The organism is Allobosea sp. 05T439 (assembly GCF_056396005.1).
The window spans coordinates 113094-170764 of record NZ_JBFTKP010000011.1 but is presented as its reverse complement, the minus strand read 5'-3'; the positions used below and the strand labels follow the sequence as shown (position 1 = coordinate 170764).

The window sequence follows — 57671 nt, the reverse complement described above, 5'->3', positions numbered from 1 at the left end:
CCGCAGGCTCGAGCCGGCAGACAGGCGCTGTTTCGCCTTCTTCCATCCGCAACTGGTCGACGAGCCGCTAATCTTCGTCGAGGTTGCGCTAACGGGCGCGATCCCACGCAGTATCGCCGAAGTCCTGAGTGAGGGGCGCGAGGTCCTCCCGGCCCAGAATGCGTCCACCGCGGTGTTCTATTCGATCTCGAACTGCCAGGAGGGGCTACGTGGCATTTCCTTCGGCAATTTCCTCATCAAACAGGTCGCCGAGGACCTGAAGCGCGAACTGCCCGGGCTGGATACCTTCGTCACCCTTTCGCCCGTTCCCGGCTTTGCGCGCTGGCTCGCGGGCATCGTCGCCGAGCCTGGCGACCCGCTGCTCACCAATGAGGAACTCTCCGAGCTTGCGCGCCCGGTCGGCGAGACCATGGCGCTCGACGAACAGGAGAGGGCCCGGCGTGACAAGCTGCTGGGTCAGATGGCGGCGCATTATCTGCTGCGCGCGCGTGCATCGTCGGGGCGGGTCATCGACCCGGTCGCGCGCTTCCATCTCGGCAACGGCGCAAGGCTGGAACGCATCAATATCGGCGGTAATCTCTCGGCCCGGGGCTTGCGCGAGTCGCACGGGGTGATGGTCAATTACCGCTATGATCTCGGCGACATCGAAGCCAATCACGAGGCCTTCGCCAGCCGCAACACCGTCGTCGCTTCGTCCGCCGTCCGCAAGCTGCTCCGTCCCGTCTCCGCCTGAACGAAAACCCGAGACCTGTCATGGCCAATCATCTGTTCGACCTCGTCACCGCGCGCATTCCCGCACCCGACGCGCCCTTCGCGCTTCTCGATGACGGCCGTCGCTACAGCTATGCCGAGATGGTCGCGGTGTCCGCCCGCTTCGCCAATGCCCTGGTGGCGCTCGGCGTGAAGCCGGGCGACCGCGTCGCCGTGCAGGTGGAAAAGAGCATCGAGGCGCTGATGCTCTATCTCGGCACGATCCGCGCCGGCGCCGTCTTCCTGCCGCTGAACACCGCCTACACGCCGGCCGAGATCGAGTATTTCCTCGGAGATGCCGAGCCCGCGGTCTTCGTGTGCGATCCAGACAAGGCCGAGGCCCTGCGGCCCTACGCCGAGAAGGCCGGCGCCAGGTTGGAAACGCTCGGTGTCGCGACAGGGACGCTCTTCGACAAGGCCGGCGGCGCTTCCGCAGAATTCGCCGATGTCGCACGTGGCCCGGACGACCTGGCCGCCATCCTCTATACCTCGGGGACGACCGGGCGCTCCAAGGGCGCCATGCTGAGCCATGACAACCTGGCCTCGAATGCGCTCGCGCTCGTCGACTACTGGCGCTTCAGTAGGGATGACCGGCTGCTGCATGCGCTGCCGATCTTCCATACGCATGGCCTCTTCGTCGCGACCAATGTCGTGCTCTTCGCCGGCGCCTCGATGATCCTGCTGCCGAAATTCGATCCCGAGCAGATCATGAAATACCTGCCGCAGGCGACCTGCATGATGGGCGTGCCGACCTTCTATGTCCGGCTGCTGCAGGATCCGCGCCTGACCAAGGAGGCGACCCGGCATGTGCGCCTCTTCGTCTCCGGTTCGGCGCCGCTGCTCGCCGAGACGCATCGCGAATGGCGCGAGCGCACAGGCCACGCCATCCTCGAGCGCTACGGCATGACCGAGACCAATATGAACACCTCCAACCCCTATGAGGGCGAGCGTGTGGCCGGCACGGTCGGTTTCCCGCTGCCAGGCGTGAGCGCGCGCGTCACCGACCCGGAAACCGGCAGGACGCTCGGTGCCGATGAGATCGGCATGATCGAGGTCAAGGGCCCGAACGTCTTCAAGGGGTACTGGCGCAATCCCGAGAAGACCAAGGCCGAATTCCGCGATGACGGCTTCTTCATCACTGGCGACCTCGGCAAGATCGACCCCGCCGGCTATGTCCATATCGTCGGGCGCGGCAAGGACCTGATCATTACCGGCGGCTACAATGTCTATCCGAAGGAAGTCGAGACCGAGATCGACGAGATGCCGGGCGTGATCGAGAGCGCGGTCATCGGTTGTCCCCATCCCGATTTCGGCGAGGGCGTCACGGCCGTGGTCGTGGTCAAGGCCGGCGCCGAGATCACCGCCGCGTCGATCTCGAAGGCGCTCGACCAGCGCCTCGCCAAGTTCAAGCTGCCGAAACAGGTCTTCATCGTGCCCGAACTGCCGCGCAACACCATGGGCAAGGTCCAGAAGAACCTGCTGCGCGACAGCTATCGCGACATCTACGCCAAGACCGCCAAAGCGGGGGAGTAACCCAGCACCGCGCGGTCAAACCCGCGCGGGCTCCCTGATTTCGATGGTTTCGCCGTCTCCGGGGATCAACAGGCGCTCTGGCCCGATACCGCGCTGTTCGGCGGCCTTGCGCAAGGCCGCCCGGTTGACGCTGGCGTGGTCGAGCGCTTCCATATGGGTCGCGATGACGATGGCCTCGGGGGCTGCTTCGCAGAGTGCCAGCGTCTGGGCGTCGTCCATCACGATCAGGCTGCTGTCCCAGAGGGCACCGCAGGAATGGGTGACGATCACATCCGGCGCGGTCGCTGAAACCGCTTCGAGCAGCGGCGGATAGAGAATGCTGTCCCCGCACCAATAGAGGGTCGGCTCGCCTGGGGCCTCCAGGCTGAAGCCCATGACGGGCCCCATCTTCTCGACGACCGCGCCGCTGCCATGCTGCGCCGGGACGCGCTTCAGGATAATCGGTCCGATCCGCTGGAAGCACTCCACGGGGCTGACTGACTGGAAGCCCGCCTCCACGATCCTGTCCTCGTCGCCGGGGCGGCAGGTCAGCGGCAGATATTTGGGAATGCGCTCCTTCGCGACGCTGTCGAAATGGTCGGAATGCAGGTGCGAGACGATCACCTGGTCGACACCATCGAGAATGCTCTCGATCGGCTCGGGCAGCTCGACCATCGGGTTTGCGGATTTGCCGGTGAAAGATGGACGGCCGTGCATGGGGCCGAAATCAGGGTCGATCAGGAATGTCCTGCCCGCATAGACAAGCTTGAGCGTGGCATTGCGGAGGAGTTGGAGCCGCATGAGTGTCTCCGGATAGTGGCAATGCAGCTCATCATGCGTTCTCCCACTCGCCAGCGGCCAGTTCTATTTTGTGAAGTCGATAGTGCTCAGCGTTGATCAATGCTCGCTCCGGATTGAGATCAAGGAGAAACCCTCGCAGCCTCCCAAAGACCTACGCCTTTGGACTATACATCCGCGAGGGCAGGCGAGCGGGCTCAGCCCTTGGGTTGCGGTACCATGCCAAGATCGAAATCAGCCTCGGCAGCGGATGCTTCGCTGTGCCTGAGGCGGCTCTCCCGCAATTCGCCGGCCGTCTCGAGGATGGGATAGGCGATCGACGTGATGTGCCCGTGGATGCGCTTGAGATCGCGCAGCACGTCGAGATGGATCGAGCTCGTCTCGATCGATTCCGGCACGCCGCTGCGCAGCCGCTCATAATGGCTTTCGGTCGCGCGGCGCTCGGCGGAACGCATCACGGCCTTCTCATCGAAGAGTTGACGCGCCAATGCGATGTCGCGTGTCGCGAGGACGTTCAAGGCCAGCCGCAGGCTGTGGGACACCCGCGCATGCAGTGCGCTGATCTCGGCAAGCCCCTCCGCCGAGAAGCGATAGCCCTTGCGGATCTTCTTCTCGGCCAGTTCCCGGAGGTTCTTGTCGATGACGTCGCCGATATGCTCGAGATTGGTGTTCAACGTGACGATCTCGAGCAGCCGGCGGCTTTCCTCCGTGCTCAGCTCGGACCGGGACAGCCGTACCAGATAGAGCTTGATCGCCTCGTGGATCGTGTCGACACCGTCATCGGCCTGCGAGATCTCGCGGGAGAGCTTGATCTGGTCGCCATCGAGCAGGGTCAGCGTGTCCTTCAGCATCTCGCCGACGCGGTCGCCGAGATGGAGCGTCTCGCGCATCGCGCAGGCAAGCGCTTCCGATGGGCTGTCGAGCACACCGGGGTCGAGATAGAGCGGGCGGATCACGCGTTCGTTTGTCGGCGCGCTCGGCATGAGCCGCAGGACGAGGTTGGAAATTGGTGTGATGAAGGGCAGGAACAGCAGCCCGCCGGCGATGTTCAGCGCCAGATGCAGCTCGACTGCGAGCCGTCCGGGATGGAGAGACAGGGACGAGAACCAGCCGGCGAGCGGGCCGGCGAACGGGATCACGATGACGGCGATGACGAGGCGCGTCAGCAGATTGGCGACCGCGACACGGCGCTGCGCGATCGGGGCGCCGAGCTGGTCGATGACCGGGACCAGGGCATTGCCGAGATTCGCTCCGACGATCAGTGTCACGGCCATGGTCGGGGAGAGCAGCCCGCCCGACCAGAACGAAGCGATCAGCAGCACGATGGCAAGGCTGGAATGGGTCAGCCAGGTCGCGGCGACGGCCACAAGCACGGCGATGACCGGCTCGCCGGCCAGTGCCTGCAGAATCAGCTTGAAGGTCGGAGACTGTGCGAGCGGAGCGGCAGCGGATTTCAGCTCGACGAGCGAGAGCAGGATGAGCCCGATGCCGACCAGGACACGGCCGATATTGCGGGCCCGGTCCATCGCCTCGTTGGCGAGGTAGAGCGCCACACCGACTGCGAGGCAAAGCCCCCAGATCCAGCCAAGATCGAGCGAGACGAGAAAGGCTGCGAGCGCCGTGCCGATATTGGCTCCGAGCAGCACGGCAAGCGCCATCGGCAGGGTGATCAGCGATTGGCCCGCGAACGAGGAGAGCAGCAGCGTCGTCGCCGTCGAGCTTTGCAGCACCAGAGTCACCGCCGCTCCGCTCGCCAGCGCCGTGAAGCGGTTGCGCGTGAAACGCGCGAGCGCCTGTCGGAGCGAGGAGCCGAAAGCCCGCGTGGCGCCCGTCCTGACCAGGCGCACGGCCCAGATCAGCAGAGCCACCGCCCCTGCGAGGTGGATCAGGACCGAGGTGGTGCTGTCGACTGCGTTCATCTCGTACGGTGGTCTCCGAATCGGGGGTGCCAAGGGCCTCGCGAAGCGCAGCCAATCTAGCTGAATTTCATTAGCCGTCTTATAAAATATGTAGGTTGAAAGGGGCCATTTGATGACCCCTCTCCGACCTATTGTCGTCGGTGATTGCTGATCGGTTCAAGCCGCGAATGTACCATAGGGGACGTTTTCCCGGGCATCGCGCAGCGCTGTCGCCCACCAGTGCAGTTGCGCCAGCATGGTTGCCATCGCCTGCTMGGCCTTGGTCGCATCCAGGAGCTGGCCGGTCTCGTCGAACTGGCTCCAGGCATGCGCAAAGCAGACAACGTCGCGGATAGTGGCCGCATGCAACTCGTTGAAAACCTGGCGCAACTGGTCGATGGCGCGCAAGCCGCCCGAGACGCCGCCATAGGACACGAAGGCGACCGGCTTGCCGCGCCACTCCGCCCCGACGAGATCGATCAGGAACTTCAGAGGCGCCGGATAGCCGCGATTATATTCCGGCGTGACCACGATGAAGCCATCGGCGCGCCCGATCCGCTCCCTGAGCAGGCGCACTGTCGGAGTTTCGCCGCGTGGGTGGCGCTTCGGCAGGTCGAGCGTCAGCGGATCGATGACATCCACGACGAAGGGGCCTTCGCCTTCGATCTGCGACAGCGCCCAGTTGGCCACCCGGTCGCAGAGCCGCCCCTCACGGGTGCTGCCATAGATCAGGGCGAGGTGGATCCTGCGGTCTAACGGGCGGTGCATGGTCGCGCTCCAGGCTGCTTGCACATCGGAAGCGCAGGGTTATAAAACCTCAAGCAAGGTTAAGGTCAAGCGTCGATGAGCAAAGCGGATCACGCCCATTTCTTCGATGAGATGAGCGTCGGCGAGGTGGCGAGGCGCAGCGGGCTCGCTGTCTCCACCATCCATTTCTATGAGGCGAAAGGCTTGATCCGGAGCGCGCGGAGCAGCGGAAACCAGCGCCGCTATMCGCGCGAGGTTCTGCGGCGCGTGGCGATCATCAAGGTGGCGCAGCGCACGGGAATCCCGCTGAAGACGATCGGCGACGCCTTCAAGGCCTTGCCATCGGAGCGCACGCCGACGGCGGAGGATTGGTCACGCCTGTCATCGGTCTGGAAGGTTGAGCTGGAGCGCCGGATCGACCGGTTGACGCGGCTGCGCGACCACCTGACCGACTGCATCGGCTGCGGCTGCCTCTCGGTGAAGAGCTGCCCGCTGCACAATCCCTGGGATCGGTTGGGCGAGCAGGGCGCGGGACCGCGCCTGCTCGACCCCGATTGAGGCTGCCGGTTACGACGCCTTGTGCAGTTGCGAGAGCGGGAACCTGGCGACGTCTGCCAGCAGCTCGGCAAAACCCTTCGCCTGAAGGGCCGCTGTCGCCTTGCCCTTTTCTGCCGTCGCCAAGCTGGCATCGCCTGCCGCGCCGCTGGGGTTGACGTCCTGCGCCATCCAGGCATGCGCATGCAGGCCAGTTGGCCTGAGCCAGGCGTACTCGCCCTGCATCTTGATCGTGCTTGGCTCGAAATGGCCGGCCTTGCCCATGTCGACGAGATCCGGCCGGAAATGCAGCATCAGCGAGGTCTCGATGTCGCCGGCATGGATGCCGTGATTGGCATCGAGATCGGCATAGACGCCTTGCGGCAGACCGAAGGCGCGCCAGGCGGTGGTGACAGCCAGCATGCCGTGGCGCACGCGCAGTTCGCGCGCGACCACCTTCATCGGGTCGATATTGCCGCCATGCGAGGTGACGATGATGAGCTTGCGCAGGCCGGCGCGCCGAACGCTTTCGCCGATCTCGAGCCAGCTCTGCGTTGCGCTCTCCCAGGACAGCGTCAGCGTGCCCGGCGAATGCAGATGCTCGTTCGACTTGCAGATCGGCAGCGTCGGCAGCACCAGCACATCGAGATTGGCGGGAACCAGCGGCATCGCCTCGGCCAGCATGGAATTCATGATGGTGGTGTCGACCGAGACCGGCAGATGCGGCCCGTGCTGCTCGATGGCCGCCAGCGGCAGCACCGCCACCGTGTTGTCGGGCGACAGCCCCTCGAAATCGGTGGTCTTCAGGTCGCCCCAGAAACGCGCGCTCATCGCTCAATCCGTCCTTGTCTGCTCGTCATTCCGCCGCCTGCGCAGCATCGGCTTGCCAGTTCAACAGCTTGCCGGGGTTCATCAGTCCTTGCGGATCGGCGATCCGCTTGAACTCCGGTTGCGGCGCATCGACCTTCTTCCAGCCGGCATTGTTCAGGACCCAGCTATGCGGGTTCGAGGCCTGGATGCCCGCTTCTTCGGCCTGCGCCATGATCTCGTGCAGGCGCTCGGCCGTGGTGAAGCGCACCAGCGGCAGGCTGGAATGGTAGACCTTGCCCTGCCGGCGCTGGAACTCGATGTGGAAGAGCACATCCTCGTGGAAATGCGTCTCGGCCCAGGCCAGCAGTTCGAGGTTGCGGACCGGCGGGAAGCGCAGTTGCAGATAGGTGATGTCGGGGTCGACCTTCAGCGCATGCAGCGTGGTGTGGTTCCAGGTGTATTCGTAGAGCGGGCCGGGCGCGCCCTTCTCGCGATGCTCCCCAAATGCCGCGGCGCGGGCTTCAGCCGCTGCGCGCGAGAAGGTGACCGTTCCGCCCATCTCGGCAATCAGCCGGTCGAGCTCGTCGCCCTGCGGCTCGGAGACCATCAGGATGGCAAAGGCCTTGTTCTCGCCCAGCCAGGGCGCGAGCCGGCGCAAATACGGGGCAATGCGCGGATCGTGGATGCTGATCAGCTTCTTGGCGATGCCGTCGCATTCGGTGAAGGCCTGGCCGAAGGCGGCCGCCTGGCCAAGGGTCTCGAAGGTCGCGATCCGTTCTGCCCATGCATGGGCGGGTGCCAGTGGCACCTCGACCTCGGTGATGATGCCGTTGACGCCATAGGCGTGCATGACCTTCAGGATGTCCTTGCCGCGCAGCTCGATCAGCCGCGGCTCCGGCTCGACCGTCATGACTTCGACGGCGATGACCGCGCCTGGATTGTCGATCTGCCCCCAGGTGCAGGAACCGGCGCCGGCAGCTCCGCCGGCGATGAAGCCGCCGAGCGTTGCCTGTGCCCGGGTCGAGGGATGCATGCGCAACTCCTGCCCGAGCGGAGCAAGCGCCTTGTCGATATCGAGCATGTTCGCGCCAGCCTCGAACCGGCCCGCGCCGAGGGTGGTCGAGACCACGCGGCTGAACCGGGACAGGTTGAGCACGACCCCGCCTTCGAGCGGCACGGCCTGGCCGTAATTGCCGGTGCCGCCGCCGCGAATCGTCAATGGCACGCGATGGCGCGCGCAGGCCGAGGCGACGCGGCGAACCTCGTCCTTGGTCTTCGGCAGGATCACGAGTTCAGCCTGCTTGCCCTCGAGATCCGGCTTCAGCACGGGGGAGAACCAGAAGAAGTCGCGGCTGTGCATCCTGAGCGACGGCGCGTCGTCATAGATGGTCAGATCTGCGAGTTCGGCGCGAAGTGCGGAGAGGGCAGGGCTGGTCATGCTGATCTCGGATTCCGTGGACGGCGCCACCATAGCCGGAAGTGCCGGCGGAGGAAGCCGCGTGGCCGCATGGCGCCGTCGCGGCTGTTGATCACTTCAGGTGTTGCAGATCTGGCGAGGAATTGGGCAAATGCCCGATCTCTGTGCGTAATAATGCGATGCCGGATTTCCAGCGCGCCTGGCAGCGTGGCATATATGTTGCTCGCTGGTGGCCACAGCGCGGCGCGGACGCCGCTGGCTAGCCTGTTCCTGGAGGTCCGTTCCATGACGATGAAGTATCGCGTGAGCCGTCGCGCTGCGCTCGGCCTGATCGGCGGCTCGGCCGCTTCCGCCCTGATCCCGGTTCCCGGAGCCAGGGTCAATGCCCAGACGCTGGACAAGGTCAGCTACCAGACCAACTGGCGCGCCCAGGGCGAACATGGCGGCTTCTATCTCGCCCTCGCCAACGGCATCTACAAGAAATACGGCATCGACGCCGATATCCGCATGGGCGGCCCGCAGCAGAACCCGTCGCAGCTCCTGCTCGGTGGCCGGGTCGACATGATCATGTCGAACTCGTTCGAGGCGATCCGCTATGCCCAGGAGAACCTGCCCTTCCTCTGCATCGCCTCGATCTTCCAGAAGGACCCGCAGGTCCTGATCTCGCATCCGGGCCAGGGCAACGACACGCTGGCTGCGCTCAAGGGCAAGCCGATCCTGGTCGGCGCCGGCGGACGCACCAGCTTCTGGCCCTTCCTGAAGGCGAAGTTCGGTTTCACCGACGAGCAGATCCGGCCCTACACCTTCAACATGGCGCCGTTCCTGGCCGACAAGACGATCTCGCAGCAGGGTTTCCTGTCCTCTGAGCCCTTCGCGATCCGCAAGGCCGGCGTGAACCCGGTCGTGCACCTGCTCGCCGATTCCGGCTTCGGCAACTACAACACGACCATCAACATCTCGAAGAAGATGGTCGCCGAGAAGAAGGACGTGGTGCAGCGCTTCGTCACCGCGACTCTCGAAGGCTGGGCCGAGTACATGAAGGGCGGTCCGGCGATCGAGGCCGCCAATGCGCTGATCCTCAAGGACAATCCCGACATGGACGGCGAGAAGCTCGCCTATGCCCGCCAGGTCATGAACGAGAACGGCATCGTGCTCTCGGGGGACGCGCTGACGCTTGGCATCGGCGCGATGACCGATGCGCGCTGGGCCGATTTCTACAAGATGATGACGGAGGCCGGCGTCTTCCCTGCTGGCATCGACATCAAGAAGGCCTATAGCCTCGAGTTCATCAACAAGGGCGTCGGCAAGGCTTAGGCGGCTTCCGCCCTTCATGGACCCCGGGTCGGCGCGGCGGCGCCGATCCGTCCGGGATGACCGGAAGACGTTCGACAGCAGCAAGATGGATCATCAGGCTTTGGACACAGCCTATCTGAGCAGACCTCATGTCGAAGGCAGCGGCGCCAGGCCGCTCGTATCAGTCCGGCATGTCTCGAAGCAGTTCGCCAACGGCACATTGGCCGTGCGCGACGTCAATCTCGACCTTGGCACGGGCGAGTTCATCAGCCTGCTCGGCCCCTCGGGCTGCGGCAAGTCGACCTTGCTGCGGATGATCGCAGGCCTGGGTGCGCCATCGACGGGCACGATCGACTGGCCGACGACGAGTCATGACGCCTCCGGCAAGCCGGAGCGCGATCTCGGCTTCGTCTTCCAGGACCCGACATTGATGCCCTGGGCGGATGCCCTGTCCAACGTGATGATGCCGCTGATCCTCAAGCATGTGCCGAAGCGCGAGGCGCAGGAGCGCTCGGCCGAGATGCTGGCGCTGGTCGGGCTGAAGGGCTTCGAGAAATCCTATCCGCGCGAGCTTTCCGGCGGCATGAAGATGCGCGTCTCGATCGCCCGTGCGCTGGTGATGCGGCCAAAGATCCTGCTGATGGACGAGCCCTTCGCGGCGCTGGACGAAATCACCCGTCACCGCCTCAATGACGACCTGCTCGAGCTCTGGTGGAAGACGAAGTTCACCGCCGTCTTCGTCACCCATTCGGTGTTCGAGTCGGTCTACCTGTCGAAGCGCATCGTCGTCATGGCGGCTCGTCCCGGGCGCGTCATGGCCGATCTCGACGTCGATGCTCCCTATCCGCGCGACGAGCTGTTCCGCACCTCGGCCGATTACGCGCATCTGTGTCGTGTCGTTTCCGGCAAGCTCAAGGAGGCGATCGGCTCATGAGCGCGCCGTCCCTGGATACCACCATGCCGCATGTGCCCCATGACGGGACCGATGCGGAAGCGCGCCCGATCTTCGCGGCCGAGCCCCGCATCCTCGGCCTGCCCGCCAGCGCCTGGCCCCGCATCCTGGCGCCGATCGCGGTTGGCGTGCTGGCGCTTGGCCTGTGGGAGTTCCTCGTCCGCTGGAAGGAGATCCCACCCTATATCCTGCCCGGGCCGGTGCTGATCGGGCAAACGCTGATCGCCGACTGGGGCACGCTTTCGGGCTCGCTCTGGATCACGCTGCGCATCACCTTCATGGCGCTCTTCGCAGCCGTGGTCGTCGGCGTCACGCTGGCCGTGCTCTTCACCCAGTCGAAATGGCTGGAGATGTCGCTTCTGCCTTATGCGGTGGTCCTCCAGGTCACGCCGATCGTCGCGATCGCGCCGCTGATCATCATCTGGGCCGGCGACATCAACCTGTCGCTGCTGATCTGCGCCTGGATCGTCGCCTTCTTCCCGATCCTGTCGAACACGATCCTCGGGCTGAACTCGGCCGACCACAACCTGATCAATTTCTTCCAGCTCTATGGCGCGACGCGCTGGCAGACGATGCGCTATCTCAAGCTGCCGGCCGCGCTGCCTTACTTCCTGGCGGGCCTGAAGATCTCCGGCGGTCTTGCCCTGATCGGCGCGGTGGTGGCGGAGTTCGTTGCCGGAACGGGAGGGAGCGAGTCGGGCCTCGCCTACCGCATCCTCGAAGCCGGTTATCAGCTCAAGATTCCGCGGGTCTTCGCCGCCCTGATCATGATCTCGCTCTCGGGCATCGCGATCTTCCTGGTGACGAGCTGGATCTCGCATCTGCTGTTGCGGCGCTGGCATGAAAGCGCGCTGAAGCGGGAGAATTGATCATGAACGCCGTCCCGGACCGCAAACCGAGGGCGGTTCAGCCCTCGCGCTACGATATCGCGGGCTTCAAGACCGATATCGCCGACATCCCGCTGATCGATGAGCCGCAGGTCGTGCGCAAGCGCTCGCGCGACTTCTTCTGGTACTCGCCGATCCTCAATGCCGAACTGGCGAACAAGTCGGCCGATATCATCGTCTGTCCGCGCGACGAGGCCGATGTGGTGCGCGTTGCGGCGGCCTGTGCCAGGCGACGCATCCCGCTGACGGTGCGTGCCGCGGGAACCGGCAATTACGGTCAAGCCGTGCCGCTTGAAGGCGGCGTCCTGCTTGATATCACCGCACTGACCGCGATCGAGTGGCAGAAGCCCGGCGCGATCCGCGTCCAGGCCGGCGCCAGGTTGCTCGATATCGACATGGCGACCCGGCCATCCGGCTACGAATTGCGCATGCATCCCTCGACCAAACGGTCGGCGACTGTCGGCGGCTTCGTCGCGGGCGGCTCGGGCGGCGTTGGGTCCGTGACCTATGGCGGCCTGCGCGAACCGGGCAATATCCTGGCGGCCCGCGTCGTCACGGTGGAGGAGGAGCCGCGCATTCTCGAGCTGCGCGACGACGCAGCCCAGAAGATCAACCGCGCCTACGGCACGACCGGCATCATCACCGCGCTCGAAATGCCGCTGGCCCCGGCCTGGCCGTGGATCGACGTCATCGTCGCCTTCGACGATTACATCGAGGCGTTCCAGGCCGGCTATGACGTCGCGCTGGCAGACGGCGTGGTCAAGAAGCTGGTGACGCCGATCTCATCGCCGATCCCGTCCTATTTCGGCGCGTTGAAGCAGCATTGCCCGCCAGGCAAGAGCATCCTGATCTGCATGATCGCGGAGGCCTCGCTCGGCCCCTTCAAGGCGATCATCGGTGCGCGCGGAACGGTGACCTATGAGGCGCCCTCGGAGGAGGGGCCGGGCACGGTGCCGCTCTATGAGTACACCTGGAACCACACGACGCTGCAATGGCTGAAGAGCGATCGCTCGATCACCTATCTGCAGTGCCTGTTCCCGCATGACCGGCTGGTCGCGAGCGCCCGCGAGATGATCGCACGCTTCCCGGACGAGGTGCTGCCTCATCACGAGTTCATCCGCTTCGGTGGACGCGTGACCGCGAGCGCCTTGCCGATTCTGCGCTACACGACCCCGGAGCGGCTGAACGAGATCATCGCGCTGCATGAGGAGGCGGGCGTGATGATCGCGAACCCGCATGTCGTCTCGCTCGAAGGCGGCAGCCGCCACAAGCGCGCCGATGCCGACCAGCTCGGCTTCAAGCACGAGGTCGATCCCTACGGGCTGCTGAACCCCGGCAAAATGGATAGTTTTGTCGCGAAACCCGGCTGATCAGGCGAAGAAGGCGAGCTTCTTGTCGACCGGGAGCGCTTCGATCTTGCGCAGCTCGACCTCCGACGTCGTCGCCGCGGCTCTCGGCTTCGGCGCAGCCACTGTGACCGCAGCCTCGGGGGCTTCCGCGAAGACGAGGTCTTCCTCCATCATCTGAATCGTGCTGAGCCGCCGATGATTGGAGGCTCTCGTTCGGATGCGCGGGGTCTCGTGCAGGGTGGAGCGCGGCTTGTCGTCGATCTCGACGATCTCGATGTCGTCATAGGTCGAGAGTGGAACGGCCTCGCGCAGATCAAGCGCCTTGGCAGGCATCGGGGGCGGCGTGATCCGGCTTGTGTCGGGGGCGACATGGATGCTGCCGGCGATGGCCCGCAGGCTGCTGTCGAGCATGGCAATCGTGTCGGCGATCTTGCCGATCTGCTGCGCGGTGCCCTCGACAACGGCGCTTGCCGCATAGATCTCCGTCGCCCGCCGATCGAGCAGGTCGCACATCACTTCCGCCGCGCCACTCTCGCGCAGGCCCCAGGCAGCTTCCTGGATGCTCTCGGTCGCGCCGACGATGCTGCCGGCCGCGGTCTCGATACGTGCAGCGAGACGCGACGACGGCTCGCCGGCCTTGCCGCTGATCCGTTCCAGATCGCTGCGCAGATCCATGATCAGCGCGATGGCCTCGCTCACATCTGGTCCGCTCGACGCCGGAGCAGCAGAGACGCCCATGGCATGCTGCAGCCTGTCGATGGCAGCCAGCACCTGAGCGGTGTCGGCCTGCCGGTTTCGCTTGGCGTGCTCGGCCATGAACCAGCGCCCGCGCGCGGTCTCCATCACTGCCGCGGCGATAGCCTCGTAGTCGGTCTCGCTCAGCGGTGTCAGCGAACGCGCGTCGCCCATGACGAACCTGCTCTCGGGGAGACTGACCGATTCGGGCCGGGCAGTCGTGATGATCCAGCGAAAACCGTGCGACAGAATTGATTAAGGAAGTGCTGCCATGCGGCATCGAAAGGCGCCTCGATGCACAAAAAAACCGGAGCGCGCCGATCACGCGGTGGGAGCGTTCGCGGCGACAGCGATGCAGCGCGACGACGCTTGCCAAGCGTGCCCGGCACGGCGATACAGGTTTCGGGGATAGGGCCTGACCTGGCATTAGGGTGCCATGCGCGGACGGAGGTCCGATGAGGCCGATCGAGGGACATCAGGGAGACCATGGCGAGCCTCGACACCGCCGAACCCCAGGCCGTCTTTCACGACGATGCAGGTAGCCTCGCCATCGAGCTGACCGGCTCCTGGAGCGCCGAGCGCGCGCCGCGCATTGAGGAATTGATCGCTGAAATGGGCGAACGCATCGCCTCGGTGTCGCGCGCGACCCTCGATCTCTCCGCGATCATCCGGCTCGATACGCTCGGCGCCTATGTTCTCAACCGGCTGAAGAACCAGCGCGAGGCCGCCGGGGGCTCGGTCGAACTCGTCAGCCGGAGGCCGGAGCACGCGGTGCTGCTGGCCGAGGTCAATATCCACGACTGCTCCGTCCCGCCGACGGTCCATCATTTCGGCATTGTCAGCGTGCTGGTGAATATCGGCGAGGCCATGGTCCGCTTCGGGCGCGACATGGTCGGCGGAGCGATGTTCCTCGGCGAGGTGGTGGTCGGCTCCGTCAGCGTCATGTTCGGTCCGCGCAAGTTCAGGGGACCGCCGCTCGTCAATCAGATCGAGCTGATCGCCTTCAATGGCGCGCCGATCATCATGCTGATCTCGTTTCTGGTCGGCTGCATCGTCGCCCAGCAGGGCATATTCCAGCTGCAGCAGTTCGGCGCTTCGGCCTTCGTCGTCAATTTGACGGGCATCCTGATTCTGCGCGAGCTCGGGGTACTGCTCACCTCGATCATGATTGCCGGCCGTTCAGGCTCGGCCTTCACCGCCGAGATCGGCTCGATGAAGATGCGCGAGGAAATCGACGCCTTGCGGGTGATGGGGCTCGACCCGATCGAGGTCCTCGTCGTTCCCCGCATCCTGGCGTTGATCATCTCGCTGCCGATCCTCACCTTCATCTCTTCCATGGCCGGCCTGGCGGGTGCGGCGCTGGTGAGCTGGCTCTATGGCGGCATCGGCATCGATACCTTCCTGGCGCGCCTCCAGTCGGTGATCACCTGGAAGCATTTCGCCGTCGGGCTGATCAAGGCTCCTTTCATGGCCTTCGTCATCGGTCTGATCGCCTCGATCGAAGGTCTCGCCGTCCAGGGCTCGGCCGAGTCGCTCGGCCGTCAGGTCACGGCCTCGGTGGTGAAGGCGATCTTCATGGTCATCCTGGTGGACGGGCTTTTCGCCATGTTCTTTGCATCCATCCAGTTTTGAGGGCGGTGGGCCGGGCATGAGCGCAAACTGGGGCCAGTCGGCGGGATATCCGCCGTCGCATGACGCGGCCGAACCGTCCGGGAGCAACCAGGACGCGCCGGAGCCTGTCATCAAGGTGCGCAATCTCAAGGTCGCCTTCGGGGACAAGGTGATCATGGACGGCCTCGATCTCGACGTCATGCGCGGCGAGATCCTCGGTTTCGTCGGTGGGTCCGGCACGGGAAAATCCGTCCTCACCCGCACGATCCTCGGGCTCGTGCGCAAGCAGCGCGGCACGATCGAGGTCTTCGGTGAGAATGTCGACGATCTCGAAGGGCCTGCGCGACGCGCCCTTGAACAGCGCTTTGGCGTCATGTTCCAGCACGGCGCTCTCTTCTCGGCTCTCAGCGTCAAGCAGAACATCCAGGTGCCGATGCGGGAATACCTGAAGCTGTCGCCCACGCTGCTCGACGAGATGGCGATGCTCAAGCTCGAGATGGTCGGTCTCAGGCCCGATGCGGCGGACAAGGCGCCTTCCGAGCTTTCGGGCGGCATGATCAAGCGCGCGGCGCTCGCGCGGGCGCTGGCGCTCGATCCCGAGATCGTCTTCCTTGACGAGCCGACCTCGGGCCTCGATCCGATCGGCGCTGCCGAATTCGACCAACTGATCATGACGCTGAAGGAAACGCTCGGCCTCACCGTCTTCATGGTGACGCATGATCTCGACAGCCTGTATTCGGCCTGCGACCGGATCGCTGCGCTGGCGGACAAACGCGTCATCGCGGTCGGGCCGATTGCGACGATGCTGGCCTCCGATCACCCCTGGCTGAAGGCGTATTTTGGTGGCGAACGGGCCCAGGCTCGCCTCCCTGCTGACCAGAGAAGGTCGTGAAGCGAGTTCGATAAGCGACCAGGGCCGCGAAACCCGGCCTCGATTGACGCGTTGGAGGAGAATGTTGCCCGAAAGCTGCTTCGCCCCTTGCAGAATCCTGCTCTAACGTTGCGCTAATGGAATCGCGCGCGAACTACGCACTGGTCGGTCTCTTCACGCTCGCGGTCCTCGCGGCGATGTTCGGCTTCGTCTACTGGTTCAACAGTGGCCTGGCGGGCCGCCGACAGGATGTCCGGATCGTCTTCAGCGGCACCGTCACCGGACTGGGGCGCGGTTCCAGCGTGCTTTTCAATGGCCTGCGTGTTGGCGAGGTCACCCGCATCGAGCTGCTGCCGGACGATCCTCGCCGGATTTACGCCGTCGTTCAGGTCGACAACACCACGCCGCTCAGGGTCGACACCCGAGCCCGGATCGAGGCTCAGGGGCTTGCGGGCGTCGTCGCCGTGCAGTTGCTGGGTGGCGACCCGGATTCCCCCGTGCTGAAGCCACTGCCTGGCCAGAGCCTGCCGACGATCATTGCCGAACGGTCCGAGTTCCAGGACATCCTCGAAACGGTGCGCACGATCGCCAAGCGGGCCGACGAGGTGCTCGGCGGCATCGAGGGGCTCGTCAAGGACAATGCTGGCTCGATCGGCAACACGGTCAGGAATGTGGAGAAATTCTCGGCTGCGCTCGGCAACAATTCCGACGGCATCGACAAGCTGATGAGCAGCTTCGGCCAGATCGCCGATACGATCGCCCCGCTTTCGCAGAAACTCGGCAGCCTGAGCGATGAACTTACCGAGGTTGTGAAGTCCGTCGACCAGCGCAAGGTCGCCAACATCGTCGCCAATGTCGACAAGTTCACCGCCGCACTGGGCGACAACAGCGAGGATGTCGGCAAGGTGGTGAAGGATGTCGCCTCCATTAGCGAGAAGCTCAACAAGGCGGCTGATCAGGTCGAGGGCGTGCTCAAGGCCGCGCAGGGGTTCCTGAATTCCGGGGACGGGCAGGGGGCGCTGGCCGAGGTCGGCAATGCTGCGCGCTCGATCCGCACCCTTGCCGAGAACCTCGACAAGCGCACTGCGGAGATCACGACCGGGATCAACCGCTTTACCGGGCCGGGCTTGCGCGACATCGAGAACCTCGCCGCCGAAGGCCGTCGGACGCTGACGGATTTCAACCGGGCGCTGCGCAATATCGAGCGCAATCCGCAACAGTTCATCTTTGGCGGCCGTCCGCCGCTTCCCCAGTATAGCGGATCGCGCTAGTCAGATGCCGATGTCGTCCCGCCTTGCGCCAGAACCTGGCTTCACGCCGATCGCCGCTCTCGTCCTGGCCGTCTCGCTCACGCTGAGCGGCTGCAGCGGCGGCGCGACGCCCACCACCTACGATCTGTCTGCGCCGCGCGATTTCGGCCGGGTCGGAGGAGCGCGCGCAGCCCTCGTCATCAACGAGCCGACGACGGTCCAGACCCTCGATTCCGATCGCATGATTGTCCGGGACTCTGCCGGCGCGCTGTCGTTCCTCGGCGGCACGCAATGGGCCGACCGGGTTCCGAAGCTCGTGCAGATACGGTTGCTCCAGACTTTCGAGAACGGCAGCCGCATCGCGTCGGTTTCGCTGCCGGGCGAACGGATCGTTCCCGATTTCCAGCTCAACACGGATATCCGCAGTTTCAATATCGATGCTGCGACGAACTCCGCCGTGGTCGAGATCACCGCGAAGCTGGTCGGGGACCGGACCGGGCACATTCAGCGCGCCAAACTGTTCTCGGCCAGGGTGCCCGTCGGTGCCGTCGACGGTGCCGCCGCCGCCCGCGCGCTCGACCAGGCGCTGTCGAAGGTTCTGATCGATATCGTCCGCTGGGCTGCTTAGATCACGCTGTGTTTGGACGGAATCGTCCAAACACAGCGTGATCTACTCTCATTGTTGAGAGCATGCTCAATGCGAAAAACCGTCGCCACGTTTTCGCAATGTGCTCTGGGCGAAAGCGACATCGAGTTCGCAAGGCTTCAATGAAAACGGCCGCCCGATTGGGCGGCCGTTTTGCATTTCGGGGTGGTGGAGGGGCGCTTACTCGAAGCGCCCGCTCGCATGGGCCAGCATGGTGTAGACCTTGCCGGTCTCGGAGGTGAGGTAGGTCTTCGCCACCATCGAGTCACGGTCGTCCTTGGCCGCCTCGCCGAGCAGGCGCTCGAACTCGTCGATGTAGCGGTCGACCGTCTCCTTGAACTCCGCATCGCGGCGGTACTTCCGCCGGATCTCGTCGAAGGTCTGCTGACCCTGCAGGGTATAGAGCCGGCGCGTGAAGACGTTGCGCTCGCCGCGCTTGTAGCGGTCCCAGAGCTCGACGGCCGCATCGTGGTCGATCATCCGGGCGATATCGACCGAGAGCGAATCGAGCTTCTCGATCGAGTGCGCAGTCGGCTTGCTCGGCTCCGCCTGCCGGTCCTCACGCGAGGCGCGGTTCAGCAGATCGGACAGCCAGCCGGACTTGGCCGGGGGCTGTTCCGGTGTGGCCTGACGGCGCGAAGCGTCCGGTGCGGGCGTCGGGCGAGCCGGGGCTGCCTTCGCATCGGCGCGCGGTTCCGGCTTGGCAGGCTCGGCTGTCGCATCGATCGAGGGCCGCAGCGGTTCGGCCAGGGTCGTCACGCGTGCCTGCGTGACGGAGGCGGAATAGGCCGGGGCTGCCGGCATGACCGCAGCCGGACGGCGAGCCGGGGCTTCGGCAGGGCCGGCATTGCGCCCGGCGCGCGTCGCGATTTCGGTCAGCTCGTTGAGCGCCTTGATCTGCTCGGCAACCACACGGCGCATCTCTGCCGTCGATTCCTGCGTCTCCTTCGGCAGGTCGAGGACGCCGCGCTTCAGTTCGGAGCGTGTCGCCTCGAGCTCGCGCTGGATCTCGGTGGAGATCTTGCGCATGTCCTCGGCGGCGCCCTGGAAGCGTTCCGTGACCTTGGACAGCTCGTTGCCGAGTTCTCCGCTGACCTGCTCATAGGCCGAGCGCAGAGCGTGCGCAGTGCGCTCGCGCTCCTTGCCCGTGGTGGCACGGATCATCTCGAACTGCTGCATGATCGCGCCGGTCGTGGCTTCGGCCGACTCTGTCAGCACGCCGCCGATCTGGCGTGCGCGTGCTTCGGCGCTGCTCAGCGACTCGTCGATCAAGGCCGCGAAGGAGCGCGTGATCGTTTCGATGTCGTCGGTCTTGCCCGAGATCAGGCCATGCACTTCCTCGAGCGTGTCCTTGCGATCGGCGAGAGCCTTGCCGACACGCGCCTCGACCTGCTCGAGCCGCGAGGCAACAGCGTGCAGCGCAGCCGTGCTTGCCTGGGTAACCTCGGAGAGCGAGGTGCCCTGGCCGTCGAGCTGGCCGACAAGCGCAGCGGTCTGGCGCAAGGTGCCTTCCGAGAAGGCCTTGAGCTCCTCGACCTGGGCCGCGACCTGTTCCGTCGCCCCCTTGGTCTCGTCCATGACGGTGGCGAGCACTGCCTGCAGGTCGCTGACGCGCTCCGACAGGCCGGCCTCGATCGCGCCGAGGTTCTTGTTCGCGCCGTTGACGATCTGCTGCATCAGCTTGTTGGCTTCGCCCAGGCGGCCAAGCATGCCGCCGAGCTCGCCGCGAAGCTGCTCGTTGGTGCTGACCAGGGCTTCGACCGACTGGCGCGTTCCGACCTCGAGCGTGTCGCGCAGCCCCGCCGACGAGGTGTCGAGCGCAGCCGTGATCTCGGTGCCGCGTTCGCGCAGGCCGGCGAGGATCGAAGAGCCGCGGCTCTCGATGGCGCTGACCACGGTTTCGCCGACCGACGCGACCTCGTTGGCGATGGCCTCGCCGCGCAGGCCGAGCGCCGCAACCATGCCGCCGCCCTTGTCGTCGAACAGGGCGCGCAGTTCGTCGGCGCGGGCCCCGAGCGAGACCGAGATCTCCTCGGACTTGTTGTGCAGTGTGTCGGCGATCTGCTGGCCGCGCGTGTCGAGCGTCCCGGAGACGGAGTCGAGACGGTTGACCACGCGCTCCTCGAAGCGCGCGACGCTCTGGTCGAGCGTATCGGCGATCTGCAACGCCCGCCCGCCAAGGGTGGCGTTGATGGTATCGGCCTTCTCGCTGAGCGTGCGCGTGAGCGACTCGCTCTTCGAAGTGACGACGTCCCCGATCTCGTCTGCCTTTGCCGCCAGGGCTCGGGTGACCTCCCGGCCGCCCTCGGCAAGCACGCGGGCGATGTCGACAGTGCGTTCGACCAGCGCCTCGTTGAGCGCGGTGGCCCGCGAGCCGAGATTGCCGTCGATGCGGGCAATGAGCCCGTCAAGGGAGGTGGCGATCTCGGCACTCTTGGCGCCGGAACGCTCCTCGAACACCTTGATCTGCTCTTCCATGGCCGTCGCCGCTTCCTGGGTTCGGGCGGCGAGAATATCGGCGGCCTCTGCCGCGCGGGTGCCGATGCGGTCGGCCAGCGCCTGGCCGTCGCCGGTCAGCAGCCGCTCGGCCTCGTTCAGGCGCGCCGCCACGGATTCGGTGAATTCGCGCGTGTCTGTGCTGAGCTTGGTTGCAAGGGCTCCGCCCTGACGGACCACGATGTCTTCGAAGGCGTCGAGGCGGATGCCGAGCGCGGCTTCAACTTCGCGACCCTGCGTGTCGAACAGGCTCGTGAACGCGGCAAGGCGTTCGCCAAGGCCGCTCTCGATGTCGCGGCCCTGTGTGTCGAACAGCTGGGTGAAGGCCGCGAGGCGTTCGTCGAGGCCGCTTGCGATGCCGTGACCATGCGTGTCGAACAGCTGGGTGAAGGCCGTGAGGCGTTCGTCGAGGCTGCTCGCGACGCCGTGACCATGGCTGTCGAACAGCTGGGTGAAGGCCGCGAGGCGTTCGTCGAGGCCGCTGGCGATGCCGTGCCCCTTGGTATCGAACAGCTGGGTGAAGGCGGCGAGGCGCTGGTCGAGGCCACTCGCGATGCCGTGGCCCCTGGTATCGAACAGCTGGTTGAAGGCGGCGAGGCGCTGGTCGAGACCGCTGGCGATGCCTTGGCCCTTGTTGTCGAACAGCTGGTTGAACGCTTCGAGGCGTTCGTCGAGGCCGCCGGCGATGCCTTGGCCCTTGCTGTCGAACAGGTGGTTGAACGCTTCGAGGCGTTCGTCGAGGCCGCTGGCGATACCGTGGCCCTTGCTGTCGAACAGCTGGTTGAACGCTTCGAGGCGTTCGTCGAGGCCATTCGCGATGCCGTGACCCTGCGTGTCGAACAGATGAGTGAAGGCAGCAAGGCGCTCGTTGAGGCCCGTCTCGATGCCACGGCCCTGCGTGTCGAACAGCTGGGTGAAGGCGGCGAGGCGTTCGTTGAGGCTGGTCTCGATGCCACGACCCTGCGTTTCAAACAGCTGGGTGAAGGCGACGAGACGCTCGCTGAGATTGGTCTCGATGCCGCGGCCCTGCGAGTCGAACAGATGCGTGAGTGCGGCGAGGCGCTCGTTGAGGCCGTGCTCGATGACGCGCCCTTGCGAGTCGAAGAGCTGGGACAGGGAGACAAGCCGCTCGTTGAGCGTGGCCTCGATACCCCGACCCTGGGTCTCGAACAGCTCGGAGAAGGCAGCGAGGCGCGCAGCCAGGGTGCCGTCGATCTGGCGGCCCTGCGTATMGAAGAGCTGGTTCAGCGCGTCGTGGCGGCTTGCCAGCGTCTCGTTCAGCGCCTGGGCACGGTTCTCGACCGAGCGCAGCATCGACTCGGCATTGGCGGCCAGGGCCTCGTTGACGCGTCCGCCCTGCTGGGTCAGCGCCAGCACGATTTCCCTGCCGGTGTCGGCAAGAAGCGTGCGCGCGTCTTCTGCATGCACGGTGAAGGTGGCGCGCAACCCCTGTGTCGCTTCGCTGACAGTTTCGGCGACATGGCGGCCATCGACATTGATGGTCTCGGTGAGGCTGCGGGTGGCGTCGGTCATGCGCCGTGCCAGATCCTCGCTCTGCTCGCCGAGCAGGGTGTGAACCTCGCGGCCGGTGCTGACGAGATCGCGGATCATCGTCTCGCGCTGCTCGCCGAGCAGGGCGCCGACCTCCTGGCTGGTTTCGCCGAGGCGGGCGATGAAGCCGGCCTGCTGCTGCTCAAGTGCGGAGCGGGCGCTCTCGACGCTTTCCGTCACGCGGGTCGCAAGCGCATCGCCTTGTTCGCCGAGCTTGAGGTGGAGGTTCTCTCCGGTCTCGGCAAGCTGGGTGATCAGTGCGCCACCGCGTTCGGCGAGCAGGTTGTGCACGGAGCGGCCGACATCGGCGACCCGCGTGACCAGCGCCTGGCTCTGGCCGCTGAGCAGATCCTGCATGTCGAGGCCGGCCTGCGAGACCTTCACCGTCATGCCGCCGGTCTGCTCTTCGAGCAGGGCGCTGACCTTGGTGCCGGTCTCGGACAGGCTGGTGATGAGAGAGCTGCGCTGTTCGCTGATCAGGCTGTGGACTTCCTGCCCGGCAAGGCCGAGGCGCGCGACCAGGTTGTCGCCTTCCTGACCGATCAGGTTCTGGACATCCTTGCCGCTGCGGCCGAGGCGGGCGACGAGCGCATCGCCCTGCTCGTTCAGGAGCTTGTGCACGTCCTCGCCGGTCTGGCCGAGGCGGGCGGCCAGCGTTTCGCCATGGCGGTCGAGCAGGGATTCGACATCCTTCCCGGCGCCGGAGACGCGGCTGGTGAGCTTCTCGGCCTGCTGATCGAGCAGGGTATGCACGATCTCGCCGGTCTCGGAGAGGCGGGTCACGAGGCTGCCGCCCTGCTCGGTGAAGAGCCCATGCAGGCTGGTGCCGACATCGGTGATCCGGGTCGTCAGTTCGTCGCCCTGGCGGCCGACCGTATCCCCCAGCGATTTGCTCGCCTCGTCGAAACGCAGCACGATGGCGTCGCCGCGTTCGCGCAGCACGTCCTCGACGGTGCGGGCCGTCTCCGTGAGGCGGCTGACCAGCGTCTCGCCCTGGCTGTCGATCAGCCCGTGCACGTTGTTGCCGACTTCAAGCAGGCGCGAAGCCATGCTCTCATGCTGCCGGCTGAGCAGGCTGTGGACGCCGCGGCCGACCTCGGCGAGGCGCGTGGTGACGCTTTCGCCTTCGCTCGAGAGCGAGCTGCGCAGGGTCTCTCCGGTCTCCGCGATACGCTGGGTCAGCGTCTCGCTCTGGCCCTCGATCAGGCCGACCAGCGTGCGGCCGCTCTGCTCGAAGCGCTCGGCGACGGTGGTGCCCCGCTCCGAGATCTCCTGGGCCAGGCTTTCGCCCGTCTGCCTCAGGGTCTCGTTGACGGTCTCGACCCGCGCCGTCAGCGTCTCGACGACCTGCGAGCCGGTCTCGCTGATCGCCTTGGTGACGTCGCGGGCGCCCGAGGTTAGGCCCTCTGTCAGAACCTGGCCGGTACGCTCCAGCGAGGAGGCAATTTCCTGAGCGCGCCCGTCGAGCATCGTCGACAGGTTGTCGCTGGCGCCGGACAGCCGCTCGCTGACCTCGCCTGAAGTGATCTGCAGGCGTTCGACCAGTTCGTGGCTGCGGCCGCTGATCTCGTCGATCATGCGCTCACCGGCGCGGCCGAGCGCGACCGTGATCTGGTCGCCCTTCTCGCCGAGCGAGCCGGTGACGCGGTCGCCGGCCTGAGAGACGGCTTCGGCAATGCTGCGGCTGGCGCTTTCCAGATCCTTGGAGAGGGACTCATGTGCGCCGCTGATCGCGAATTTCACGCGCTCGGCATTGCCCACAACGGATTCCCGCTGGGTGACGAGCTCGTCGATAAGCGCGCGCAGCCGGATTTCGTTATCCGCATAGGCGCGCTCGAGCGTGGCGATCTCGCCGCGCACGATCGTTTCCAGTTCGCCGGCGCGTGCGACGGCGCGCTCGATGCCGTCGCCCATGGCGGCGACTTCGCGACGGATCGTCTGGCTTAACGAGAGAACGGAATCGGCGCCGACCACTTCCGGCTCGGCCAGGCGCAACGCGACCTCCGTCATCGCTCGCGAGACGAGGCGCATCTCCTGGGTGCGGCGGTACAGTGCTGCGAGCACGAAGAAGAAGACGATGGGGGTGCCGATCGCCAATGCGAGCATGGCCCATTCGCCAGGGCCGAAGCCGGCGAGGCCTTCCGGCACGCCGCCGCTGAACGACCCGAAGCGGCCGACGAGCACGAAGGCGACGCCGGCGAGCCAGAGCAGCGAGGCAAAGCCCGCGAACCAGGAGGGGCGGCGCGAGGGGCGGACCGAGAAGGCCTGGACGAGGGAACTGGAATCGCGGCGGTCGTCATTGGCGACGCGGCTGGTATCGGGCGCGATCGCCGGGCGTGGGGCCGCTGCCTGCGGTGCGGGGGCGGGTTCCGGCGGCCTGGGCGCGGGCTCGACGCGAGGCAGGTCGAGCTTGAGATCGCCTTCAGTGGCCGAAGGCAGCTTCGGTTCGGATGGGTGGGGCTCCGCACCGAGGGGCTTCGACTGGTCGAGCCGCAGGGCCTCCTCGATCGCGGACATCGCCGCTTCTGTCGGGTCCTGGAGCTTGTTCTGTCGGGTCATGATTGCCGCCTCGCAACGCTACTTCGATGGGTCGACATCGCCGCGACCCTCGCGCTGCCGGGCGCCGCCTCTGGCGACCGACATCAGGAGGGACAATGCGCCCATCATTTACCAGTTGGAAGGGTAGTGGAGGCTCTATGCGATTGGAACCCATTTGAGGCCCCGATTCACAAACGTCGTTAACGCCTCGTTCACCATGTTGGCGCTTGTTTGAGCATGGGAGCCGCCAAGCCGGCTCGTACAAAATGCGTGTTTCCGAGTGCTCCAATSCCCCAAAAAGCCATTGATCTTGCTCACCTCGCCCGCCAGACCGGCGGCGATCACGACCTCGAGCGCGAGCTGCTGACGCTCTTCGCGCAGCAATGCATCAGCCATTTGCGGACGATCCATTCCGGCAGCGACATCAAGGCCAGAATGGACGCGGCGCATACCCTGAAGGGAGCGGCCAGCGCGATCGGAGCCTGGTCKGTTGCCGAAGCCGCCGATGCCATGGAACGCCAACTGGCTGGCGATGATCCGGCGCGCAGGGACAATGCGATGGATGCCCTGGCCCTGGCCGCGGCCGAGGCACGCGCTGCGATTTCCACGATCGATTGCGCCGCCTGAGGGGCGGTCAGGCGGTCAACGCTCTTTCCACAATGCCTGGAAATGCTCTAAGCGGTGCCGGCGTTGGCCCCGCCGGAGTTTATGATGCCGAAGATCACTTTCATCGATGCCCAGGGAGAAAGCCGTACCGTTGAGGCCGAGACCGGCTCGACGGTCATGGAAACGGCCGTGCGCAACGGGATTCCCGGCATTGAAGCCGAATGCGGCGGTGCCTGTGCCTGCGCGACCTGCCACGTCTATGTCGACGATGCCTGGGCCGAGAAGACCGGCCATGCCGAGTCCATGGAAGAGGATATGCTCGACTTTGCGTTCGACGTGCGCCCGACCTCGCGGCTCTCGTGCCAGATCAGGGTTCGCGACGAACTCGACGGTCTCGTCGTGCGCACGCCGGCCCGTCAGGGCTGAGCAGTCGGGCCTAGGGCGGTCCTGCTCGGCCGCAGCCGGCACGACTGACGCCAGCATTGTCTCGCGCCCGGGCACGGGATGGCGCGGGACCAGGAAAGCCAGCGTCAGCGAGACGGTGGCGACCGCCGCGCCGATGTAGAAGACGATCGCAGGGTCGCGGATCCAGAGCAGTCCGAAGGTCACGGGCAGGAAGACTGCGGCGATGTGGTTGATCGTGAAGGCCACTGCAGAGGTCGGGGCGATATCGGCCGGGTCCGCGATCTTCTGGAAATAGGTCCTTTGCGCCAGGACGAGCGTGAAGAAGACCCCGTCGACGATGAAGAGTGCCCCGGCGACGAAGACGCCCCAGCCGGCGAAATGCCCGTGGCTTGCCAGCGCATAGCCGACGAAGACGGCGATCAGAGAGATGTTCTCGAGCTGGATCGTCGCACGTTCGCCGACACGCCCGACGAGATGGCCGAGCATCGGCCCCACGAAGGTGTTGATGCCGTAGGTCGCAAGCAGAAGCGTAGCCGTCGCTGCGACATCGTAGCCGAAACGCTCGACCAGCAGGAAGCCGCCAAAGGCCATGAAGATCTGCCGGCGCGCGCCCGACATGAAGGTCAGGGCATAATAGAGCCAGTAGCGCTTGCGCAGGACGAAGCCCTTGTTCTGCGGCACGGCACCCTGGAAGCGTGGAAACAGCAGCCAGGTGGCGCCGGTCAGGCAGATGGTGAGCAGGCCCGCCACCACAAAGATGATCGTGTAACCCGGCTGGAACAGCCGCCAGATCAGCGCGATCGAGCCGAAGGCAAGCAGCTGTGCGGCGGCCGAGGCGCCTGCGATCTTGCCGAGAAGCCTTGGGGCCTCCGCCTTGGGCAGCAATTGCAGCTGCAGGGATTGCTGCGCGGTCTCGTAGTAATGGAAGCCGAGCGACATGATCGTGGTGGTGATCAGGAGGCCACCGAGACTGGGATAGAAGCCGGTGATCGCAACCCCGAAGCCGAGCGTGAGCAGGCTGAGATAGGCGAGGATCTGCTCGCGCATGAACCAGAACAGGATGATCGCCGTGAAGGCGAGGAAGCCTGGAATCTCGCGGACGGATTGCAGGATGCCGATATCCTGCCCGGTGAAGCCGGCGGCTTCCTTGGCGAAATTGTTGAGCAGCGCGCTCCAGCTTGCAAAGCCGAGCCAGTTGACGAAGGCCAGCACCATCAGGAAGGCGGCAGGCGAGTGCAGCAGCCCGCGTGGCGGGCGTGAGGCGGGCTGGGCGTCGGTCACATCGGATTACCGGACAGGAGGAACGGCCATCGGCGCCGCCACGGACTTCACAAGACTGCTTCCGTGCGGCGATACTCTTAGGCGAGGCCCGGGCTGCGTCAATTCCGCCCTGTCATGGCGACCATGCGGAACGCTGCGCGTGCCTGGATGTGGTATCGTAGGGCGGCGGCTGCGGAATCTGGCGATGCCGAAAATCGGGGGGATGCGATGTACAGATCGATTCTGGTTCCCGTTGATCTTGCCGAGGTTGACTTCGCGGCGCTCGCCATCAACGCGGCGGTGTCCTTCGCCGAAGCGTCAGGCGGAACCATAAGGCTGGTCTATGTCCGGTCGCTCGTGCCGATCACCTACATGGAGTTCGTGCCGGCTGATTTCGACACCGAACAACAGAGCGAGGCGGAGGCCAAGCTCGCCGATATCGCGGCGGGCATTCCGTTGCCGCCGGATCGTGTTTCCGCAAAGGTGCTGGTCGGTTCGATCCATGGAGAGGTGCTGGCGGAAGCCGATGCGAGCGGCGCCGATCTGATCGTGATCGGCTCGCACGAGCCCGGCATGCTCGCCTATGTCATCGGCTCCAATGCATCGGCCATCGTGCGCCGCGCGAAGTGCTCGGTGTTGGTCGTGCGCAGCGGCTGAGGCGGCCGGAAAGCGGCCTGTCAGCCTGCCGAGGCGCGCGGCACCAGGTCGTCCGGTACTTCGCCTGTCTGCAGCTCGCGGGGGCGGTTGAGCTTGACCATCGGCCCGACCTGCCAGAGCGAGGCGAGGGCAAGCAGGATACCCAGCCATCCCGCCGAGCTGGAGCCCTGCAGGAAGGCGCGCAGCGTGAACATGATCAACATGAGCAGGGACAGGCCGCTGACCACGGTCAGCAGCAGCCAGTTCCAGTTCGGCTTGCCGGCGAGAAAACGGGCGCGCGGATTGGCCCTGACGATTGCGGCCGACAGCGCTTCGACAAAGGCACGATAGCCGGCATCGTCACGCTCCATGTCGGTGAGCGAGCGCCAGGACAGGTTGCCGAAGGTGATGCTCTTGCCGTCGCTCAGCCTGAGCTGCGTCTTGAATCCCTTCGAGGAGATATTGCTCGGCGCATAGACGAAGCGAACCTGCTCGACCGCCGAGAGCCTGACCTGATCGACCTTGCGTGTGCTGTCGATCTCGAGCGTATCGCCCTTCAGGCGGTACGTGATTTCGAAGCCGACCGGCTTGGGACGCTGGCGCCAGGACGGCGGGAGCGCATCATCGTCATCTTGCATGGCGGCAGCCATAGCGGCTCCCCGCAGACTTGTCAGCGGCCCAGTACCTTCATGGCGCCGTCCAGCCCGTCCAGTGTCAGCGGAAACATGCGCCCGCCCATCAGCCCGCCGATCTGACGGATCGACTGGGTATAGCTCCAGAGGTGCTGCTGGACCGGGTTGAGCCAGACCGATTTCGGGAAATGACCGGCCAGGCGCTGCATCCAGACCTCGCCCGCTTCCTCGTTCCAGTGCTCGACCGAGCCCCCGGGCATTGCAACCTCATAGGGACTCATCGAGGCGTCGCCGACGAAGACGATGCGATAGTCGGCCGAATAGGTCCGCAGGATGTCCCATGTCGATATGACCTGATCGTGCCGGCGCCTGTTCTCGCGCCAGACCCGTTCGTAGGGGCAGTTGTGAAAGTAGAAATGCTCGAAATGCTTGAACTCGGCCCGCGCCGCCGAGAACAGCTCCTCCGCCAGTTCGATATGCCAGTCCATCGAGCCGCCCACATCGAGGAATAGCAGCACCTTGACCGCGTTGCGGCGCTCGGGCCGCAACTGCACGTCGAGATAGCCGTGCTTTGCCGTTTCCGAGATGGTGTTGTCGAGGTCGAGTTCTTCAGCCGCTCCCGTGCGGGCAAAGCGGCGCAGCCGCCGCAATGCGACGCGCAGGTTGCGCACGCCGAGTTCGCGCGTGTCGTCGAAATCCTTGAACTCGCGCTTGTCCCAGACCTTGATCGCCCGGAAGTTGCGGTTGCTGTCCTGGCCGATGCGGACGCCCTCGGGATTATAGCCATAGGCGCCATAGGGCGAGGTTCCTGCAGTGCCGATCCATTTCGAACCGCCCTGATGCCGGCCCTGCTGCTCGGCGAGCCGCTGCTTCAGCGTCTCCCAGAGCTTGTCCCAGCCCATTGCCGCGATCTCGCGCCTTTCATCGTCGGTCAGGAATTTCTCGGCGAGCTTGCGCAGCCATTCCTCGGGAATGCCGGCCTGTTCGATCGCCTGCTGCAGGGTCTCCATGCCCTTGAATACCTGGGCGAAGACCCGATCGAATTTGTCGAGATGGCGCTCGTCCTTCACCAGGCAGGTGCGAGCGAGATAATAGAATTCGTCGACGCGGTGCTCGGCGAGATCGGCTTCCACGCCTTCGAGCAAGGCCAGGTACTCCCGCAGCGTGACGGGCACCTTGGCGGCGCGCAGATCGGTGAACAGACGGAGGAACATCGCCCCACTGTGCGGATGGCCGCGGCGGGGTCAAGCAGCACCGGCCCGAAGGCCAGGTGCTGCTTTAAAATATGATCGGCTTACGCCACCGCGTCGGCGAGGTCCTTGGTGACCTTGAACTTGACGACGGTCTTGGCGGGAACCTGGATCATGGCGCCGGTCGAGGGGTTGCGGGCCTCGCGGGCTTCGCGCTTGGCCGCCGACAGCTTGCCGACGCCGCCGAGCGTAACATCGTCGCCGGACTTCAGCGTCTTGKCGACGACGGCTGCGAGCGAGCCGAGGATGGCGGACACGTCGGTCTTGGTCTTGCCGGTTTCGTCGGCAATGGCGGCGATCAGTTCGTTCTTGGTCATGAAACTCTCCTGAAGAACGGTGTTGCTTAGTCGTCGCTGGGGAGGACGCTAATTCCTGCTGCCGTCGCGAATCGCGCGACGACTGGATGTCCGCCCTATGCGAAACTGCCACTTGGCACGGTTGACGTCCAAAAACACGGCATTGGGGCTAGATACGCACAGCATTTCGCTTCGTTCCCGCCTCTGGAGTGCAAAAAATCAGCGGGGCGGCCACCAGGACAGGGGTCATTGACAAATCTTACCCTGTTATTTCAAGTTTAAAATAATGAATACTGATGCGGGGGGACGCATGAAGGTTGTTATCGTCGGAGGCGGAATCGGCGGCCTGACGCTCGCATTGATGCTGCACGCGCGCGGCATCGCCGCGACCGTCTACGAGCAGTCGAGTGATATCCGCGAGGTCGGCGTCGGCATCAACACCTTGCCGCATGCGATCGGCGAACTGGACGAGCTCGGCCTGCTGCCGGCGCTTGATGCCGTCGCGATCCGGACGCGCGAACTCATCTACATGAACCGCTTTGGCCAGACCGTCTGGCGCGAGCCGCGTGGCCTCCATGCGGGGGCGCCGGTGCCGCAGTTCTCGATCCATCGCGGCCGCCTGCAGGGGGTGATCTGCGCGGCTGTGCGCGAGCGCCTGGGGGAGGGCGCTCTGCGAACCGGGCGCCGGCTGCAGGGTTTCGTCCAGGACGAGGGCGGAGTGACAGCCCATTTTACCGATGCGCGGCGCGGCGAGGCCGGCGAGACGGCGCGTGCCGACGTGCTGATCGCGGCCGATGGCATCCACTCCAGCGTGCGCGGACATTATTTCCCGAACCAGGGGGCGCCGCGCTGGAATGGCGTGCAGATGTGGCGCGGGGCTTGTGACTGGCCGGCCTTCCTCGACGGCGAGAGCATGATCATCGCCGGCGGCATGGCCGGAAAACTGGTGCTGTATCCGATCGCCGTGGGCAGCAAGCCCGGCACGCGGCTGACCAACTGGGTCGTCAATATCCGGACGGGGGATCCGGCGAAGCCACCTCCGAAGGAGGCCTGGTCGAAACCGGGCAGGCTTGAGGATGTGCTGCCCTATGCCCGCCGTTTCTCGATTCCCGGCGTCGACATCCTTGCGCTGATCCAGGCCTCGCCCGGATTCTGGGATTACCCGATGTGCGACCGCGATCCGCTGCCGCGCTGGACCCATGGCCGCGTCACGCTGCTCGGCGATGCCGCTCATCCGATGTACCCGGTCGGCTCGAACGGGGCCTCGCAGGCGATCCTTGATGCGCGCGCGCTTGCCGATGCGCTGGTCCGCAGCGAGCATCCGCGTCAGGCGCTGGCGGCCTATGAGGCTGTGCGCCTGCCGGCAACGGCGCAGGTCGTGGCCTTGAACCGGGTTGGCGGCCCCGAACGTGTGATCGATGCCGTCGAGGCGCTCGCGCCGAATGGTTTCGACGATGTCGAACGGGTCATGAGTTACGCAAGGCGTGAGGCCATCGTGAAATCCTATGCCGGCAAGGCCGGCTTTGCGCCGGAGCAGCTGACCCGGCGCTGAGGGGCGATCAGCCGGCTTCGGTCAGTTGCTGAATGCGCGCCTTCAGCTGCGCATTGCTCTGCTCGCATTGCTTCAAGCGCCGGGCGTGGTCGAGAGGCACGATTTCGGCGGTTGAGGCAGGCCGCCCGTCCAGGGCGATCCCGACGCGCTCGCCATCGCGCCACCGAAAGCGTGCGCCGTAGACGTGTCGCTTATGCTCGATCTCAAGCTCGAATGCTGCCGGCAAGGCAACGGCATCGGAGATGAGCACCATGGCGCCAACGTCCGAAAGGTTGCGCACCACGCAGTCGAGCGTGGATTGGCGGTTGTTGAAGACGATGCGCGCGCCCAGCAGGGTGCGCTGCCGTGGAACTTCACGGCGTTCGGTCGTCATGATGCCGCCCCCTCCAAACTTCCGCCGCAGGCATTCTGCCTACCGCTACGTAAGAGGGATAATTGCCACTTTAGCGCGAGTCGCGCAGCCTTAACCTTGCATTAACCTTAACGGCTGTTCAGCAGATTCCTCTGGGCACGGCTCGGCACGCGTTGTCCTTCCAGCACGCTGCATGTCGGATCGTGGCGGATGCTCGAACGCGGAGGGCAGGGGGCCGCGAAAATCAATCGTCGTCATCGTCGTCTTCGCGATAGCGGCGATATCCCCGGTAGCGCGGATAGTCGTCATCATCGTCAAGCCGACGGCGCCCGAAGCGATAGTCCTCGCCATAGGGGCCAAGCCGCCCACGCGGGCGGCTGCTCGGATAGCAGCCGCGATAGTCGCAGGTGCTTTCGGTGTAGACGCCGCTGCGCGGATTGATGCAGCGGAATTCATTGCAGCGCATCTGGGCCAGCGTGAGCGGCAGGCCCGTTTCGCCAGGCGCCGGGAGCGGCATCGCTGCCGCGTTGCCCGCCGCGAACGCGGCGAGCAAGCCAAGGGAAAGCGTCGCCTTCCTCATGTTTCATCCTCCATCATTGCTCGGCAGACTAGTGCCGGCAGATGAACGCAGGATGCACGGGCACGGGTTCCGCACGGGCCGGTTTCTTCCCCGCCGCGGGGTTTGTCACGCCCCGTCTGGAGGCGGCGGCAGGAAGTCGATCTCGTATTTGGCGGCGAGCGCGACGACCTCCGCGGGGTTCTGCTCCGGCATCGAATGGATCGCCCAGAACAGGTCGTAGAGCCGGCCGGTGGGGGCGACCCAGAACAGGCATTTGGCCGGGCTGTCGCTCTTGTTGAAGATGCCGTGCGGAACGTTGCGCGGCAGGCGGATCAGGTCGCCGGGCAAGGCATGCGCTTCCTCTCCGTCGAGAACGAGATCAAGCCGGCCTTCGAGCAGATAGATGAACTCATCCTGCGTCGGGTGGACATGCGGCGGCACGAAGGTCCCGGGCGGGAAGATCGCATGCCAGGAGAAACTATCCTCGCTCAGCGTCTTCGGGACATAGGTCTGGCCGAGAATATTCCATGAGATGGCATCGATGCCCTGATTGGCCCTCGTCACGCCGGCTGTCAGTGGCTTCATCGGTCTCTCCTTCTCTAAAGATGCAGGAAGCGATCCTTCACAGCACTGTCGCTGCGCAAGTCGTCGCTCGATCCGCGCCAGACGACGCGGCCCTTTTCCAGGACGATATGCCGGTCGGCGATCCTGGCCAGCGCATCGACATTCTTGTCGATGACCAGGATCGATTCGCCATCAGCCTTCAGCGCGGCAAGGCAGGACCAGATCTCCTGGCGGATGATCGGCGCCAGCCCTTCCGTCGCCTCGTCGAGAATGACCAGTTTGGGGTTGGTCATCAGGGCCCGGCCGATCGCCAGCATCTGCTGCTCGCCGCCGGAAAGCTGGTTGCCGCGATTGGTTCGCCTCTCCTTGAGGCGCGGCAGGAACGTGTAGATGCGCTCGACATCCCAGCGCGGCTTGCCGAAGCGGCTGGCTGCCGTGGCGATCAGATTTTCTTCCACGCTGAGCGTCGGAAAGATCTGGCGGCCTTCAGGCACCAGCCCGATTCCGGCCTGCGCGATCCGGAAGGGTGGAGCGCCGGTCAGGTCGCGGCCGGAGACGCTGATGCGGCCGGCCTTCGCCGGAATCAGGCCCATGATGGCGCGGATCGTCGTGGTCTTGCCCATGCCGTTGCGGCCGAGCAAGGTCACCACCTCGCCCTCGGCGATCGCGAGATCAACGCCGAACAGGATCTGCGCTTCGCCATAGCCGGCATCCAGAGCTTCGACGACGAGCATGCCTAGCCCTCCTCGCCGAGATAGGCTTCGCGCACGGTCGGGTCGGCACGGACGGCGGCCGGTTCACCAGAGGCGATGACCCGGCCATAGACCAGCACGCTGACCCTGTCCGCGAGCGCGAACACCGCCTCCATGTCGTGTTCGACCAGCAGCATGGCGTAGCGACCCTTGAGGCTCTTCAGCAGCGCGATCAGGCGTGCGCCTTCCTCGTGCCCGACACCGGCCAGCGGCTCGTCGAGCAGAATCGCGGCGGGCTCGAGGGTCAGTGCCATCGCAATCTCGAGCGCGCGTTTCTCGCCATGCGAGAGCCGGCCGGCCGGCACATGCGCGCGCTCGCCGAGACCGACCGCTTCGATTGCCGCCCAGGCGGGACCGTTCAGGCGCTCGTCGCGGGCGGCGTTGCGGAACAGCGCCAGCGGATGCGTCGCCCGCGCCTGCACGCTGAGAGCCACATTCTCCAGCACCGAGAGCGAAGCGATGGTCGAGGTGATCTGGAAGGTGCGCGCGAGCCCGCCGCGCGCGCGCTTCTCCGGCGATAGTCCGGTGATGTCGGCGCCGCGAAAGCGAATGCTGCCGGCATCCGGGCGCAGCATGCCGGAGATCTGGTGCACGAGCGTGGTCTTGCCGGCGCCGTTCGGGCCGATCAGGGCATGCAATTCGCCGGGAGCGACGGAGAAACTGACGCCATCGGTCACCTTCAGCGCACCGAAGGACTTGCGAACGCCATCGAGGGCGAGGACGGGCTCAGCCATCGCTGCGTCCCCGTATCCTTGCGAGGATGCCGACGATGCCGCCGCGTGTGAACAGCACGAAGAGAACGATGAGAGGCCCGAAGATCGCCTTCCAGTGTTCGGTGATCCCGGCGAGCACATCCTCGGCGAAGAGAAAGGCAAGCGCGCCGATGATCGCGCCATGCAGGGAGCCGACACCGCCGAGCACGACCATGAAGATCAGTTCGCCCGAGCGCTGCCAGGACATGAAGGCGGGGCTGACGAATTCCGTCTGGTTGGCGAGGAAGAAGCCGGACAGGCCCGCGATCATGCCGCTGATGACATAGGCGATCAGGCGCACGCGTCCGACATCGTAGCCGGTCACGGTCACGCGCGTCGCGTTCTCGCGCGCCGCGCGCAGCACGCGGCCGAAGCGGGAGGCGACGATGATGCGGACCAGCCCGTAGCAGCCGATGAGTGCGCCCAGCACGATGTAGAAGAAGCCGGTCCGGCTTGCCGCGATGTCGAGGCCGGCGATCGTGCTGCGGGCATAGAGCGTCAGGCCATCGTCGCCGCCATAGGCCGAGAGCGCCTGCGCCAGGAAGAACACCATTTGCCCGAAGGCCAGCGTGATCATGATGAAGGCGACGCCGCGCGTGCGCAGCGAGACCGCGCCCGTGACCGCCGCGAAGATGGCGCAGACGACGAGGAGCACGGGCAGGATCAGCAGGGTCTCGGTGCGACCCTCGGTGATCATGATGCCGGTCACATAGGCGCCAATGCCGATGAAGGCGGCATGCCCGAAGGAGACCAGCCCGCCGACACCGAGGATGAGGTCGAGCGACAGGGCCGCGATCGCGAAGATCATCGCCCGCGTCAGCAATGACAGCCAATGCGCTGGGACGCCGAGCGAGACGGCGACCGGGGCAAGCGCGAGCGCCGCGAAGAGCACCAGCGCCAGGACGGAGCGCGATCTTGGTCGGGATGGGATGGACCCGGCTGCGCCGGCGATGGTGGGCGCCGCGCTCATGTCCGGCCCTTGGCGGGCAACAGGCCTTCGGGACGCACGAACAGGACGATGGCCATCACCAGGTAGATCAGCATCGAGGAGAGAGCGGCTCCCGTCGCACGGGCCGAGGGGGCGCTCATGAACAGGCGCAGCAGGTCATTCATGAAGGAGCGCCCGAGCGTGTCGACCAGTCCGACGATCAGCGCACCGACGAAGGCGCCGCGGATCGAGCCGATGCCGCCAACGACGATGACGACGAAGGCGAGGATCAGCACCGTGTCGCCCATGCCGGGCTCGACCGAGAGGATCGGCGCCGCCATCGCGCCGGCAAATCCGGCCAGCATGGTTCCGAAGGCGAAGACGACCATGAAGAGCTTGCGGATATCGACACCGAGTGCCGAAACCATTGGCGCGTTCGAGGCCCCGGCCCGCAACAGCATGCCGGTACGCGTCCGCTCGACGATGAACCAGAGCAATCCGCCGACCGCGAGCCCGGCGCCGATCAGGGCGAAGCGATAGGTCGGATAGAGAATGCCGTCCATCAAGCGCACAGAGCCCGAGAGGAATTCCGGGACCGGGACGGAGAGAGGCGCCGCACCCCAGACGATCTTGACGCCCTGGTTCAGGAGCAGGATGAGCCCGAAGGTCGCGAGAACCTGGTCGAGATGGTCGCGTTCATAGAGATGGCGGAAGACCAGGAATTCGAGGGCTAGCCCGATGACGAGCGCAGCCGCCAGGGCGAGCAGCAGCCCCAGCACGAAGCTTCCGGTCAGCCCGACGAAGGTCACGGCGAGATAGGCCCCCAGCATGTACTGCACGCCATGGGCCAGGTTGATGAAATCCATGACGCCGAAGACCAGCGTCAGCCCCGCTGCCACCAGGAACAGCAGGATGCCGAGCTGCAACCCGTTCAGGATCTGGACGATGAGGAGACTGGTGGTCATCAGCTCGATATTCGTTGGCCGGCGCGGGGCGCCCCTTGATCACGCTGCGTTTGGACAAAGTCGTCCAACGCAGAAAACGCGATCGATTCTCATAATTTAGAGCATGCCGAATGCGAAAACCGTCGCAACTTTTCGCAGCATGCTAGGCGGGCGCAGCGAGACGCAAGTCAGGCACGGGCGGGCGTCCGTCCCCGGAAAGGGCAGGGGCGGCGGCGAGGGTGAGGATGTCGCCAAGGGGAGCTGATGTCCTGCTCCGATGACAGGCGGCTGCTCTCCGGCACCCTGCCATCATCCAAGCTCTTCTCTCCTCCCAGAGAGACGAAGGGACATGAGCTCCCCCGGGCAGTCTCCTCACTTCAGCGCGCAATCCTTCGCATGCGGGTCGGCATAGTCCGAGAACACCTTCTGCGCGATCTCGGTCTGGAACTTGCCGTCGGCGCGCTTGGCGACCTTGACCAGATAGAAGTCCTGGATCGGGTAGCCATTGCTGTTGAACTTGAAGTTGCCGCGCAGCGACTTGAAGTCGGCCTTCCGGATCGCGGCCCGCAGCTTGTCCTTGTCGGCCGTGCCGCCGGCACCCTTGACCGCCGAGTCGATCAGCAAGGCGGCATCATAAGCCTGCATGGCGTAGGAGCCGGGGACGATCTTGTAGGCAGCCTCGTAATCCGCGACGAACTTCTTGTTCTGCGGATTGTCCATATTGGGCGCCCAGGTCATGCCGCCGAAGAGGCCGACCGCAGCGTCCTGCTGTGCCGGCAGGGTCGATTCATCGACCGTGAAGGCGGAGAGGAAAGGGATCTTGCCCTGCAGGCCGGCCTGCGACCACTGCTTGACCAGATTGACGCCGAGACCGCCCGGCATGAAGGCGAAGACGACGTCGGGCTTGGCCGAGGCGATCTTGGCGAGCTCCGCCGAGAAATCGAGCTGGTTCAGCGGGACATAGACCTCGTCGACCACCTCGCCCTTGAAGTAGTTCTTGAAGCCGGCGAGCGAGTCCTTACCCGCCTGGTAGTTCGGCGCCATGATGTAGGCGCGCTTGAAGCCCTGGTCCTGAGCGTATTTGCCGAGCACCTCGTGGACCTGGTCGTTCTGGTACGAGGTCACGAAGAAGTTCTGGTGGCAGGCCTTGCCTGCAAGTGTCGAAGGGCCGGCATTCGGGCTGATCAGCACCGCGCCGGAGTCCAGGACTGGCTTGGCGATGGCGCCCAGAATGTTCGAGAAGACCGGTCCGACGACGAAATCGACCTTGCCGCCCTCGACGAAGCCGCGAACCTTGCCGACCGCGACATCGGGCTTGAGCTCGTCATCGATCACCGTGATCTGCACCGGCCGTCCGCCGAGCTTGCCGCCCATCTGGTCGACTGCGAGCTGGAAGCCGTCGCGCAATTGCTGGCCAAGGGCTGCCTGCGGGCCGGAAAGAACGCTGACGACGCCGATCTTGATCGGCTCCTGGGCCTGTGCGCCGGCAACTCCCAGCGCGACGAGCGCCGTGCCGATAGACAATGCGAGTTTGAGCTTCATGTCCGATGTMCTCCCGGGACCTGCAAGGAGCCTACTGGCCGGCGGAGATCCCCATCCCCTTCCGGCTCGTATGGTCCTCATTTTGTTTCAAGCTTAAAATATCTGCAAGAGGCTTTGATGCTGAATCGTTCKGGGCGTCATGCCGCCTCCGTCATTCCCGTCAGCCGAAGTCTCGATCCGGCTGCCGGGGTGACGTCAGGATAGGTTGGCCTGCGCGCTCAGGCCTGCACGCCGTCGACATACCAGTCCATCTTCGACAGCATCTCGTCGGGGGCGGTCTCGCCGGCCTTGAGGCGCAGCACGCCCTTCTGGTCCTTGAGCTCGCCGGTGAAGGGGTGGAGCGTGCCGGCAACGATGCCCTTCTGGACTTCTTCCGCGCCTGCGCGTGCGGCTGGCGTCATCGCGGGATTGAACGGGGCGAGCTTGACGAAGCCGTCCTTGATCCCGCCCCAGACGTCGCCCGACTTCCAGCTGCCGTCCATGACGTCCTTGACGCGCTTGATGTAGTAGCCCGACCAGTCGTCGACGATCGCCGAGAGATGCGCCTTGGGCGCGAAGGCGCTCATGTCGGACGCCTGGCCGAAGGCGAAGACGCCGCGCTGCTCGGCCGCCTGCAGGGCGGCGGGGCTGTCGGTATGCTGGGTGATCACATCGGCGCCCTGGTCGATCAGCGCCTTGGCGGCGTCGGCTTCCTTGGCCGGGTCGTACCAGGTCGAGGCCCAGATGACCTTGGTCTTGAAGTTCGGGTTGACCTTGCGGGCGGCGAGCGTGAAGGCGTTGATGCCCATCACGACCTCCGGAATCGGGAAGGAGGCGATGTAGCCGGCCTGGCCGCTCTTCGACATGTGGCCCGCGATCGTGCCGATCACGGCGCGGCCCTCGTAGAAGCGGGCATTGTAGGTCGCGACGTTCTCGGCGCGCTGATAGCCGGTGGCGTGCTCGAATTTCAGCTTCGGGAACTGCTTTGCGACCTGGATGGTCGGGTTCATGAAACCGAAGGAGGTCGCGAAGATCAGCTGGTTGCCGGCCTGCGCCAGCTGGCGCAGCGCGCGCGCCGCATCCGGCCCCTCAGCGACGTTCTCGATGAAGCTGGTCTTGATCTTGTCGCCATACTGCTTCTCGAGCGCCTTGCGGCCCTGATCATGCGTCCAGCTCCAGCCGTGATCGCCGATCGGACCGACATAGATGAAGCCGACACCCAGTGGCGCCTGCGCAAAGGCGCTGCGGCCGAGCAGGGGCAGGGCGGACGCCGCGGCGCCGCCGGCAACGAGCGTGCGGCGGGTGATGATGGATGACATGGTTGTTCTCCCCACGGGGTTGGCGGCGCCGTCAGGACGCCGAGAAGGGTTTGCCGAGACATGCGGGCGCGTCGAGCCGGCCCGTCTTGCGACCGAGCGACATCATCGTCAGAACCAGGATTGTCGCAAGATAGGGGGCCATCGCCAGCACCTCCGGCGCGAGCCAGGTGATGCCGGCAGCCTTGGCCTGAAGCTCGAAGGTCATCACCGCGCCGAAGAGATAGGCCCCGAGCAGGAGCCGGCCGGGTTTCCAGGCGGAGAAGACGACGAGCGCGAGCGCGATCCAGCCGCGCCCGGCGGTGAGGCGGTCAGCCCACATCGGCGTCAGCGCCAGCGAGAAATAGGCGCCGCCGAGGCCCGCCAGCGCGCCGCCGAAGGCGATCGCCGCATAGCGGATGCCAATGACGGGATAGCCGATGGCATGGGCCGAGGCGTCATTCTCGCCGACCGCCCGCAGGATCAATCCGGCGCGCGTCCTGCGCAGGAAGAGGCTCACGCCGAGAACCAGGGCAAGCGAGAGATAGACGATGATGTCGTGCCCGAAGAGCGCACGCAGCCAGGGATGGCTGGAAAGCGCTTCGGGAAACAGGGGCCCCAGACGATCGATCGTGCGGCCGACAAAGCCGGCGCCGATCAGCGAGGAGGCGCCGACGCCGAAAATCGTCAGCGCCAGGCCCGTCGCGACCTGGTTCGCGGTCAGGCTGAGCGTCAGCACGGCGAAGATCATCGCGGTTGCGATGCCGGCGATAACGGAGGCAATGAGGCCGAGCGCAACGCTGCCGGTGCTGAAGGCGACCGCGAAACCGGCGACGGCCCCGGTCAGCATMATGCCCTCKACACCGAGATTGAGCACGCCCGACTTCTCGACGACGAGCTCGCCKAGCGCCGCGAGCAGGATCGGTGTCGACGCTGCGACGAGCGTCATGATGATCGAGACCAGGATGACGCTGTTCATCGCGGCACCACTTTCGCCGGCCTCGCCCGGAAGGCGATGCGATAACGGACCAGCACATCGGTCGCGAGCAGGAAGAACAGCAGCATCGCCTGGAACATGCCGGTCGCGGCCTGGGGCAGGCGCACGGTCGTCTGGGCGATCTCGCCGCCGACATAGGTTGCCGCCAGAACGACGCCGCCGAGCACGATGCCCAGCGGGTGCAGGCGGCCGAGGAAGGCGACGATGATGGCGGTGAACCCGTAGCCGACCGGGAACTGCGGGGTAAGCTGGCTGAACGGGCCTGCAGCCTCGAAGATGCCGGCAAGACCCGCAAGGCCGCCGCCGATCAGCAACGTCACCCAGGTCGTCCGTTCGGCGCTGAAGCCGCCGTGACGCGCCGCAGCCGGTGCGAGCCCGACAACCTTCACCGCATAGCCCGCGGTCGTCTTCTCCAACACCAGCCAGGCAATGACGGCAATGACGAGTGCGAGCGGAATGCCGAGATGGACGAGCGTCTCGGGGATGACGACCGGCAGCGTCTGATCGGCCGTGAACATCCGCGTCTGCGGGAAGTTGAAGCCGTCCGGATCCTTCCACGGGCCGCGCACGAGATAATACAGCACCTGCACCGCGACATAGGTCAGCATCAGGCTGGTCAGGATTTCGCTGACCTGAAGCCTGACGCGCAGCAGCGCCGGGACCGCAGCCCAGGCCATGCCGCCGAGGATGCCGGCGAGAGCCATGGCCGGCAGGATCCACCAGCCGCTCATCTCATAGGTGGCGAGGGCAACGCCGGTGCCGGCGATGGCGCCCATGATGTACTGGCCCTCGGCGCCGATATTCCAGACATTGGCGCGAAAACCGATGGCGAGGCCGAGCGCGATCATCACCAGCGGCGCCGCCTTGACGCCGAGATCCGGCCAGCGATGCGGCTCGAGGAAGGGTACGAGAAAGAAGTCGAAGACCGCGGTCAGCCCGTCATAACCCATCGCCGTGAAGACCAACGCGCCGGTCGCCATGGTGAGCGCGATCGCGATCAGCGGGCTCAGATAGAGCATCGCCCGGCTTGGTTCGCGGCGGCGGCGCCATTCAAGCATGAAGCGGCGCTCCCTCGGGCTGGGCTGCGCCGTGAATGCCGCCCATCATCAGGCCGATCTCGTCGATCGCGAGCTCCGCGACCGGGCGGGGCGGCGAGAGCCGGCCCTCGTTGATGACGCTGAGCCGGTCTGCCAGCTCGAGCAGTTCATCGAGGTCCTGCGAGATCACCACGACCGCAGAGCCCTTCGCCGCCAGATCGACCAGCGCCTGCCGGATCGCCGCTGCGGCGCCCGCATCGACCCCCCAGGTCGGCTGCGAGACCACGAGGACACCTGGTTCCTGGCCGATCTCGCGGCCCATGATGAATTTCTGCAGATTGCCGCCGGACAATGAGCGGGCCGGAGAGCCTGGACCGGTGGTGCGCACATCGAACCGGCCGATGACGGCCTGGGCGAAGCGCCGAACCGCTCCGAGGCGGATAAAGCCGCGAGGTGCCAGTGGCAGCCGGTAGCGCGCCGTCAGGATGGCATTCTCGGCCAGCGAGAAATCCGGCACKGCGGCGTGTCCGTTGCGCTCCTCCGGAACGCAGGCGAGGCCGGCGCTGCGCCTCTCGCCCGCTCCCTCGCTGCCGACGGGCTTGCCGTCGAGCATGATGGCGTTCGGCACCGCACTGAGGCGCTCGCCGGACAGCGCGCCGAGCAGCTCGGCCTGGCCATTGCCGGCGACGCCGGCGATGCCGAGGATCTCGCCGGCCCGTGCCTCGAAACTGATGTCGCGCAAGCTCGTGCCGAAAGGCGGTTCGCCGGGCAGGGAGAGACCAGACACGATCAGTCGGCGCTTGCCGATCCTGCCGGAATGGGCGTTCTCGATCTGCCGCAATTCGGCGCCGATCATCAGCTCGGCCATGCGCCGTGTCGTCTCCTGCCGCGGGTCGCAGGTCGCGACGACCCGGCCGGCGCGCAGGATCGTGGCGGTGTCGCACAAGGCTTTGATCTCGTGTAGCTTGTGGCTGATGTAGAGGATCGAGCAGCCTTCGGACGCGATCTGCCGCAAGGTCTCGAACAGACGCTCGACCTCCTGCGGTGTCAGGACCGAAGTCGGCTCATCCATGATCAGGAGCTTCGGCTTCTGCAGCAGGCAGCGGACGATCTCGATGCGCTGCCGTTCGCCGACCGAGAGCGTATGGACCTCGCGCTCGGGATCGAGCGGCAGCGAATAGCTCTGCAGAACCTTGGCGACGCGGGTCTTCAGCTCCTCGCGATCCACGGCCTCGTCGAGGCCGAGCGCGATGTTCTCGATCACGGTCATCGCGTCGAACAGCGAGAAATGCTGGAAGACCATGCCGATGCCGAGCCGCCGCGCCGCCTTGGGCGAGGGGACCGAAACAGGCCGGCCATCCCAGGAGATGCTGCCCGAATCGGCCTGCTGAACGCCGTAGATGACCTTGACCAGCGTCGACTTGCCCGCTCCGTTCTCGCCGAGCAGGGCGTGGATCTCGCCGGGCTTCACGCTGAAGCTGATGTCGTCATTGGCTTTCACGCCGGGAAAGCTCTTGGAGATGCCCGACAGCACGAGCCGGGGCGGCGTATCCGTCCTGTCATGCGGCGACGCCGTCATCTCCTGCCCTTCTCCCCGGACCCTGTCGGCCCTGCGCCACGCTTTGCCCGGAAGCCTGTTGCTTGGCAAGCAAGCTCCGCACCAGTTCGGCTGCCGTCAAGGCGGCGATGACCTCAGGGCGCTTGTCGTCCACATCATCCCCGCCGATCGGGCAGGTCAGGCGCGCCAGGGCATCGCTTGCAGGGTGCCGGCGGCGGAAGCTGGCAGCGAAGCGAGCGCGCTTCGTCGCCGAGCCTATCATGCCGACATAGGCGGCATCCCCGCGCAGGAGCGCAGCCTCGGTCAGCCGGTAGTCGAGCGCATGGCTGTGCGAAAGGATCACGAAGGCGGTGCCGGGCTGGGCCGATGTGATCGCCTCGACCGGGTCGTCCAGTCGTAGCGGTGCGACACCAACGGGAAGATCGTGCATCTGGGTTTCGCGGTCGTCGATCAGAATGACCGTCAGCGGCAGGCGCATGAGGGCCTCGGCAAGCGCGCGCCCGGTATGGCCGGCGCCGAGGATGAGGACGGCAGGCTGCGCTGCGCACCTTGCCGCTTCGGCGGCCTGGAGAGTCGCGAGATGGCACGGCCTGGCCCGCTCCAGCACGACACCGACCCGGCCGCCGCAGCACTGGCCCATTTGCGGCCCAAGCGGAATATCGAGGCGTCGCGAGGTCTCGCCGCTCGCCAGCATCTCAAGGGCGATGTCGGCGCAGTGGAATTCGAGCTGGCCGCCGCCGATCGTCCCGGAATTGCCCTCGGCGGTGACGACCATCGTCGCGCCGGTTTCGCGTGGGGTCGATCCTTCGGCGCGCTCGATGCTGACAAGGATGGCGCCTTGCTCGAGATGGGCTTCGAGGAAAGTCGCCAGCCCGGTCATGGCGCCGCGCCCCGTACCTGTTCCCGCATGCGGTCGACCGCATCGAGTACACGCTCCGGCGTCGCCGGCGCGTCGAGACGGGGACAGAAGCGATGATTGCCGACGCTCGCGACCGCGTCCGACAAGGCGTGGAGCACGCTGATCGCCAGCATCAGCGGCGGCTCCCCGACCGCCTTGGAACGGTGGATCGTCGGCTCGCGATTGGGGGCGTTCTCGAGCAGGTCGACATTGAAGATCCGCGGCCGGTCGGAGGCGACGGGGATCTTGTAGGTCGAGGGCGCATGGGTCTTGAGCCGGCCGTTGTCGTCCCACCAGAGTTCCTCGGTGGTGAGCCAGCCCATGCCCTGCACGAAGCCGCCCTCGATCTGGCCCTTGTCGATCGCCGGGTTCAGCGAGGTGCCGCAATCATGCAGGATGTCGACCCGCTCGACCTTGTATTCGCCGGTGAGCGTGTCGATCGCGACTTCGGCCGCAGCCGCGCCATAGGCGAAATAATAGAACGGGTGGCCACGCCCGGCCTTGCGATCCCAATGGATCTTCGGCGTCGCGTAGAAGCCGGTCGCCGAGAGCTGGACGCGGGCCATGTAGGCTGCCGCGACGAATTCGGCGAAACTCATCTCCTGCGTGCCGATCCTGATCCGGCCCGGCAGGAAGGCAATCTCCTCGGCTGAAACCTCCCAGCGCTTCGACGCGAAGGCGATGAGCCGCGCCTTGATCGTCTCGCAGGCATCGAGCGCGGCCATGCCGTTGAGATCGGAGCCGGAGGAGGCGGCTGTCGCCGAGGTGTTCGGCACCTTTCCGGTGGTCGTCGCGGTGATCTTGATCCGGTCGAGGCCGATCCCGAAAGCCTGCGCCACGACCTGCGCCACCTTCACATAGAGGCCCTGGCCCATCTCGGTACCGCCATGGTTCAGCGCCACCGTGCCGTCCGTGTAGACATGCACCAGGGCGCCTGCCTGATTGTACCAGGTCGCGGTGAAGGAGATGCCGAACTTGACCGGGGTCAGCGCGATGCCACGCTTGATGACCGGGCTCTTGCGGTTGGCCTCACGGATCCCCGCCTGGCGCGCGCGGTAATCGCAACGCCGTTCAAGTTCGGCGATCACGTCGCCGGCGATATTGTCCTCGACCTGCTGGTGATAGGGCGTGATGTCGCGGCCGACCGCGCCATAGAGATTGCGCCTGCGGATCTCGAGCGGGTCGAGCCCGGTCGCAAAGGCAACCTCCTCGATGAAGCGTTCCGCTCCGACCATGCCCTGGGGGCCGCCGAAGCCGCGAAAGGCCGTGTTCGAAACGGTGTTGGTCCGCAGGGGCTGCGAACGTCCGCGCACCGCCGGGTAGAAATAGCAATTGTCCATGTGGAACAGCGCGCGGTCGGTGACCGGGCCCGAGAGATCGGCGTTCCAGCCGCAGCGCGCCGCATAGACCGCGTCCACCGCGTGAATATGCCCCTCGTCATCGAAGCCGATCTCGTAATCGACCACGAAATCATGGCGTTTGCCGGTGATGACCATGTCGTCGTCGCGGTCAGGCCGGAGCTTTACCGGGCGCTTCAGCTTGCTGGCGGCGAGTGCGGCGACGCAGGCGAAGAGATTGGCCTGCGTCTCCTTGCCGCCAAAGCCGCCACCCATGCGCCGGACCTCGATGGTGACGGCGTGGGAGCCGACGGCGAGCACCTGCGCGACCATGTGCTGGACTTCGCTCGGATGCTGCGTCGAGGACAGCACCAGCATGTCTTCGTCCTCGCCGGGGATGGCGAGCGCGATCTGGCTCTCCAGATAGAAATGATCCTGCCCGCCGATCTCCATCGACCCCTTGAGCCGGCGCGGGCTGGCAGCAAGCGCTTCCGCGACATCGCCGCGCTCCAGCTTCAGCGGGTCGGTGACAAGCTCGCCGCCGGCCGCGCGGGCCGCTGCGACATCCAGCAACGGAGCGGCTTCCTCATAGGCCGCCTTGGCCAGCGCGGCGGCGCGGCGCGCCAGATCCCGGGTTTCCGCGATGACCGCGAAAAGCGGTTGCCCGTGATGCAGGATAGTCTGCGTCGTGAAGACAGGCTCGTCATGTCGATGCGTCGAGCTGATGTCGTTCGCGCCCGGAATATCCTCGGCCGTCAGCACCGTGAGGACGCCGGGTGCCGTGCGCACGGCCGCGAGGTCGAGCGATATCAGCCGCCCATGTGCGACCTGGGAAAGCCCGAGATAGGCATGCGCGAGGCCGGCCGGCTCGGCGATATCGTCGATATAGAGGGCTTCACCCGCGACATGCTTGGCGGCGGAATCATGATTGCTGGTCCGGCCGAGCGGCCCGGCCACGACCTCGGTCTCAAGCCGTTTGCGCGCGTCAGCCATGGGCAGCCTCCGCAAGCAGGCCCGCGACGCGCGTGTCGACGTCAGGCGCCGTCGTTTCGATCAGGAACCGGCGCAGGAGATTGGCGGCCACCTTCAGCCGGTACGCCGCCGAGGCGCGCATGTCGGTCAGCGGTGTGAAATCCCGGGGCAGGGCGGCGATGGCGGCAGCGACCGCAGCCTCGTCCCAATCCCTCCCGAGCAGCGCGGCTTCCGCGGCGGCGGCCCGTTTCGGGATACCGGCCATGCCGCCATAGGCGAGCCGTGCCTCGCTCACCCGATTGGCTTCGTCGAGATGCAGCAGGAAGGCGCCGCACACCGCCGAGATATCCTCGTCGAAGCGCTTTGAGATCTTCGAAATGTGGAACAGAGCGTCATTCTGCAGTTTCGGCACCAGCACGGCCTCGACGAATTCGCCTGGCTTCCGGTCCTGGCTGCGATAGTCGAGGAAGAAGGCTTCCAGCGGCAGCGCGCGTCGCTCGCTGCCGCGCCGCAGCAGCAGCGTTGCACCAAGCGCAATCAACGCAGGCGGTAGATCGCCGATCGGTGAGCCATTGGCGATATTGCCGCCGATCGTCCCGGCATTGCGCACCTGCTCGCCGCCGAAGCGGCGCATCAGCTCGTCGAGCTGCGGCGAGAGCACCGCGAGTGCCGTGCGGACATCGATATGGTTCGCCATGGCGCCGATGCGCAGATGATCGCCCTCGTCGCTGATTGGACGCAGGTCCTCGACGCGGCCGAGATGGATGATGGTTTGCGGCTGCTGCATCCCCTTGGTGATCCAGAGACCGACATCGGTCGCGCCGGCGACGAGAACGGCCTCGGGATGGGAGATGACGAGATCGGCGAGGGCATCGGCCGTCGCCGGCGACAGGAAGCGTCGCGTGCCATGGGCGAGTGTCAGCGTCTCCTGATCCGCGAAAGCGTGCAGCCGGGCGGCGATGCCGGGCACCGAAAGCGCGAAGCGATCCTGCGTCCGGTCGGCGTGTTCGTAGAGGCGACGGGCCGCGGTAATGATCGGCTCGTAGCCGGTACAGCGGCAGAGATTGCCCGCGAGCGCGTCCTCGATTCGCCCCAGCTCCGGCGCCGGCTCGTTCAGCCAGAGCGCAAGGAGCGACATCACGAAGCCCGGCGTGCAGAAGCCGCATTGCGAGCCGTGGCAATCGACCATCGCCTGCTGCACCGGGTGCAGACGGCCGTCCGCGCCCTTCAGGTGCTCGATGGTGAGCAGATGGCAGCCATCGAGCGTCGGCAGGAAGCGGATGCAGGCGTTGATCGCCTCATAGCGCAATCGGCCGCCGTCGAGTCGTCCGACGACGACGGTGCAGGCTCCGCAATCGCCTTCGGCGCAGCCTTCCTTCGTGCCGGTCCGGCGGCGCTCGAGGCGCAGCCAGTCGAGCAGCGTCTGGGTCGGATCGCTGGACGCGATCTCGACCAGCTCATCGCCGTAGAGGAAGCGCACTATCTCACGCATGGCGGCCCGGCCGCTCACAGATCCAAATCATGCCTCCAGATTAGGCATGTTCGACGCTTGGCCGAAAGCTTTGATTTGGTGCAGATATGACGTGATTTTGAGCCGGAGCACGAGCCTGTGAACGAAGACCGTCGCCTTCGCGCCCTGCGTGGCCGCCTGCTCTGGTTCGTCGGCGATCCCGAGACCTCCGGCGACGCGGCGCATCGCTTCATCGGGGATGGCCTGGTCGTCATCGCCGACGGACTGATCAAGGCCGTCGGCGCCGCATCGGAGCTGCTGCCGACGCTGCCGGAAGAGGCGGAAATCGTCGATCACCGGCCGAACCTGATCATGCCGGGCTTCATCGACGCGCATCTGCACATGCCGCAGACCCAGGTGATCGCCTCCTATGGTGCGCAGCTGATGGAGTGGCTGAACAAATACACCTTCGTCGAGGAGCAGAAGCTGGCGCAGCAGGGACATCCGGAGAAGCTGACGCGGTTCCTGCTGGACGAGTTGCTGGCGAGCGGCACCACCACGGCGGCCGTCTACTGCTCCGTTCACCGTCAATCGGCCGAAGCCTTCTTCGCCGAATCGGAGCGCCGCAACACGCGGATGATTGCCGGCAAGGTGATGATGGACCGCAACGCCCCGGCGGCGCTGACCGATACGGCCGAGAGCAGCTATGCCGACAGCAAGGCCCTGATCGAGCGCTGGCACGGCAGGGGACGCCAGCTCTATGCGATCACGCCGCGCTTTGCGGTGACCTCGACACCGGAGCAGCTGGCCGCTGCCGGGCGACTCGCCTCTGAACATCCGGACTGCTTCGTCCAGACCCATATCAACGAGAACCAGGCCGAGATCTCGTTGGCCTGCCAGCTCTATCCGGATGCCGATGATTATGCCGGCATCTATCGGGATTACGGCCTGCTCGGCCGCAAGAGCCTGTTGGGCCACTGCATCCACATGACCAAGCATGAATGGCGTGCTTTTGCCGAGGCCGGAGCTGTCGCCGTGTTCTGTCCGACGTCGAACCTCTTCCTCGGTTCAGGCCTGTTCGACTGGGCCCGGGCGAAGCGGGAAGGCGTACGGGTTGCGGTCGCGACCGATATCGGCGGCGGCACCAGCTACTCGATGTTGCGGACCATGGCCGAGGCCTACAAGGTGCTGCAGCTGCAGGGCCAGTCGCTTTCCGCGTTCGCGGCGCTCCATGCCATCACGCGCGGCAATGCGGTGGCGTTGGGGCTCGATCATCTCATCGGCTCGCTCGAGCCCGGCCGCGAGGCGGATGTCGTGGTGCTCGACCCGGCAGCGACGCGGGCCATGGCGCACCGGTTGGAAACGGCGCGCGATCTCGCCGAGGAACTCTTCGTGCTCGTCACGCTGGGTGACGAGCGCAATGTCGCCGCGACCTATGTCGCGGGGGAGCGTGTGGGCGATCAGCCCAGCACGCCGCCCTTCCTGGCGAAGTCGATATAGATTTCGCGCAGGCGGATCGCGGTTGGGCCCGGCGCGCCATTGTGGATCGTATGGCCGTCGATCGAGACCACCGGCATCACGAAGCTGTTGGCCGAGGTGATGAAGGCCTCCTCGGCATCGAGCGCCTCATCCAGCGTGAACGTGCGTTCCTCGAAGGTGAAGCCGGTTTCGGCGAGGAAAGCCAGAACAGCCTTGCGGGTGATGCCCGGCAGGACCTTGTTCGAGAGCGGCCGCGAGATCAGCGTCTTGCCCTTGACGATCCAGGCGGTCGAGGACGCACCTTCGGTGACGACGCCATCTTCCACCAGCCAGGCTTCCTGCGCGCCGCTTTCGGCGGCGAACTGCTTGGCCAGCACCGGCCCGAGCAGGTTGACGCTCTTGATGTCCCGGCGGGCCCAGCGCAGGTCCGGGCAGGAGACGACCTTGATGCCGGTCTTGGCGGCGGGGGCCTCGCTCAGGTTGCGGGCCTGCGAGAACATCACCAGGGTCGGCGCCACATCCTTCGGGAAGGCGAAGTCACGGTCGGCAGCGCCGCGCGAKACCTGGAGATAGATACCGCCCTCGTMGATATTGTTGAGCTTGATCAGCTCCTCATGGATGGCGGTCAGTTCGGCGCGCGACCAGGGCAGGGCGAGCCGGATTTCTCCGCAGGAGCGCTCCAGACGGGCAAGATGCGCGTCGCAGTCGACCAGCTTGCCGCCGAGCACCGCCGAGACCTCGTAGATGCCGTCGCCGAAGATGAAGCCGCGGTCGAAAATCGAGATCCTGGCCTCTTCCTCGGGCAGGTACTCACCATTCACATAGACAATACGGCTCATCGGCTTCGGTCTCGTGGTTGAAGGAACGTCGGCATTGGTAGCGGAGGCGCGGGCGGGAGGCGAGTGCCAAAGCCGGCTTGCAGATCGGCGTCGGGCGCAACACTGCCGCGCCGAAGGGACGAGGACCGCCACGGCCACCGGGCCGGACCGGATATCTTCCGTTTACGCCTTGAGCGCGGCCGCGATCAGCCTCTGCGTGTAGCCCTCGCGCGGTGCGGCGAAAATCGCCTCGGTTGGTCCGCTTTCGACGACGCTGCCATCCTTCATCACCATGATCGTGTCGGCCATGGCGCGGACCACGGCGAGGTCGTGGCTGATGAAGAGATAGGAGAGGTCGTGGCGGGCCTGGAGGTCCTTGAGCAACGCCACGATGCTCTTCTGCACGGTACGATCGAGCGCCGAGGTCGGCTCGTCCAGTACGACCAGCGCCGGGTGCAGGATCATCGCGCGCGCGATCGCGATGCGTTGGCGCTGGCCGCCCGAGAATTCGTGCGGATAGCGGTTGCGCAGGCGCGGATCGAGCGAGACCTCCTCCAGGGCCTGCGCCGCGCGCATGTCGCGTTCGGCGCGCGTCAGATGGGGCGCGTGGACCAGCAGCCCCTCGCTGACGATCTCGCCTACGGTGAGCCGCGGCGAGAGCGAGCCGAATGGGTCCTGGAAAACGACCTGCAGGCTCTTGCGCAGCGGCCGCATCTGCKAGCGATCGAGCGGCGCCAGCGCCCGGTCCTCGAATCGGATCTGCCCGCTGGCCGGCACGAGCCTGAGTAGCGCCTTTCCCAGCGTCGACTTTCCCGAGCCGGACTCCCCGACGATGCCGATGGTCTGGCCGCGCTGCAGGGTCAGATCGACACCGTCGACGGCGTGGAGCAAGCCGTTCCTGCGCTTGAGAAAGCCACGACCGAGATCGTAGCTGACGCGCAGGTCACGGGCCTCGAGCAGGATCGGGGCGCCCTTCGGCGCAGGTTGCTTATGGCCTGCGGGCTCTGCCGAGAGCAGCAGCTTGGTATAGGGATGGCTCGGTGCTGCGAAGAGGACCTCGGTGGTTCCGCTCTCCACCACTTCGCCAGACTTCATCACATAGACGCGCTCTGCATATTTCCGCACCAGCCCGAGATCGTGGCTGATCAGGACGACGGCCATGCCGAGCCGCTTTCTGAGATCGGCGATCAGCGCCAGGATCTCGGCCTCGATGGTGACGTCGAGCGCTGTCGTCGGTTCGTCGGCAATCAGGATATCGGGATCATTGGCCAGGGCCATCGCGATCATGACGCGTTGGCGCTGCCCGCCTGAGAGCTCGTGCGGATAGGCATCGAGCCGTTCCTGCGGCCGGGGAATCTGGACGAGTTTCAGGAGTTCGAGCGCCCGCGTCCGCGCGGCGCTGCGTGACAATCCCTGGTGTTTGCGCAGAGGMGCGGCCATCTGGCTGCCGATCCGGAACAGCGGGTCGAGCGATGTCATGGGCTCCTGGAAAATCATCGCGAGCTTCCGGCCGCGATAGGCATTGAGTTGCTTGGGTTTCAGCCCGAGCAGCTCCGTGCCGCGATAGCGGATCGAGCCTTCCACCTCGCCATTCCCAGCGAGCAGGCCCATCGCGGCCATCACCGTCTGGCTTTTGCCGGAACCGGATTCGCCGACGATGGCGACGAATTCGCCGGCTCCGACAGCGATATCGACGCCGTTCACCGCATCGAGCAGCCCATCATTGGTCCGGAAGCGCACGCGCAGGTCGCGGATCTCGAGGATCGGAGCGTCCCCCATCTCAGCGATCCCTGGGATCGAGCGCGTCGCGCAGGCCATCGCCGAGGAAGTTCAGCGCGAACAGCGTGGTCACCAGGAAGCTCGCCGGGAAGATCAGCATCCAGGGCGCGCCCTGGATCGAGCGGGCGCCGTCCGAGATCAGCACGCCCCAACTCGTCATCGGCTCCTGCACGCCAAGGCCGAGGAAGGAGAGAAAGCTCTCGAGCAGGATGATCTTCGGCACCAGCAGCGTGACATAGATGATGACCGGGCCAAGCGTGTTGGGAATGACATGGCGCCTCAGGATGCCGCCGGTCGTGACGCCGAGCGCCTCGGCCGCCAGCACATATTCCTGTCGCTTGATCGAGAGTGTCTGTCCGCGAACGATCCGGGCCATGTCGAGCCATTCGATCGCGCCGACGGCAAGGAACATCAGGATGAAATTCCGGCCGAAGAAGACGACCAGCAGGATGACGAAGAAGATGAAGGGCAGCGAATAGAGCACGTCGACGATGCGCATCATCAGCATGTCGATGCGTCCGCCGAGATAGCCTGCTGTGGCGCCGTAGCTGACGCCGATCACGAGCGCGACACCCGTCGCGAGCAGGCCGATCGCCAGGGAAACCCGCCCGGCGATCAGCGTGCGGGTCAGCAGGTCGCGGCCATTGGCATCGGTGCCGAACCAGAAGCGCTGCCGCTTGATCGGCACTTCCAGAGCGAGCCTGCGGCCATCTTCCTCATTGGCCAGGATCTTCGGTGTGCCGAACTGGTCTGAGCGATCGAAATAGACGAGAAGCCGCTGATCGATCGGGCGCTGTGACGTCAGCGTCAGGCGCACGCTATCCTGGCCTACAGCGATATCGCTCGCCGTCGCCCGGACGCGCGAGGCGATGCGCTGCACGGCGGCTGGTATCGCCTCGGCCTTGGGATAGCTCTCGATGCTGGCGGGCACACGGACATAGTCCTGGTAGACCCGATCATGCGGATGCCCGGTCATCAACGGGCCGATCAGGCAGGCCAGCGTCATCAGCGCCAGCACGATCAGGCTCGCGACCGCTGCGCGGTTGCGCATCAGGCGGATGCGGGCATCCTGCCAGAGCGAGCGCCCGGTGACGGGCAGGGGGGCAAGCGTGATCTCGCTCATGCGCTCACTCCAGCCTGACGCGCGGATCGAGCAGCGCATAGACAACGTCGACGACGAGATTGAAGACCAGCACGAAGATCGCCACGACAACGACCGTGCCCATCACCAGGGTGTAGTCGCGGTTGAGCGCACCCTCGACGAAATAGCGGCCGATCCCGGGAACGGCGAAAATGCTCTCGACCACGACCGAGCCCGTCAGCAAGGCCGCGGCGGCCGGCCCGAGATAGGAGACGACGGGCAGCGCCGCGCCGCGCAGGGCATGCAGTGCGACCGTCACGCTGGAAAGCCCTTGTGCCCGCAAGGTGCGGATATGGTTGGCGCGCAGGGTCTCGATCATCGCCGCGCGGGTCATCCGCGCGATCACCGCGATCTGCGGCAGCGCCAAGGTCACGATCGGCAGGATGGTGTTGCGGACCGCACCGCCATTCCAGCCGCCGACCGGCAACCAGGCCAGCATCAGCCCGAAGACGATCTGCAGCACGGGCGCGACCACGAAATTGGGAATGGTGATGCCGGCCGTCGCGAAGCCCATTACCGCATGGTCGGCATGCTGGTTCTGGCGGAAGGCTGCGAGCACGCCGAGCGGGCCGCCGATCAGCAGGGCAAGAGCGAGTGCCGATGCGCCCAGCCGCATCGAGACCGGCAGCCCCTGAGCGAAGAGCTCGGCGATAGAGAAGTCGCGGAAGTAGAAGGAAGGGCCGAAATCACCCCTGATCAATGCCGCGAGATAGGTCAGATATTGCTGATAGAGCGGCCGGTCGAGCTGATAGATCCGGCGCAGGTTCTCCATCACCTTCGCTTCCAGCGGCTGTTCGAGGTCGAACGGTCCGCCCGGTGCGACGCGCATCAGGAAGAAGGAAATCGTCACGATCACGAACAGGGTCGGGATCGCGATGGCGAGGCGACGCAGGATGAAGGAGAGCATTCCGAATGAACCGGGCCGTCTGCGGTGTCATGACCGGGCAGGCCCGGCCATGACACGCGGGTTTCTTACGGCTTCAGGCTCATGAAGCGTGTCGGCAGCGCGCCGCGCAGATTCTGCTGGAAGCCGACGAGCTTGGGCGAGACCAGGTTCTTCGACGAATAGAACATCACCGGAATCCACGGCACCTCGGCAGCCAGGATCGCGTCGGCCTCGCGCAGGATCGCGGCGCGCTTGGTCAGGTCGATCTCGTCGGCGGCCTTGGCAAGCAAGCCGTCGAAGGTCGGGTTGTTGTACTTGCCGGAATTGAACCCCTTGTTGTCGCTGAGGAACAGGAACAGGAAGTTCTGAGGGTCCGAAAAATCGCCTATCCAGCCATAGCGGGCGATGTCGAAATCGCCACCGTCACGCAGAAGGGCGAAATGGGTCTTGCCGTCGGTGTTGATGAAGCTGGTCTCGACGCCGAGCGCCTTCCACTGCTCGGCAATGGCGATGACGGTGCGTCGGTTGTTATCGGTCGTGTTGTAGCGGAGCTGTATCTTCAAGGGCATGCCGGGCCCGAAGCCCGCATCCTTGAGCAACTGCTTGGCCTTCTCCTCGCGGTCGAGCGGCGAGGCGTTCTTGAAGTCGGCTTCGGCGGCCGTGCCGTAATTGCCGATATTCGGCGGAATGACGCCATAGGCCGGCAGCATCGTGCCGCCCCAGATCTCGTCGGCGATGAACTCACGGTCGAGCACCATGGACAGGGCCTGGCGGACGCGGACATCGTCGAAGGGCTTCTTCGAGCTGTTGATGATGAGGAAATAGGTGCCGAGATAGGGCGCGATCTTGACCTGATCGCCCAGTTTCTCGCGCAGCTGCTTGATCTGGTCGGCAGGAATGTCGGTCGTCATATGCAGTTCGCCGGCCTGGAAACGCCGGGCGGCGGCGGCGAGATCCGGCGACGGGTAATAGATCACCGTATCGATCTTGACGTTGGCCGCGTCGTGGAAGGCCTTGTTCTTTTCAAGCTTGATATGGGAGTTCGGCACGAACTCCTTGAGCACATAGGCGCCGTTCGAAACCCAGTTCTCCGGCTTGACGAAATCGCTGCCGAATTTCTCGACTGAGGCAGGATGGACCGGAAGTCCGGTCTGGTGCGTCAGCAATTCGAGAAAATACGGGGTCGATCGCTCCAGCTTGATCTCGAGCGTCGTGTCATTGACGGCCGTCACACCCAGATCGGCAAGCTTCGCGCCCCCGTCGCTCTTGTTGATCTTCTCCGCGTTCAGGATCGGATAGAGGATGTTCGCGTATTTCGCCCCCGTCTCGGGATTGACCATCCGCCGCAGCGAGAAGACGAAATCCGAGGCCTTCACCGCGTCCCCGTTCGACCATTTCGCATTAGGGCGCAGCTTGAAGGTGTAGGTCTTGCCGTCCGGGCTGATCGTCCAGCTTTCGGCCACGCCGGGCACGACGGTGCCGTTGATGTGGTGGATGACGAGCCCTTCGGAGAGATCACGCAGCAGATGCGCTTCCGACACGGTCGAGGTCTTGTGCGCGTCGAGCGTCTCGGGATCGGAGTCGTTGCCGCGATGGAAGGTGACCTGGGCTTGTGCGACCGTGGTGGTGGCGAGCGCCAGACCCGCGGCAATGGCGAGCGGCGCCGCGCGGCGCGTGATCCTGAACATGACGAAACTCCCCTGAGGGCAGGTCTTCCTGCCTGTTCCTGACATGACCGGGAGAGTAGAGCGCGGCGTTCGCGCGCTGCCAAGCAGGAAAAAATCTTGATCCCAGTTTCGTTTACGGGGCGCCGCCGGAGGGCAGCATGAACGTGTCGTTCTCGAAGGCGATCACGCAATCGCCAGCGGCCTTGGCGCAATCGTTCAGCGTCGCTTCCTTGGCGCGATCGAGCGTCTGGGAGCCAAAGGTGTAGCGGAAATGCTTGCGCGACCGGCTGAGCGCCATCGCCTTCTCGCCGGGCGCTGCAAAATACTGCTCGAATGCGGCGGCGCGTGCCGTCAGCCCCAGCTTGGCAAAGAGCTCCCTTGCTTGGGCGGGCGACCAGGTCGGCAGCTTCCAGGCACGCAGCGACGCATCCACTTCGCGCAGCCAGAAGAACCGGGCCTGTCCGTGACGGAAGATCAGGTGACCAGTGGGCCGGACTTCGGGCAGCTCGATGAAGCGGATATCGCCGCCGGCATCGCGTGCGGCGCCGCGCATGCGGTCGACGAGCGCGGGCGGAAACAGCTCGTCGTTTTTCGCATAGATCCAGAGCTGTGGTGGCGCGCCGGGCACCTGCCAGCCCTTGACGATGCCGACCAGCGCATCGCGCGCCTTGTCGACACAGCTGTCGATATTCAGGCCGCCGGCGACATTGACGATGCCGCGCAAGCCCGCTGGTTTGCGCTGGGCGAGCGCCAGGACCGCCGCGCCCCCCGCCGATTCTCCGACCGCAATGGCGCGCGCCGGGTCGACATCGTCGCGCTGTTGCAGCACCCGCAGGGCGGCTTCGAGTTCGCTGGCATCCGCCTCGAATCGGCTGGTGAAATCGAGATCGGCGCAGGAGGTCGAGGCCGGGAAGGGCCCGTCCGACTGGCCGAAGCCACGACGCATGACGACGGCTGCGAGCCAGCCACGCCGGGCAAAATCCCGGGCGACGGTGGCGTAGGACGCCGCCCGCAAATCGCCCATGCTGACGCTGCTCGAGGATTTGCCATGAGTGATCAGCGCCAGCGGGAGGCGACCCTCAGCACGCTCCGGCCTGACGATCAGCGCCTCGAGCCTGATGTCACGCCCGTCGAGCTTGATCCGGAGGAAGGTGCTCTCCTCGCGCAGGGGCTCCTGCGCGCTGGCCGCTGCCGCGGCCAAGATCGGAAGCATGACAGCCGCGAGCCGCAGCAGCATCCTGATGATGCGCATGGCCTGTTCCCCGCAATCCCGTTCCGCCGGAGCACCGCAGAATGGCAGGAAACGGCGCCGCTGCAACGCCTCCTGACTAGGCCGGCAAAGCCGCCGCGCGTTCCTGCGCCTCGACCACGGCCACGGCCGTCATGTTGACGACGCCGCGTGCCGTCACCGAACCGGTCAGGATATGCACCGGCTTGGCCGCTCCGATCAGGATCGGGCCGACCGGGAGCGCATCCGCCAGCACCTTGGCGAACTGGTAGGCGATGTTGGCGGCGTCGAGATTCGGGAAGATCAGCACATTGGCGACGCCCTTGAGATGCGAGGAGGGCAGCACCCTGTCGCGCACCATCGGCAGGAGGGCGGTGTCGGCCTCCATCTCACCGTCGCATTCGAGTTCCGGCGCGCGCTCGCGGATCAGGCAGACCGCCTTGCGCATCTTCAGCGAGGAGGGGGTGTCGGCCGCGCCGAAATCCGAATGCGAGAGCAGGGCGATCTTGGGCGTGATGCCGAAGCGCGAGACATGGCTCGCCGCGATCACCGCCATGTCGGCGATCTCCTCGGCGGTCGGATCATGCTTCACATGGGTGTCGGCCAGGAAGAAGGCGCCCTTGTTGGTGATGATCAGCGTCATCGCCGAGATGTCACGTGCGCCGGGCGCAAGCCCGATGATGTCCTTGATGTGCCGCAGCCGCGACAGGAAGCGCCCTTCCAGGCCGGTGATCATGGCATCGGCCTCGCCGCGCATCACCGAGAGTGCCGCGATCACCGTGTTGTTGGTGCGCACCAGCACGCGTGCGGCCTCCGGCGTGATGCCCCGCCGGCCGGCGATCTCGAGATAGGTCTGCACGTAGTCGCGATAACGCGGATCATCCTCGGGGTTGATCACCTCGCAATCGATGCCTGGCCGGATCGTCAGGCCGAAGCGCTTCACCCGGGTTTCGATGACGCTCGGGCGGCCGATCAGGATCGGCACGGCCATGCCTTCCTCCAGCGCCACTTGAGCGGCGCGCAGCACGCGCTCATCCTCGCCTTCGGCGTAGATGACGCGCTTGGGGTCGGCCTTCGCCTGCGCAAAGAGCGGCTTCATGATGAAGCCGGAACGGAAGACGAAGCGCGACAGGTCCTCGCGATAGGCCTCGATATCGGCCAGCGGCTTGCGTGCGACGCCGGTATCCATCGCAGCCTGCGCGACTGCCGGGGCAATACGCAGGATCAGGCGCGGATCGAACGGATTCGGGATCAGCGAGGTCGCGCCGAATGTCTGCGATTCGCCGCCATAGGCGCGCGCCGCGATGTCGGACGTGGCCTCCCGCGCCAGCGATGCAATCGCGCGCACGGCGGCGAGCTTCATCGCTTCGTTGATCGTCGTGGCGTGCACATCGAGCGCGCCACGGAAGATGTAGGGGAAGCACAGGACGTTGTTGACCTGGTTCGGATAGTCCGAGCGGCCGGTGCAGATCATC

47 protein-coding genes and 2 pseudogenes (2 of these 49 cut by a window edge) are annotated in these 57671 nt (G+C 65.6%); 16 read left to right on the top strand and 33 right to left on the bottom strand.

Annotation, left to right across the window (positions count from 1 at the left end; genetic code table 11):
- Nucleotides 1–733: the 3' portion of a malonyl-CoA decarboxylase gene (locus AC1DIO_RS15365; protein ID WP_476853634.1), read on the top strand. Its footprint begins 602 nt before the window's first position; only the last 733 of its 1335 coding nucleotides appear in the window; the start codon falls outside the window, past its left edge; it ends in the stop codon at nt 731–733.
- A 20-nt stretch (nt 734–753) separates the two neighbouring features.
- Complete coding sequence (locus tag AC1DIO_RS15360) at nt 754–2283, top strand: malonate--CoA ligase (RefSeq protein WP_476853633.1); 1530 nt, start codon at nt 754–756, stop codon at nt 2281–2283.
- A gap of 15 nt (nt 2284–2298) precedes the next feature.
- On the opposite strand, the gene AC1DIO_RS15355 is transcribed toward AC1DIO_RS15360, so the two are convergent.
- The 3 genes from AC1DIO_RS15355 to AC1DIO_RS15345 all read right to left on the bottom strand — a co-directional run bounded on the left by AC1DIO_RS15355 (nt 2299) and on the right by AC1DIO_RS15345 (nt 5726).
- Nucleotides 2299–3063, bottom strand: a complete 765-nt coding sequence (locus AC1DIO_RS15355; RefSeq protein ID WP_441506661.1) for an MBL fold metallo-hydrolase — start codon at nt 3061–3063, stop codon at nt 2299–2301.
- Nucleotides 3064–3257: 194 nt separating this feature from the next.
- A complete protein-coding gene (locus tag AC1DIO_RS15350) occupies nt 3258–4979 on the bottom strand; it encodes a Na/Pi cotransporter family protein (protein WP_441506660.1) in 1722 nt (573 codons plus the stop codon).
- A gap of 156 nt (nt 4980–5135) precedes the next feature.
- The gene (locus AC1DIO_RS15345) at nt 5136–5726 is read right to left on the bottom strand and encodes an NADPH-dependent FMN reductase (RefSeq protein WP_476853632.1); all 591 of its coding nucleotides are present in this window, start codon (nt 5724–5726) and stop codon (nt 5136–5138) included.
- Between the two features lie 75 nt (nt 5727–5801).
- Between AC1DIO_RS15345 and soxR the strand changes: the two genes are divergently transcribed.
- Entirely contained in the window at nt 5802–6263 is a 462-nt protein-coding gene (soxR, locus tag AC1DIO_RS15340) for a redox-sensitive transcriptional activator SoxR (protein WP_476853631.1), read from the top strand.
- A 9-nt stretch (nt 6264–6272) separates the two neighbouring features.
- Here soxR and AC1DIO_RS15335 read toward each other — a convergent pair whose 3' ends face one another.
- A complete protein-coding gene (locus AC1DIO_RS15335) occupies nt 6273–7070 on the bottom strand; it encodes a creatininase family protein (protein WP_476853630.1) in 798 nt (265 codons plus the stop codon).
- 25 nt (nt 7071–7095) lie between these two features.
- A complete protein-coding gene (locus AC1DIO_RS15330; protein WP_476853629.1) occupies nt 7096–8487 on the bottom strand; it encodes an FAD-binding oxidoreductase in 1392 nt (463 codons plus the stop codon).
- A gap of 264 nt (nt 8488–8751) precedes the next feature.
- Here AC1DIO_RS15330 and AC1DIO_RS15325 point away from each other — a divergent pair, with 264 nt between their 5' ends.
- The 4 genes from AC1DIO_RS15325 (at nt 8752) to AC1DIO_RS15310 (ending at nt 12968) form a co-directional block, all read left to right on the top strand.
- Entirely contained in the window at nt 8752–9780 is a 1029-nt protein-coding gene (locus AC1DIO_RS15325; protein WP_441506656.1) for an ABC transporter substrate-binding protein, read from the top strand.
- Nucleotides 9781–9880: 100 nt separating this feature from the next.
- The gene (locus AC1DIO_RS15320; RefSeq protein WP_441489087.1) at nt 9881–10693 is read left to right on the top strand and encodes an ABC transporter ATP-binding protein; all 813 of its coding nucleotides are present in this window, start codon (nt 9881–9883) and stop codon (nt 10691–10693) included.
- Nucleotides 10690–11580, top strand: a complete 891-nt coding sequence (locus tag AC1DIO_RS15315; protein WP_084651136.1) for an ABC transporter permease — start codon at nt 10690–10692, stop codon at nt 11578–11580. The genes AC1DIO_RS15320 and AC1DIO_RS15315 overlap by 4 nt, the downstream gene beginning before the upstream one ends.
- A 2-nt stretch (nt 11581–11582) precedes the next feature.
- Complete coding sequence (locus AC1DIO_RS15310) at nt 11583–12968, top strand: FAD-binding oxidoreductase (RefSeq protein WP_476853628.1); 1386 nt, start codon at nt 11583–11585, stop codon at nt 12966–12968.
- Here the strand turns inward: AC1DIO_RS15310 and AC1DIO_RS15305 are convergent, their stop codons facing one another.
- Nucleotides 12969–13856, bottom strand: coding sequence for a hypothetical protein (locus tag AC1DIO_RS15305; protein WP_476853627.1), 888 nt, complete (start codon nt 13854–13856; stop codon nt 12969–12971).
- 312 nt (nt 13857–14168) lie between these two features.
- Between AC1DIO_RS15305 and AC1DIO_RS15300 the strand changes: the two genes are divergently transcribed.
- The 4 genes from AC1DIO_RS15300 (at nt 14169) to AC1DIO_RS15285 (ending at nt 18042) form a co-directional block, all read left to right on the top strand.
- Complete coding sequence (locus AC1DIO_RS15300; RefSeq protein ID WP_441489090.1) at nt 14169–15314, top strand: MlaE family lipid ABC transporter permease subunit; 1146 nt, start codon at nt 14169–14171, stop codon at nt 15312–15314.
- 16 nt (nt 15315–15330) lie between these two features.
- Nucleotides 15331–16185, top strand: coding sequence for an ABC transporter ATP-binding protein (locus AC1DIO_RS15295; RefSeq protein ID WP_441506653.1), 855 nt, complete (start codon nt 15331–15333; stop codon nt 16183–16185).
- Nucleotides 16186–16301: 116 nt separating this feature from the next.
- Entirely contained in the window at nt 16302–17435 is a 1134-nt protein-coding gene (locus AC1DIO_RS15290) for an MlaD family protein (RefSeq protein ID WP_441506652.1), read from the top strand.
- Nucleotides 17436–17439: 4 nt separating this feature from the next.
- Nucleotides 17440–18042 (top strand): ABC-type transport auxiliary lipoprotein family protein, encoded by a 603-nt coding sequence (locus tag AC1DIO_RS15285; RefSeq protein WP_441506651.1) that lies wholly within the window; start codon nt 17440–17442, stop codon nt 18040–18042.
- Between the two features lie 198 nt (nt 18043–18240).
- Here AC1DIO_RS15285 and AC1DIO_RS15280 read toward each other — a convergent pair whose 3' ends face one another.
- Nucleotides 18241–24666 (bottom strand): apolipoprotein A-IV repeat region-like domain-containing protein, encoded by a 6426-nt coding sequence (locus AC1DIO_RS15280; RefSeq protein ID WP_476853626.1) that lies wholly within the window; start codon nt 24664–24666, stop codon nt 18241–18243.
- Nucleotides 24667–24915: 249 nt separating this feature from the next.
- Between AC1DIO_RS15280 and AC1DIO_RS15275 the strand changes: the two genes are divergently transcribed.
- Entirely contained in the window at nt 24916–25272 is a 357-nt protein-coding gene (locus tag AC1DIO_RS15275; protein ID WP_476853625.1) for an Hpt domain-containing protein, read from the top strand.
- An 84-nt stretch (nt 25273–25356) separates the two neighbouring features.
- Nucleotides 25357–25677, top strand: coding sequence for a 2Fe-2S iron-sulfur cluster-binding protein (locus AC1DIO_RS15270; RefSeq protein ID WP_069882120.1), 321 nt, complete (start codon nt 25357–25359; stop codon nt 25675–25677).
- A 195-nt stretch (nt 25678–25872) separates the two neighbouring features.
- Here AC1DIO_RS15270 and AC1DIO_RS15265 read toward each other — a convergent pair.
- Nucleotides 25873–26871 (bottom strand): annotated as a pseudogene (locus tag AC1DIO_RS15265) (MFS transporter); the annotation flags it as partial.
- Between the two features lie 273 nt (nt 26872–27144).
- Here AC1DIO_RS15265 and AC1DIO_RS15260 point away from each other — a divergent pair.
- The gene (locus AC1DIO_RS15260) at nt 27145–27573 is read left to right on the top strand and encodes a universal stress protein (protein WP_069877316.1); all 429 of its coding nucleotides are present in this window, start codon (nt 27145–27147) and stop codon (nt 27571–27573) included.
- Nucleotides 27574–27593: 20 nt separating this feature from the next.
- Here AC1DIO_RS15260 and AC1DIO_RS15255 read toward each other — a convergent pair whose 3' ends face one another.
- The 3 genes and pseudogenes from AC1DIO_RS15255 to AC1DIO_RS15245 form a co-directional block, all read right to left on the bottom strand.
- On the bottom strand, nt 27594–28190 hold the full coding sequence (locus AC1DIO_RS15255) for a hypothetical protein (RefSeq protein WP_441489097.1): 597 nt from the start codon (nt 28188–28190) through the stop codon (nt 27594–27596).
- A gap of 32 nt (nt 28191–28222) precedes the next feature.
- Complete coding sequence (locus AC1DIO_RS15250) at nt 28223–29398, bottom strand: vWA domain-containing protein (RefSeq protein ID WP_476853624.1); 1176 nt, start codon at nt 29396–29398, stop codon at nt 28223–28225.
- 80 nt (nt 29399–29478) lie between these two features.
- Nucleotides 29479–29763, bottom strand: a pseudogene (locus tag AC1DIO_RS15245) (HU family DNA-binding protein); the annotation flags it as partial.
- A gap of 277 nt (nt 29764–30040) precedes the next feature.
- Between AC1DIO_RS15245 and AC1DIO_RS15240 the strand changes: the two are divergent.
- A complete protein-coding gene (locus AC1DIO_RS15240) occupies nt 30041–31282 on the top strand; it encodes a flavin-dependent oxidoreductase (protein WP_441489099.1) in 1242 nt (413 codons plus the stop codon).
- Between the two features lie 7 nt (nt 31283–31289).
- Here AC1DIO_RS15240 and AC1DIO_RS15235 read toward each other — a convergent pair whose 3' ends face one another.
- The 15 genes from AC1DIO_RS15235 to xdhA form a co-directional block, all read right to left on the bottom strand.
- Nucleotides 31290–31655 carry a PilZ domain-containing protein gene (locus tag AC1DIO_RS15235; RefSeq protein ID WP_441489100.1) on the bottom strand — a complete coding sequence of 122 codons (366 nt, stop codon included), beginning with the start codon at nt 31653–31655 and terminating at the stop codon, nt 31290–31292.
- A gap of 223 nt (nt 31656–31878) precedes the next feature.
- Nucleotides 31879–32214: a hypothetical protein gene (locus tag AC1DIO_RS15230; RefSeq protein WP_441506646.1), complete on the bottom strand. Its 336-nt coding sequence runs from the start codon at nt 32212–32214 to the stop codon at nt 31879–31881.
- A gap of 105 nt (nt 32215–32319) precedes the next feature.
- Nucleotides 32320–32778: a cupin domain-containing protein gene (locus AC1DIO_RS15225; RefSeq protein WP_441506645.1), complete on the bottom strand. Its 459-nt coding sequence runs from the start codon at nt 32776–32778 to the stop codon at nt 32320–32322.
- Between the two features lie 14 nt (nt 32779–32792).
- On the bottom strand, nt 32793–33491 hold the full coding sequence (locus AC1DIO_RS15220; RefSeq protein WP_441489102.1) for an ABC transporter ATP-binding protein: 699 nt from the start codon (nt 33489–33491) through the stop codon (nt 32793–32795).
- 2 nt (nt 33492–33493) lie between these two features.
- Complete coding sequence (locus tag AC1DIO_RS15215; protein ID WP_476853623.1) at nt 33494–34243, bottom strand: ABC transporter ATP-binding protein; 750 nt, start codon at nt 34241–34243, stop codon at nt 33494–33496.
- Complete coding sequence (locus tag AC1DIO_RS15210; protein WP_441489104.1) at nt 34236–35231, bottom strand: branched-chain amino acid ABC transporter permease; 996 nt, start codon at nt 35229–35231, stop codon at nt 34236–34238. Before AC1DIO_RS15210 ends, AC1DIO_RS15215 begins: the two co-directional genes overlap by 8 nt.
- Nucleotides 35228–36154: a branched-chain amino acid ABC transporter permease gene (locus tag AC1DIO_RS15205; protein WP_069882119.1), complete on the bottom strand. Its 927-nt coding sequence runs from the start codon at nt 36152–36154 to the stop codon at nt 35228–35230. Before AC1DIO_RS15205 ends, AC1DIO_RS15210 begins: the two co-directional genes overlap by 4 nt.
- Before the next feature lie 351 nt (nt 36155–36505).
- Nucleotides 36506–37675, bottom strand: a complete 1170-nt coding sequence (locus tag AC1DIO_RS15200) for an ABC transporter substrate-binding protein (RefSeq protein ID WP_113515589.1) — start codon at nt 37673–37675, stop codon at nt 36506–36508.
- Between the two features lie 218 nt (nt 37676–37893).
- On the bottom strand, nt 37894–38973 hold the full coding sequence (locus AC1DIO_RS15195; RefSeq protein WP_476853622.1) for a BMP family ABC transporter substrate-binding protein: 1080 nt from the start codon (nt 38971–38973) through the stop codon (nt 37894–37896).
- A gap of 31 nt (nt 38974–39004) precedes the next feature.
- Nucleotides 39005–39928 carry an ABC transporter permease gene (locus AC1DIO_RS15190; protein ID WP_476853621.1) on the bottom strand — a complete coding sequence of 308 codons (924 nt, stop codon included), beginning with the start codon at nt 39926–39928 and terminating at the stop codon, nt 39005–39007.
- On the bottom strand, nt 39925–41004 hold the full coding sequence (locus AC1DIO_RS15185; protein ID WP_476832033.1) for an ABC transporter permease: 1080 nt from the start codon (nt 41002–41004) through the stop codon (nt 39925–39927). The genes AC1DIO_RS15190 and AC1DIO_RS15185 overlap by 4 nt, the downstream gene beginning before the upstream one ends.
- Nucleotides 40997–42562, bottom strand: coding sequence for an ABC transporter ATP-binding protein (locus tag AC1DIO_RS15180; RefSeq protein WP_441506641.1), 1566 nt, complete (start codon nt 42560–42562; stop codon nt 40997–40999). Before AC1DIO_RS15180 ends, AC1DIO_RS15185 begins: the two co-directional genes overlap by 8 nt.
- Nucleotides 42543–43421, bottom strand: coding sequence for a xanthine dehydrogenase accessory protein XdhC (gene xdhC, locus AC1DIO_RS15175; protein WP_476853620.1), 879 nt, complete (start codon nt 43419–43421; stop codon nt 42543–42545). The genes AC1DIO_RS15180 and xdhC overlap by 20 nt, the downstream gene beginning before the upstream one ends.
- The gene (xdhB, locus tag AC1DIO_RS15170) at nt 43418–45769 is read right to left on the bottom strand and encodes a xanthine dehydrogenase molybdopterin binding subunit (protein ID WP_476853619.1); all 2352 of its coding nucleotides are present in this window, start codon (nt 45767–45769) and stop codon (nt 43418–43420) included. The genes xdhC and xdhB overlap by 4 nt, the downstream gene beginning before the upstream one ends.
- Nucleotides 45762–47240 (bottom strand): xanthine dehydrogenase small subunit, encoded by a 1479-nt coding sequence (gene xdhA, locus AC1DIO_RS15165; RefSeq protein WP_476853618.1) that lies wholly within the window; start codon nt 47238–47240, stop codon nt 45762–45764. The genes xdhB and xdhA overlap by 8 nt, the downstream gene beginning before the upstream one ends.
- Nucleotides 47241–47357: 117 nt before the next feature.
- On the opposite strand from xdhA, the gene guaD reads away from it, so the two are divergent.
- The gene (gene guaD / locus AC1DIO_RS15160; protein WP_441506637.1) at nt 47358–48698 is read left to right on the top strand and encodes a guanine deaminase; all 1341 of its coding nucleotides are present in this window, start codon (nt 47358–47360) and stop codon (nt 48696–48698) included.
- Here the strand turns inward: guaD and AC1DIO_RS15155 are convergent.
- The 7 genes from AC1DIO_RS15155 to AC1DIO_RS15125 all read right to left on the bottom strand — a co-directional run.
- A complete protein-coding gene (locus AC1DIO_RS15155) occupies nt 48659–49516 on the bottom strand; it encodes a D-amino-acid transaminase (RefSeq protein ID WP_476853617.1) in 858 nt (285 codons plus the stop codon). The genes guaD and AC1DIO_RS15155 overlap by 40 nt on opposite strands.
- Before the next feature lie 162 nt (nt 49517–49678).
- Complete coding sequence (locus AC1DIO_RS15150) at nt 49679–51274, bottom strand: ABC transporter ATP-binding protein (protein ID WP_476853616.1); 1596 nt, start codon at nt 51272–51274, stop codon at nt 49679–49681.
- Between the two features lies 1 nt (nt 51275).
- Nucleotides 51276–52397, bottom strand: coding sequence for an ABC transporter permease subunit (locus AC1DIO_RS15145; RefSeq protein WP_476853615.1), 1122 nt, complete (start codon nt 52395–52397; stop codon nt 51276–51278).
- Between the two features lie 4 nt (nt 52398–52401).
- On the bottom strand, nt 52402–53322 hold the full coding sequence (locus AC1DIO_RS15140) for an ABC transporter permease subunit (protein WP_476853614.1): 921 nt from the start codon (nt 53320–53322) through the stop codon (nt 52402–52404).
- Nucleotides 53323–53387: 65 nt separating this feature from the next.
- A complete protein-coding gene (locus AC1DIO_RS15135) occupies nt 53388–54989 on the bottom strand; it encodes a peptide ABC transporter substrate-binding protein (protein WP_476853613.1) in 1602 nt (533 codons plus the stop codon).
- A gap of 112 nt (nt 54990–55101) precedes the next feature.
- Nucleotides 55102–56220 carry an alpha/beta hydrolase family protein gene (locus AC1DIO_RS15130; RefSeq protein WP_476853612.1) on the bottom strand — a complete coding sequence of 373 codons (1119 nt, stop codon included), beginning with the start codon at nt 56218–56220 and terminating at the stop codon, nt 55102–55104.
- Between the two features lie 76 nt (nt 56221–56296).
- Nucleotides 56297–57671, bottom strand: the 3' portion of a protein-coding gene (locus tag AC1DIO_RS15125; RefSeq protein WP_476853611.1) for an NADP-dependent malic enzyme. The gene runs 923 nt beyond the window's last position; only the last 1375 of its 2298 coding nucleotides appear in the window; its start codon lies beyond the right edge, outside the window — the gene reads right to left on this strand; it ends in the stop codon at nt 56297–56299.

Coding starts and splice junctions, on each gene's coding strand:
- AC1DIO_RS15220 (WP_441489102.1), bottom strand. CDS start 33,491: ATGCTCGTCGTCGAAGCTCTGGATGCCGGCTATGGCGAAGCGCAGATC.
- AC1DIO_RS15335 (WP_476853630.1), bottom strand. CDS start 7,070: ATGAGCGCGCGTTTCTGGGGCGACCTGAAGACCACCGATTTCGAGGGG.
- AC1DIO_RS15260 (WP_069877316.1), top strand. CDS start 27,145: ATGTACAGATCGATTCTGGTTCCCGTTGATCTTGCCGAGGTTGACTTC.
- AC1DIO_RS15235 (WP_441489100.1), bottom strand. CDS start 31,655: ATGACGACCGAACGCCGTGAAGTTCCACGGCAGCGCACCCTGCTGGGC.
- AC1DIO_RS15310 (WP_476853628.1), top strand. CDS start 11,583: ATGAACGCCGTCCCGGACCGCAAACCGAGGGCGGTTCAGCCCTCGCGC.
- AC1DIO_RS15205 (WP_069882119.1), bottom strand. CDS start 36,154: ATGACCACCAGTCTCCTCATCGTCCAGATCCTGAACGGGTTGCAGCTC.
- AC1DIO_RS15330 (WP_476853629.1), bottom strand. CDS start 8,487: ATGACCAGCCCTGCCCTCTCCGCACTTCGCGCCGAACTCGCAGATCTG.
- AC1DIO_RS15355 (WP_441506661.1), bottom strand. CDS start 3,063: ATGCGGCTCCAACTCCTCCGCAATGCCACGCTCAAGCTTGTCTATGCG.
- AC1DIO_RS15225 (WP_441506645.1), bottom strand. CDS start 32,778: ATGAAGCCACTGACAGCCGGCGTGACGAGGGCCAATCAGGGCATCGAT.
- AC1DIO_RS15325 (WP_441506656.1), top strand. CDS start 8,752: ATGACGATGAAGTATCGCGTGAGCCGTCGCGCTGCGCTCGGCCTGATC.
- AC1DIO_RS15295 (WP_441506653.1), top strand. CDS start 15,331: ATGAGCGCAAACTGGGGCCAGTCGGCGGGATATCCGCCGTCGCATGAC.
- AC1DIO_RS15185 (WP_476832033.1), bottom strand. CDS start 41,004: ATGCTTGAATGGCGCCGCCGCCGCGAACCAAGCCGGGCGATGCTCTAT.
- xdhA (WP_476853618.1), bottom strand. CDS start 47,240: ATGCGTGAGATAGTGCGCTTCCTCTACGGCGATGAGCTGGTCGAGATC.
- AC1DIO_RS15215 (WP_476853623.1), bottom strand. CDS start 34,243: ATGGCTGAGCCCGTCCTCGCCCTCGATGGCGTTCGCAAGTCCTTCGGT.
- AC1DIO_RS15135 (WP_476853613.1), bottom strand. CDS start 54,989: ATGTTCAGGATCACGCGCCGCGCGGCGCCGCTCGCCATTGCCGCGGGT.
- AC1DIO_RS15230 (WP_441506646.1), bottom strand. CDS start 32,214: ATGAGGAAGGCGACGCTTTCCCTTGGCTTGCTCGCCGCGTTCGCGGCG.
- xdhB (WP_476853619.1), bottom strand. CDS start 45,769: ATGGCTGACGCGCGCAAACGGCTTGAGACCGAGGTCGTGGCCGGGCCG.
- AC1DIO_RS15250 (WP_476853624.1), bottom strand. CDS start 29,398: ATGTTCCTCCGTCTGTTCACCGATCTGCGCGCCGCCAAGGTGCCCGTC.
- xdhC (WP_476853620.1), bottom strand. CDS start 43,421: ATGACCGGGCTGGCGACTTTCCTCGAAGCCCATCTCGAGCAAGGCGCC.
- AC1DIO_RS15140 (WP_476853614.1), bottom strand. CDS start 53,322: ATGCTCTCCTTCATCCTGCGTCGCCTCGCCATCGCGATCCCGACCCTG.
- AC1DIO_RS15350 (WP_441506660.1), bottom strand. CDS start 4,979: ATGAACGCAGTCGACAGCACCACCTCGGTCCTGATCCACCTCGCAGGG.
- AC1DIO_RS15285 (WP_441506651.1), top strand. CDS start 17,440: ATGCCGATGTCGTCCCGCCTTGCGCCAGAACCTGGCTTCACGCCGATC.
- AC1DIO_RS15195 (WP_476853622.1), bottom strand. CDS start 38,973: ATGTCATCCATCATCACCCGCCGCACGCTCGTTGCCGGCGGCGCCGCG.
- AC1DIO_RS15300 (WP_441489090.1), top strand. CDS start 14,169: ATGGCGAGCCTCGACACCGCCGAACCCCAGGCCGTCTTTCACGACGAT.
- AC1DIO_RS15145 (WP_476853615.1), bottom strand. CDS start 52,397: ATGAGCGAGATCACGCTTGCCCCCCTGCCCGTCACCGGGCGCTCGCTC.
- AC1DIO_RS15200 (WP_113515589.1), bottom strand. CDS start 37,675: ATGAAGCTCAAACTCGCATTGTCTATCGGCACGGCGCTCGTCGCGCTG.
- AC1DIO_RS15210 (WP_441489104.1), bottom strand. CDS start 35,231: ATGAGCGCGGCGCCCACCATCGCCGGCGCAGCCGGGTCCATCCCATCC.
- AC1DIO_RS15360 (WP_476853633.1), top strand. CDS start 754: ATGGCCAATCATCTGTTCGACCTCGTCACCGCGCGCATTCCCGCACCC.
- AC1DIO_RS15305 (WP_476853627.1), bottom strand. CDS start 13,856: ATGGGCGACGCGCGTTCGCTGACACCGCTGAGCGAGACCGACTACGAG.
- AC1DIO_RS15255 (WP_441489097.1), bottom strand. CDS start 28,190: ATGCAAGATGACGATGATGCGCTCCCGCCGTCCTGGCGCCAGCGTCCC.
- AC1DIO_RS15290 (WP_441506652.1), top strand. CDS start 16,302: ATGGAATCGCGCGCGAACTACGCACTGGTCGGTCTCTTCACGCTCGCG.
- AC1DIO_RS15240 (WP_441489099.1), top strand. CDS start 30,041: ATGAAGGTTGTTATCGTCGGAGGCGGAATCGGCGGCCTGACGCTCGCA.
- AC1DIO_RS15130 (WP_476853612.1), bottom strand. CDS start 56,220: ATGCGCATCATCAGGATGCTGCTGCGGCTCGCGGCTGTCATGCTTCCG.
- AC1DIO_RS15315 (WP_084651136.1), top strand. CDS start 10,690: ATGAGCGCGCCGTCCCTGGATACCACCATGCCGCATGTGCCCCATGAC.
- AC1DIO_RS15270 (WP_069882120.1), top strand. CDS start 25,357: ATGCCGAAGATCACTTTCATCGATGCCCAGGGAGAAAGCCGTACCGTT.